Genomic DNA, 42,482 nt, shown 5'->3' with positions numbered 1-42,482 from the left:
CCTCCTTGCGGAGGATGACTGTGGTCGCGACATTGACGCTTCGCGTCTTGCTAAACGGCTCAGCCATATTTGTGCAAGCACAACTGCGGCATAGATGCTTCGCATCATGCTACCGGCTCGGATATAAGATAGCAAGCTATCTTGCATCTCTCGCCTTAAGGCATTTTCGCCTTGGGGCATACTCGCCTTCTGAGTTGTCTTCGGCTTCGCCTCAGAATGACGAGTTCTATTTAAAATGCCGCGCACTTTATGCGCGGCTTTTTGCATAATTACACAAAAAAACAATTTGGATCAATAAACAAAATCGCTTTAGAACAAAATCCGCCTAGAAACGAGCAGATTTGCGAAAAGCCAATTTGTCTTAGTGCCTAGCGAGGTCCTAATCTATATCTTGAAACGGAAACAAGTTTCCGACAAGATATGATTACGACATCCTTCGACGAACAATGGGCAAAGCCCATTTCCCGCGCTAAAAGCGCGGAGTCTCAGTAACAAAGAACCGCGACCGAAGGCGTACTTAAACGTACGTCGAGAGTCGCGGTGATGCAGTATCGCGACGGCAATAAGGCAAATTAAACCTTGAGTTCGCCAGCGTCGATAGAATCCCACGCCGGAATCGCTTCGATAGCCGGGCGGACTTCTTCGGTCACGAACTTCACGACCTGGCCAGGAGCGCGCCCCACGAACTTGCGGAGGTCGAGGATTTCCTTGAGCTTTGCTTCGGTGATGCCGAGCTTCTGGAACTTTTCGTTCTTGAGAACGCGTTCAAGCAAGTCATTGTCCTTGCCCTGTTCCTTCACGACCTTGCCAGCTTCCATGGACATCACGCGGATTTCTTCGTGGAGTTCCTGACGGTCGCCGCCATTCTTCACGCCTTCCATGATGATGTTTTCGGTAGCCATGAACGGGAGTTCAGCCATGATGCGCTTTTCGATAACCTTCGGATAAACGACGAGGCCGTTCGTGACGTTTTCAGCGATGATGAGCATGGCATCCATGGCGAGGAACGCTTCCGGGATGGCGAGGCGCTTGTTGGCGCTGTCGTCGAGCGTACGTTCGAACCACTGCGTTGCCTGCGTGAAGGCGGTGCTGTTGACCTGGGCCATCACGAAACGAGCGAGAGAGCAAATACGTTCGCTGCGCATCGGGTTACGCTTGTAAGCCATGGCAGAGGAACCAATCTGAGTCTTTTCGAACGGTTCTTCGACTTCCTTGACACCCTGCATGAGGCGCATGTCGGTAGCAAACTTGTGCAAACTCTGAGCGATGGAGCTGAGCACCTGGTTCACGCGGTTGTCCCACTTACGAGTGTAAGTCTGACCGGTGATGGTGAGCACACGCTTGAAGCCAGCCTTGGCAGTCACGCGGCGGTCAAGTTCCATAATCTTTTCTTCATCGCCGTTGAACAGGTCCATGAAGCTAGCCTGTGTACCGGTCGTACCCTTCACGCCGCGGAACGGAAGCACTTCGATGAGGAAGTTCAATTCTTCGAGGTCGATGAGCATGTCCTGGAGCCAGAGGCAAGCGCGCTTACCCACGGTCGTGAGCTGGGCAGCCTGGAAGTGCGTGGCGCCGAGCTGTGCCATGTCCTTGTATTCCATCGCAAACTTGGAAAGCTTGTCCATCACGCGGCAAAGACGCTTGCGCACGAGGATCATAGCCTGCTGCATCTGGATAAGGTCGGTGTTGTCGCCCACGAATGCAGACGTTGCACCGAGGTGAATGATGCCCTTGGCCTTCGGGCACTGCACACCGTAAGCATAAACGTGGCTCATCACGTCGTGACGGCGGCGCTTTTCTTCTTCTTCGGCAACTTCGAAGTTGATGTCCTTCTCGTGGGCCTTCAGTTCGTCTACCTGTTCCTGCGTAATCGGAAGGCCGAGTTCCATTTCGGATTCGGCGAGGTAAATCCACAGCTTGCGCCAAGTCTGGAACTTGTACTGCGGGCTGAAGATGAAACTCATTTCCTTGCTAGCATAACGCTTGATAAGCGGGCTTTCGAATTGATCACGCATGATTCTATCCTTTTTTAAGTTTTTACAGGGGCAAATGTAGAAAAAGGAAATTATCCGCATATTACCAAAGATGGAAGCCTGCGCCTATAAAGAACCCATTATGGAATTCTTTCTTCTTACCCTCGTTCTCAGTTTTTACTTTTCCGTACATTGCCATATACCTGAATTTGAAGGAAACGTATTCACCAATCCCGCGTGCGCCGCAAGGGAAAATCCACGGACGATATTCAAGCTGGACTCCAGCAACCAACGGGTCTATTCCACCAATAAAAGGCACAACCTTAAATCGTTCCGTTTCAAAAACATCAACCCCTGTAGTCGCTATAAAGGTTCCCCTATAACGATCAATCCCACCAAGTAGAAAATCAACGACAACTCTCCTAAACTGTATCGGCACACCAACAAGTATAGAACGAACAGAGCCCCATACTTCAATACCAATACCACCGGTATATAAACGCTCTTTATAATAGTTTGATCCATGAATAATATCATTACGCTGGGAAATCCGCCATTCCAGTAATTTATGGATCCAAGGAATAAATTCAGATTCTGGATAATCGCTCTTGAATTTTTCCAATTGCAAAATAATAGAATCAAGACGAGTCGTGTCTAAATTGCAATTTAAATATCCTCCAACAACTCGAACATACATCCCGGATTTCCGATCCGTATAAGATTCAACTTTACCGCAATCATCATCGCGATTGCAGCCGTAATAATGGGTTGCCCTAAATTTGCTGCTTATAGAATATTCAACTTCCATATCCTTTATAACCAGCGCTAAATCCCGATTTTCCTGAGAACCTATGTTTTTTAAAGTCCGATCAAAAAGCGATTGAACCTTGAGCGAATCTGTTTTGATAGTCTTGTCTATAAGATAACTATACGTTCCGTTCAGCAAGGCCAACAACGAATCGCTAACATAAGAATAGCGAACCTCCTCCAAGACGGTACTGTAAATTCGTCCCCACATCACAATGGCAGAATCAAATTGATCCGTCATCAAGTAAATTTCCATCAGTTCCAAGTCATCCAATGCAAATTCAGGAACCGGAGACATAGCCCTTACCGAAGCAGCAGCCTCCAAGGCGCTATTTCCATCACCTTTTTTAAGCGACTGGTACACTAAATTTCGGCCAACGATAATGGAATCCAACATCAATGAAGAAACGGACACAGAATCGTCTTTTTTAGTTTCTGCAAAACAAAAAGAACAGAAAACTAAAAGCAATGTAAATAAACGATAAATTTTCACATGATTAAATTTATTAAAAATAAGATAATACGTACCGATAAAGAATACGTTTTTTCATTTCATCGAATTATGATATTAACGATTCATTCCTTTTCTTTATATTTCACCACAATCCTCCCCTGGGGTTTGCGGTAAATCTCGGGGATTTCAGAACCTTGGCTTTTCAAAAATTTCACCATTGCTTCGCTATCGGTCATCACCTTATCCATGACGATTTCACTCTGGCGGAATGCCGTAATTTCACCGCCTTCATACGCCACATACGACGACAATCCGACAGTATAAAGCGCATTTTCGTCGATAGCGACAAAACCTTTTCCCGTCTCGACCTGAACATCTTCAATGCGTACTCGCGGCGTTTCACCAATCTTAGCATCTACGATGATTGTATAACGCAAGCCCGAAACTTGCAAGAATCCGCCGGATTCCTCAGGCAATTTCGAAGCGCCTTGTGCAAGCGCCTCCTTGATCTGACGGCCTGTCGCACGAATCAGACACATTCCGTTTGCAAAAGGCATCACGTTCAGAATGTCTTGATATTTCACTGCGCCAGCAGGTATCGTCACGCGGATACTCCCGCCATTTTCGATTCCAATTTGCGCTCCTACAGAAAAACGCATGGCATCCGCCGCCAAGTCGCCCAAGTTCGTCTCACCCTTGCGAACCAAACGCTTCCCGTCATCGCCATTGATGGTCAAATCAAATTTCGTATTCGAGACAACCTTCTGCAAATCAGCGGCAACAAGCGCTTGCAAGCTATCGTGAGCAGCCGCGACTTTACGACTTACCGCAACAATGCTATCCATCGGAATCAACCGAGAATGGAATATTCCATTGCGAGTAATATCTAGCACCCCGACATTCAGAAATTTCGTTCCTGTTTGCGACACAAGAACGCTGTCGCCATTGGCATTTGCAATAAACGCTTCGCTAACGACACTATGCGAATGTCCGTCCAGCACAGCATCGATTCCCGTTGTATTCTGGACAGCATCAACAGAACTCACAGGTGGCACAAACCCCAAGTGCGAAAGCAAAATCACGTAATCCGCACCCGCTTTACGCGCATCATCAACCGCAGACTGCACTAAATTGAAAATTTTCTTCGCAGGGACATCGTATAAAGTCTTTAGCGATTCATCCGTAAATGCATAAGACTCGCCCACTAAGGTTTGCGGTGTCAACACTCCGACAAACGCAATTTTCTTTGCGCCAATCTGCTTTAAAATGTATGGTTTGAACAGCGGAGTCGATGTTCCTTTCTGCACGAGATTTGCGCAGGCTATCGGCGCATTCAATGAATCCGAAAGTTCCATCAGACGCGGAATTTTATAATCAAATTCATGATTCCCAAGCGTCACGACATCATAACCGACCGCATTCATGAGCGTTACGACATATCCACCGCGCGAAATGCTACCCATCGCACCGCCCTGCAAAAAATCGCCGGACGAAACGGTTAAAACATCAGCCGTATCCGCAATCGCATCACGAAGGCCCGCAAATTTTGCATAGCCATCCATATTGCAATGGACATCGTTTTCGTAAACGACGACGAGACTCCGAGGCGAAGCCAATGCTTTTGTACGCCCATCAACTTGAGGTTGTTTCCCTGAACAAGAAAACACGCCAAAAACGACCAAAGGCAACAAGAGCTTTAGCTTATCCATAATCCCTCTGAAATGGCGATATTTTGCGCCGTTTTACAGCTTTTCGGCGAATTCGTTCATCGACTTACGCAAGTCATGTCGCGGCGAAGGAACGCCATTGACCGGATCGGCATAGCCAATATCCAAAAGGCAAGCAAGTTTGATGTTCGGCTCGAAACCGAATTCATGTTCGATGTGAGATGCGTTGAAGCCACGCGCCCAAAGCGTTGCAAGCCCGAGGTCGGTCGCCTGCATCATCATCGAAGTCGTAACGATGCTGGAATCCATGATACCGCTTTTGAAATCGTCCATATACGCAGTCGGAGAATACACCTTGTTATCGTCATAGCAGACCATAAGCACCACAGGAGCGTTATACGCCATACGCGTTAGAGAACGGATCTTCTTGAGGGCTTCGGGAGACTGGAGAACCTTGACAAACACAGGCTGACCGTTTACCGCCGTCGGCGAGATGCGCCCTGCTTCGAGCACCTGCATCAGTTTTTCGGGTTCAACTTCCTGGTCGCTAAACGCACGGCAACTAAAACGATCTCTAGCCAAATCAATAAAAGACATAAGTACCTCTAGTTTTATAGCAATAATATAAGCAAATTGAGTTACTAGTTAATAGTCATTAGTTATTAGAGATGCAAAAAAGACACGTTTATACGACATTGCCGCGAACTTCGTGTTCGCAAAGACTCCCCATCTTTCGTCTAATTTCTATATTGGCGCTCCTTCGGAGCGCATTTAGTACGGCTCGGCCATGTCAAAGAAACAAGTTACTTTGCCGCGGCGCTCGCCTTTTACTAAATTTTGCGTCATGAAAAATTTTTACGTCACCACTCCGATTTATTACGTCAATGATGCCCCGCATATCGGGCATTCCTACACGACCGTTCTCGCAGATATCCTTACCCGCTTCCACAAGATCATCGGTTACCAGACATTCTTCTTGACCGGTACCGACGAACACGGCCAGAAGGTGCAGCGCGCCGCCGCCAAGCGTGGCGTGACTCCGCAGGAACACGTGGACGAATACTACCACCGCTTCGAAGACCTCTGGAAGAAGATGAACATCCAGAACGACTTCTTCATCCGCACAACGATGCCGGAACACAAGGCTTACGTGCAGGAATGCTTGCAGAAGCTCTGGGACAAGGGTGAAATCTACTCCAAGGAATACGAAGGCTGGTACTCCGTTGGCGAAGAACGCTTCTTCAGCGAAGACGAACTCGACGAAAACAAGTGCGACCCGATCAGCCACCGCCCGGTGGAATGGCTCAAGGAAAAGAACTACTTCTTCAAGATGAGCGCCTACCAGCAGAAGCTGATTGACTATCTCGAATCGCACAAGGACTGGATTGTGCCGGACTACCGCTGGAACGAAATCCGCGGATTCCTCCGCCAGCCGCTGAACGACCTCTGCATCAGCCGTCCGAAGATGCGCCTCAGCTGGGGCATTCCGCTGCCGTTCGACCCGGACTACGTGACCTACGTATGGTTTGACGCACTCCTCAACTACGTGAGCGCCTCCACCGCCTTCCACAAGACTTATGCCGACGGCACTCCGATTTGGCCCGCATCTTACCACCTCATCGGTAAGGACATTTTGACGACCCACAGTGTCTACTGGCCGACCATGCTCATGGCTCTCGACATTCCGCTTCCGCAGCACATCCTCGCCCACGGCTGGTGGCTCGTAAACGGCGGCGAAAAGATGAGTAAGTCCGCAGGCAACGTCGTGAACCCGATGGACTACATGGAAAAGTACGGCATTGACGCCTTCCGCTACTTCCTCGCTCGTGAAATGGTCGTCGGTCAGGACGCGAACTTCACGCACGAAGGCTTTGTCCGCCGCATCAACAGCGACCTCGCCAACGACCTCGGTAACGTCTTGAACCGCGTTCACCGCTTGGTGCTCACGAACTTCGGCGGCGTACTCCCGGCTCCGAATGCTCTCGACGCCGCCGCAAACGAAGTGATTACGATTGCAAACCGCGTCCGCACGAACGTGATGGAATGGGTTCCGCAGGTCAAGCTCTCCCAGGTCGTCGAAGAAATCATGACGCTCGTCCGCAGCATCAACCGCTACCTCGAAATCAAGGCTCCGTGGAAGCTCGCCAAGGACGAATCCAAGAAGGACGAACTCGCAACCGTGCTTTACATTTCTGCTGAAGCCGTGCGTCTCTCGCTCAGCATGCTCTGGCCGGTCATCCCGGGCAAGAGCGAAGAAGGTCTCGCCATGATCGGTAGTAAGTTCACCGACCAGAACGACCTCGTGTGGGGCATCCTCAAGGGTGGCGAAAAGTTCGGCGAAGGCAAGCCGCTCTTCCCGCGCATCGAAGAAGAAGTCAAGAAGGCTGAACCGCAGCAAGCCAAGCCGAAGCAGAACAAGCCGCTTATGGCAGCAGACGTTCCGGCCGCTATGGACCTCCGTGTTGCACAAATTAAGGAAGTTGCCGACCATCCGGATGCAAGTAGCTTGTACGTACTCAAGGTCGATGCAGGCGAAGGCGAACTCCGCACGATTTGCAGTGGCCTTAAAAGCAGCTACCAGGCAAATGAACTCCAGGACCGCAAGATTCTCTTGTTCGCAAACTTGAAGCCGAGTGCCCTCCGTGGCATCATGAGTCAGGGCATGCTCTTTGCTGGCGACCTCGAACCGGAAACGCACAAGTGCAGACTCGTGAGCGTTCCGGAAGATGCAAAGCCAGGTGACCGCGCTTTGTTCAAGGGTGTAGCCCCGAGCGAACCGCGCGAGCTCAAGGTCAAGGATTTCGAAAAGATTGCTCTCACCGCTAAGGGTGGCGCCGTGTTCTGCGATACGCTCGCTCTCGAAGTGAACGGCAAGCCTGTGACCTGCGACGTCGCAGACGGCGCGGGCATTCATTAAAAGACCGCTCGGCTCTTGAGCTAGACGAGACGCCGTCTTCGCCTCGCTCTCGCCACCACGACTCGTTCATACGAGTCGCTTATGGCTCACAAAGAGACTGACTTTTACTAATTTACAGACTCGCTTCGGCGAGTCTTTTTTCGTCTAAAAAAAGCAAAAATCGAAAAAACGTCTAAATTTACGTCAAAACAGCCCCCAAAATCCATTTTTTGACGTAAAATTTCGAACAAACTGCGTAAACATTTACACGTTAAGCAGAAAAAAAGAGTTGTAAGCGAAAATCGCATCGAAATTCGACTGCATTTAGTCCAGCATTCTGCGTTTCAAGGCATTTTTGCCCCTAAAAATCAAATTGCGGTTCCGAAAACAGCATACAAACTAAAATTTTTACGTCAAAAATCGCACAAAAGCCCACTTTTTGACGTAAAAAACGCCCATTTTTCAAACTTGGCCTTTATTCGCCTTCAAATCACTACTTTTTCAAATTCAGCTTTTTTATCAAAGCGCAAACACCTTACAATAATTTTGTATATTGACCAATATGAAAGAATTCATTCAAAAAATCAAGAAAGACGCTCTCGTCTACCTCAAGTCCTTAAATTGGATTGTCCTGCTCGGCATTGCCGCATTCAGCATAGCGCTTGCCATCATCAACAACATCCGCGTCGATGACGCCAAATCCGTTGACTGGATTGGCTCGCAAGAAATTCTTGAAAAACCGGCAGACATTCTTTAAGGAGCATCCATGAAAAACACCATTATCGCAGGCGTTCTCCTCCTCATCGCGACATTCTTTGTGGCTGTTGGCGTTGCAGAAATCAGCTTCCCGGAAACATTCCTCACATTCACCGACCAGGATTGGCTCCTGAACATTTGGCCGAAGGCTTACCGTTACAACATCCACGTTGGCATTGGCGCAGTCGTCATCGCATGCGCCTTGATCGTCCCGGCAATCAAGATTCAAAAGGATTTCGCAATCCGCGCTCTTGAAACGCTTTGCCGCGTAGGCATTGGCGGCATGTTCATCTTCGCCTCTGTCTACAAGATCCAGGACCCGCACCAGTTCGCAACGCTCGTGGCGCAATACCAGTTTTTCTCGGCACTGCACCTGGACTTCGTGAACAACTTCTTTGCGCTTGTCTATCCGCAATTTGAATTCTGGTTCGGGCTTGCCATGATCGTATCGCCGTTCGTCAAGGAATCAGCATTTGCAATCTTCTGGATGTTCGTAAGCTTCATCATCGCTCTCGCCTGGGCGCTCTGGAACGATCTCGGCATCACCTGCGGTTGCTTTGAACTTCAGGACGGCAACGCCCACGACAAGGCAGAAGCCTGGACAAGCCTCATCCGCGACCTCATTCTCATCTGGCCTACCCTCTGGCTTGCCACAAGAAAGAATCGCAGCTTGATTAAGATTTGGAAGAAATAGAGTTCAAGAACTCAATAACTCGCTTACTGAAAGAATTCATAGAGCAGTGGTCCAAAAGGGCCGCTGCTTTTTTCTCGTCTATGACATTTTCACCCGCAAGAACGCGGTCTAAAACACGGGCATACGCTTCGGCATCTGTCGGCGGATCCACCAGCGGGCATACCCCTTCTAGATTTTCCTTGACCGCAGAAGTCGCAGCGCCAACAGCAGGAATACCGCAGGCAATAGCCTCGATTGGCGGCAATCCAAAACCTTCCAAAAGTGACGGGTAGACCATCAAGTCGGCATGGCGATAAAAATCGCGCAATTCATCCGCATTGAAATTGCTGAAATGATAGACGTTGTAGAGTTTCTTCTCATTTACGATTTCACGGAGCCGGTCCGAAAACTTACCGATGCGGACAAAGGCTATATCCGGCCGAAGACTCGCCATTTCAAAATAAGTCTCGATGTTTTTTCGCGGCTCATCAAGGCTTACGTTCAAGCACATCCCGTCAAAATTTCTAATGCCGTACTTGCGCGCAAAAGCTTTCTTTTCTGTAGCAGAAGGCTTGACTTCAGGCTTATTGAACAGATCCCTATCGATCGGGCAACCAATAACGCAGCCTGGCTTGTTCGACATTTTCACGCCGAAATGCAAAGCGGCCTGTTCACGCGTCCAGTTCGAATTATAAACAAAGGAATCAGCTTCAACGGTCGGGCGAATGTAAAACAAGTTTAGAAGCCTGAACTTGAGCGAATTTGGATAGAGTGTTTCAGCAAAGGTATCATGCACAAACATCACCGTTTGAGCCTTTCCCTTGACCACCGGCACCAAAAAACCAAGTTCCGGGCGAATGAAGAAAACCACCTGAGGCTGAAGCGTTTTCACCAGATTTTTTAGCGGACTACGGAACGAAACAAAACCAGAATACAGCGATTTCGCCCACACCTCATGCGATGTGTAAATAGAATGTTCTCCTGTGGATTCACTGGATGAGCGCGCTCCAAAGAACTTGGGAGTCTTGAGCCATAATACATGTGGTTCAAATTCCCCAGCAACAGCCTTGACCAAGTTCATGGTCAAGCGTCCAAAACTGGTACATTCATTCTTATCGCAAACAAAAAGTATTTTCTGCTTCATGGTTATTCCATAAATATAGAATTAAAAGTTACAAATTCAGCAACAAATCACCAACCACTAATTACTATATTCACAACATGGCCAAAATTGGGATAGTCCTTGCAACTTACAACGGCGAAAAGTATCTCTCGCAGATGCTCGATTCGCTCATAGCACAAAAGCGCCCCGCTGATTTCATTGTGGCGGTCGATGACGGTTCAAAAGACAGCACTCCAGAAATCCTCAAAAGTTACGAAGGGCGCCTCCCTCTGCAAGTGACTTGCCTTCCCAAAAACACTGGCCACCGCGCCGCATTTTCAAAAGCGCTTGAACTTGCAGCACCGCAACTAGGCGAAAATGACTTTATCGCCCTTGCCGATCAGGACGATGTCTGGCTTCCTGCGAAATTGCAAATTCTTGAAGCAACCATTCAAAAAGATTCAAAAACAAATCTCGTTTTTGGGGATGCCCAGGTCATTGATGGCGAAGGAAACCTCATTGGAAAGTCCTGGCGAAAAATGGACGGCGTCCCGGAGCACCTCACATTAAGGGCAATCTTAACAGGATTTACCAATGTCACGGGATGCATGACGCTATTCAGGGCAAAACTTCTGAAGCAGATTCTCCCCATTCCAGAGCAAGTCCCCGTCCATGACCAATGGATAACTTTTTGCGCAAGCCTCGAAGATCACGACGACTGCGTAAAATCCATCAGCGAAGCCGTCATCCAGTACCGCATTCACGGACAAAACGCAATCGGACTCGGCGATACGCACACCTGGACAGGGAACCTGAAACTGAACTTGCAATGGGCCAAGATGATTTTGCAGACGCCGCATTTTAATGCGCTCTCAACAAGCAACCAAAAGTTCTTAAAGCGCTACATCACCTACACCGAAGATAGGCTCCACAAAAAGTTTATCCCGCAATACCTCGTGTGGGTCATCATGAATGTCGCAAGCCTTTACCCGTATGTCAAAAATATCACCGGATTTATCCCGCGCATTCTACACGGCATTATCGGTGCTCCTGTCATCACCAAGTTTTTCGGTAAAAAATAATGACCGACGTTTGCGCAATCCTCGTTAACTTCAAGAACGACCAGAAAACAACCGACTGTGTGCGTTCTCTCGAAAAAAATACAGTAAAGCCAGTATGCGTTTATGTCATCAACAATGCATCTACCGAAGCTTCGCAAAAGTATTTCGAGAGTCTAAATTTTTCAATTGACGTCCGCTGGATCTGGAACAAGGAAAATCGCGGCTTTGCAGCAGGCTGCAATCAGGGAATCAAGGCCGCAACCGAAGAACACGCAGGCTGCTACATCTGGCTCCTGAACAACGACACAGAAGCGACGCCGACAGCACTCGAAAAGCTCCTCGAAAAAGCGCAATCCACAAATGCAGGAATCACAGGATCGCTCATCAAAAAAGCAAATGGAGAATTTTCAGGCGGAGTCGGCTTCATCCATCCGAAATTCGCTTCTGTGCGGCGCCCGAAATCAGCCAATGAACAAGGCTTTGACTATGTAGAAGGTTCATCGTTTTTCATTTCGCCTGAATGCTTACATAAAACAGGACTTTTAAGCGAAGATTTTTTTCTGTACTTCGAAGAAAGCGACTACTGTTTAAAGGCTAGGCGAAACGGATTCAAGCAGGCCTGGGCAACCGACAGCATCATCTTACATGACATCGGTTCATCGACCGGGAGCGAAATCGCAAAAGGCGGAGTTCCTTACTTTATCGACTGCCTCATGATTCGAAATCGAATCTACTTTGCATTAAGAAACGGCTTTCCTGTCTTTAGCGTACTCATCGGACTTGCAATCAGCCTTGCGCTCCGCATCAAAAGATGTCAACTCAAAAGAGTTTTTACAATTTTGAAAATCACCTTATCGAAGAAATCATTTCAAAGATTCATCGAAAGAAATGGGGGATTCTATGAAATTCGAGATTAATTTATTTAAGTGGACTTTCTGGAGTGCCATTGCACTTGCAAGCTCGGCATTTTCAGCCGAAATGACGCACCACATAACCTTCTCGGATTCTGCACATACAAAAGAACTGAACATCAACGTACAGTTCATGGATTCTGTTGCGGTCACGAATCTCACAAATGCAAAAACGCATTACGATAATTCGATGTCCGTACGACTTTTCGCCAACGGTAAATTTACAGATAAATTCCTTTTCGATACACGTGTAAAGATCAGCACGGATTACACAAACCGATACATCAACTTTAATTATTACAATCCTGACGAAGGCATTCCCTTTAACAAGCAAAGCGAAAACAAGCGTACATGGGATTTGTTCGCAGCAAACGTCAGCTACGATCTCAAGCCAGTGCAGCTCCTCGCCGGATTCGATTTTCTGGAATGGGGGCCAGCCCGCCGAAACCACGTTATCTTGCGAGGAGAACGAAACATCTACCGTCCTTGGCAAGACAGCTCCAGCCGCATCCCTGACGCAGCACCAACACCTTATTTCGGTTATCAATTCAAGCTCGGCCCAATCGAGTACACGCAATATGCAGCCAAGCTTTTTGAAAAGAAAGGCTTGGGCAAATATTTCCATGCCCACCGTCTCAACTTAAATCTCCCGAAAGAAATCACGCTTGGAATTTCGGAAACATCGCTTTACGGATCAACAACAGAACTCGCCGGAACAAACCCCAATATCGATGGCGACAGCACAGGCCGCGAATTTGAATGGGCGTATGCCATTCCATTCATCCCCTACGTTTTCCAGGAGCACCTGCAAGGCGACCAGGACAACATATCGCTCGCTTTTGACTTGAGTGTCAAAACCATTCCAAACTGGGAATTCTACGCCGAACTTTTGTGGGATGACATGAAATCCCCGACAAGCATGTTTGACGATAGCTGGTGGGGCAACAAGTGGGCAACAACGCTCGGCGTTGCTCGAGACAATATCGAAATCGGCCCTGTAAATCTCGACTGGATGTTTGAATACACCAGAATCGAACCGTGGGTCTATACACACCACAAAGGCGGCGGCTACACATATGCAAGCTACGCCCAGAGTCTCGGTAGCGATCTCGGCCCGAACAGCCAGGAAATTCACACCGAAGTTACTGCAACATATAAATTTGTAAAAGCGACACTTTTCCTTGGCGCTGTCGCCAAAGATACAGCCTTCGGCGGGAACCTCACCGACCTCCACACGCCCGAAAGCAGAACCGACAAAAAATTCCTTAGCAAAAAAACAACTCAACGCTATAAGGAACTGGGATTTAATTTAAATATAACCCCGTGGGACTGGTTCAGCTTTAGAACCAGCTACACAAGGTTTTTCGGGGATTACGAGGGTTATCGCGCTTACGCCGCCGGCAGCGTACAATGGTAGAGCGGCTTCGCCGCAAGAAATTCGGAATTAGGATGTATGAATTAGGAATTATTTAATTTGGCGGCTTCGCCGCGATTATTTAAATTCCGAACTCCGAATTCCGTATTCCTAATTACCTTAACTATTCTCAGAACATTTTCTTAAGCTCATCCTCGTCGGTTGCAGCGAGGGCTTTTTCTTTCCACTCCGGGTCAAGCAACAACTTTGCCACATTCGCAATGGCAACCGTATGCGCCATCGCCGATTCCGCAGGAGAAAGCAGAACGCACATAAACTGAGCCATTTCGTCATTACGAGTCTTAACGCCCGTAATTCCCTCACGGGCAACGACAAAAGCCATCAGCGGCCCCTGCAATCCAGGAACGCGCGTATGCGGGAGCAAAAGCCCCTGCCCCATATAAATGCCCTGGGCTACACGTTCCGAAAGCCCTTTCCAAGCCGACAAAGCGTCAAACCGATAAGGCCCTTTCACCAAAGCGTCGTAAGCATAGCCAAGAGCACGATTGAATTCAACAGGCTGCGCGTAAATACGCGTATAAATAGGAGCCATTAGGAAAGCGCCCAATCCATAAACTTGAAGACTTCCGGATCCGTAGCCTTGGCGATAAGCTTGAATTCACCAAACAACGTACGGAGCTGAGCCTTACCCGGTTCAATGTATTGTTCGAACTTTTCAATTTTTTTCACCTTGGAAAGGAAGCAGTACGCACCGAGAGCCTGCATCAAGCGCTGCAAGCTGGCATGCACAAAGCCGTCCCAGGCATCGTCCTTCGTATAAATTCTAGTTCCACGGTACTGGCTGCGCCAATATTCGAAGAAATCCTTAATCATCGACAGCGGGAGGCAAACATACGGATCCCACAAAAGCGATGCGATATCATAGAACATAGAACCGCGACGAGCGCCTTGATAATCCACAAAAGCGACTTCCGAATTCGGACGGATCATGATGTTCTGGCTCTGGAAATCGCGGTGCATCAGAACTTTTGTCTGTGCTTCAACAGAAACAGCCACGAGCGAATAAAAATTACGCACCGATTCAGGAATCTCGGTAATGCCCTTATGAAGCTTCAGATAATTTTCGGTAAAGTAATCTGTTTCCCACTTAAGCGCCGAGAAATCAAAACGGCGGAGCCAAATCTCGGTGTGATGGCTGAACAGCTGGTGGCTCGCATTCTGCCACTGGATGAGTGCATCAATCACTTCCGGGTACAGAATACGGATGCTGCCCGAAAGCGCCTGCGCTCCATTCGGGAAAGCCTCGTCCAAGAGGCTTCGCTTGCCCAAATCCTCTTGCAAGACCTGGCAAGCACTCTCGTCTACGCAATAAACGCGCGGAACAGGCAAGCCGTATTCCCTGAACGTCTTGGAATACTCGACAAAGTGCTTGAAATCTTCATTCACTTCGGCACTGACTTGCAAGACGCTCTGGCGTTCGCCACCGGCGATACGGAAATAGCGCCTTCCAGAACCGGCACCGGCAATGGGAGTCACAGTAAAGTTTTCAGTATAGCCATGAGTCAAGAGGAACTCATGAATACTCGGAGAAATTTTAATCATATCGTTTTGCATACTTTTAATATACTTAAAGAAAGAGGAAAATGACAAAGAAAATGTAGGTTATTAGTCATTGGTCACTGGTTATTGGTCATTAAAGCATTGTTCTTAACGCCAAACCAACATCTAACGGCTAATGACTATTGACTAACGACTACTGACTATCTTACGAGAACTTGATTCGCGGGTCAACGAGCGTATAAAGTATATCGCTAAAGAGGCGGCCCACCATCGCCATAAGGCTGCTGAGGAAGATAATCCCCATCACCACGTTGTAATCGCGGTTGACCATTGAATTGTAATACAAAAGCCCCATGCCATCGATATCAAAGACCTTCTCGATGAGGAGCGCACCTGCAAACATAAGTGTGCAGATTTCAGAAAGGCGGGTTGCAATCGGGATAAGCGCATTGCGGAGCGCATGGCGCACTAGAGCCTGCTTAAAGCTCAAGCCCTTTGCCAAGGCTGTTCGCATGTAATCGCGGCCCAGTTCCTCAAGCGCCGAGTTTTTCATGAGGAACGTGAGGAACGCAAACTCGCTAATCATGTAGCAGAAAATCGGGAGCGCCAGATGCTGCGCCAAGTCAAAGACCTTCCCAAAGAACGAGAAATCCTCGAAGTCATCGCTCGTAAGCCCACCCAGCGGGAAAATGTCCAAGTATGAACCGCCCGCCAAGAAAATGATGAGCAAAATGCCAAGCGCATACCCCGGCATCACGTAGCCCGAGAAAATAAGACCGCTCGTAAAAGAATCAAGCTTGCTGCCGTGATGCACCGCCTTCCAGAGTCCAAGCGGAATGCAGATAAGGTAGCTCAAGAAGAACGAGGTCACGCCAAAGAATAAGGAAATCGGGAAACGGCTTACAATCACGTCCCAGACCGGGAGACCGTACGTGTAACTTTCCCCGAGATTCAAATGCAAAACATTCCAAAGCCACGTGAGGTAGCGTTTCCACGCAGGCTGGTCAAAGCCAAAGTACGCCTGGATTTGCGCAATCTGGTCCGGCGAGAGCGCCTTGGACGCATCCACGCCACCCTTCATCGAAGCCGCCTGCTGCGCACGAGAAATCAGCTCTTCCACAGGGCCTCCCGGCAAGAGCTGAATCAGGATAAAGCACACCAATGAAATCCCGATTAATGTCGGGATCATCAGCAGCAAACGACGAAGGATATAGGATCGCATTAGCAGTAGGAAGTTGGAAGTAGGAAGTAGGAAGGACGCATTTACTGTCTACTTCCTACCGTCTACTGTCTACTATTTTATCGCATTTTTCCAGAACGCAAGACGTCCATCATGTTGAACGGCTTTGCGGTGCCTGCGGCAATCTGGTCCGCAAGGAAGTTCACAGCATCGACCGTGCCTTCGGCATAGATCTTGCGGCCGCAAACATTGTGCTGGAATTCAAAGTGAACCGTACCGTCTGCACTATCGAGGCTGTAGGTGTGGAATGCGTGACCGCCGAGGTATTCTTCGGGCACGTGCATGCGTTCCATCTGTTCCTTTTCATTACGGACCTTTTCGATATCGTCCGGTGTGTAGTCAAAGCCCATCTTCTGGAAGGTGCCAACGACTGCACGAGCCGTACCGCTTGTATCGGCCTTGGTCTTCTGGTGGCTTTCGACAACGGAGAGCTTGTAGCCTTCGAATGCCGTCGGGAATTCGTTTGCCAAGAATTCAATCATCGTCTGGAAAGCGACGATCTGCTTAGCCATGTTCGGAGCGATGACGCTCGGATGGTTGGCATCGGCAACGAGCTTTGTGAGAGCCTCGCGGTCGCCGCCGGTCGTGCCCATCACGAACGGAATCTTGTGCTTCACGTAGAAAGCAGCATTATCGTTCACTGCAGTCGGATGCGTGTAGTCAATGCAAATCATGTTCGGATACTTGGCAAGCACTTCGCCAATGCGGGCTTCACGATTGGAGGGCTTCAAGAGCTGAATCGTCTTGCCAGCAACTTCGGCTTCGTTTTCGACAATAATTTCACCCGTCAAAGAATACGGGACAAGTTCCAAACCGCGGGCAACGCAAGTTTCGGCCACGATGCGGCCCATGTTACCCGGAATACCATTAACCATCACTTGAACGGACATAAAATCTCCTGTTAATCTTTTGAAGATAAAAGTAGAAAAAACAAAGGTGATCCCGGCACAGAGACCGGGATGACATGCAAAAAAGGGCGGGCTTTAAGCCCGTCCTGTAAATTCAAGCCGATAATATTCGCTTATCTGCCACGAGAATCGAGCTTATACTTCGCAGTATTCTTAGCACCGACCTTCTTCAAAGCCTTGATGAGGCGAGTATAACCTTCATTCGTTGCCCAGTCGAGCACAGAATAGCCCTGACCGCACTTGGCATTCACATCGACACCCTTCTTGATGAGGAACATCATGGCGTCATAGTTACCAGACTTGACGGCCCAGTGAATCGGCATGTAGCCATCCGGGCTGCGATTTTCAAGCGGAGCGCCTGCATCAGCAAGAACTTCGAGCATGTCGGCCTTGCCAGTCTTTGCAGCAATAAGCACAGCCGTTGCAAGGTTCTGCGGTTCAACGCCTTCCTTCTTGAGCTGCTGCAAAATGCGGACGACAACTTCCTTGTTGCCCATCATCACAGCGTTATCAATAACCGGTTCACCATTGCCATTGTTGACATTGGCCTTTGCGCCATGATCGAACAAGTAGTTAAGCACCATCATGTTGCCCTTGTTGGCGGCAATAGCGACAGCGTTATTACCGTTATCGGCCGGCTGGTCAATTTCGAAAGATGCCTGGAGGAACAACGTCATCTTGGCGGTATCGCTGTTGACCGCATAAGAAACAAACTGATTCGGCGTAAAACCGATCTGCTTTTTCGTCAAATACCTACGAACAGACTGCGGATCGTTCGGGTCCATGGTTTCTTCACAACCGGTCAAGGAAAAAATGAGACCAGCAGCACAGAGAGCCAAGATTTTCTTCTTCATATTATACTCCAGTGATTTTTTTGATTTTTCAAGTTAAAACTACACTATTTTTTTCAATATATAACATAAAAAACACGAATTTACACATTTTTTTATCAAAAAACATCGTTTCAACGCCTTCTAGAAATTGTAGCCCCGCCCTAAGCAGGCTTTCCCCTCGTTTAAAGCCATCATTTTTTCGGTTTCTTGGTCGTCTTGATTTTTAGTTTCTCGTTTATTTTGATTTTCGTGTCTTTTAAGCCGTTCCATTTGACAATATCTTCAATCGTCACGCCGTACTGTCGGGAAATATCCCAAAGACCTTCGCCCTTCTTGACAACGTGAGTAATTTCCTCGACTTTTGGAGAGCTTGCCGCAGGCTTTGCAGCTCCGGGGATCTTTAGCTTCTGGCCGATTTTGATATTCGAGGAATTGCCCATGTCGTTCATTTCGCGAATGGCGGCAACAGTCGTGGAGTACTTCTTGGCGATGGCAAAGAGATTGTCACCGGCTTCGACAGTATAAATGATCGTTGTATTGACCGGTTCCTTCTTCGAGGATTTCGATGAAGGTTCAGAAGACTTTTCAGCCGGCTTCTTGGACGACTTGCTTGACTTTTTAGAATCCTGCTCGATAGACTTGGCCAGTTCCACTGGGATTTCATCTTCGTTCGCCTTGGACATCTTGCGCGGCGGACGGACATAGGCAGGAATAGCAAGAGAATCACCGATAGTCAAGCGTTTAGTAAAGCCACTATTTGCCTGCAACAGAAGGAACACAGGAACCTTATACTTCTTTGCGATTTCGGCGTAAGTATCCCCCGCCTTGACCACGTACTTTTCGCCTTTCTTGAGGGCCACGCGCTGCTGAATAAAACTGGACGGCTTCAAATCTGGTTTCGAGACAAAAATGGTATCGCCCTTTTTCACGTTATATCCAGTCTCAATATTGTTCCAGATGCGTAATGATTCCTGGGAAACGCCAAATCGACGGGAAATGGAACCGAGATTGTCGCCCAGCTGAACCACATATGTACGGACCTTTGTCGGCTTTTTGCCTGTAGATCTGCGAGGAGCGACCTTGACAGGAATCAAAAGCGTACGGCCAGGCTTGAGCTTCGTCTTCTTCATGTCGTTAGCTCGCTGGATTTCGGCCACGCGGACACCGTACTGTTGCGCAATCACCCCTATCGATTCGCCCTTACGAACCTTGTGCTGTTTCCAGCTCGAGAATCCGTTCTTTTCCATGCGGTCGTAATTCTGCACAAAGGCGGCTCGAGTTCCATACGGCAAGCGGAGCAAATAGGCATCGCGATTTGGCGGTGTGCACCACATGGTAAGTTCCATATTCAACGTGCGGAGCGTATCTTCAGGAACCTTCAGGAACTTTGCAATTTCATCAAGCGAAAAAGAATCATACACCGTAACGGTATCATATGCCGGCAGCTGGCGCTTGTTGATCGCCACATCGTAATGGTCCGGGAAATGTCCAATCACCATAGCGGCAAGGATTCGAGGCACATAATGCATGGTTTCTTGCGGAAGCTGCAAGTCCCAATACGTTACAGGGCGGTTTCCCCACGTAGAATCGGCCTTCTTTTCCCGAATCAATCGACGAATTCGGCCTTCACCGCAGTTATAGGCGGCCATCGACAAGAGCCAATCGCCAAATTCAGCGTACAAAGTCGAGAGATAGCTCAAGGCGGCCTCGGTCGCCATTTCCGGATTGCGGCGCATATCCACCCAGAAATCGACTTCAAGACCGTAGCGGATGCCGGTTTCCGGGATAAACTGCCACATGCCCGCCGCCTTTGCACGGCTATAAGCCTTGACGTTAAAACCAGATTCCACCAGAGCGAGATAAATAAGGTCTCGCGGCATGCGCTTCTGGGCAAGCTTTGTATAGATCAAGGAATCATAAGCCGTCTTGCGGGAAAGCGAACGCGTGATAAAGCCACGTGCAGATGTCGTCATGTAGTAGATTTCCTGCATGACGCGCTCGTTGAAGCGGATCGGGAGAGAAAAACGCCCGGCATCTACCGTATCGAGGAAATTTTCAATGACGCGCATGGACGCACTATCCGCCGTGTTTTCATCGTAAGCGTCCACGCCATCAATGGTAAGGCTATCTTGAGATGTAGAATCCCCGCCCGCTTCTGAGAGGTTCGGGTAAACGTCCTCCAAAGCAAGGACAATGCGCACAGGCATCTGCATCTTGTAAATGGAATCTTCAGAACGGGTAAGCTTGCTCTTGGTCGAATCGTACTTTTCGGTCACGAGCAATCGCAGTGATTCTTCAAGATAATGCTTGGAAACGGCCCATTCATTATTATCCATCGCCTGGAGACCATACTGATAATAGACCCATGAGGGCCTTGTTGAATCCCCGACGATTTCCTTGCCAGGATTTGGTCCAGGCACATCAATAGAAACCTTCTCCGGCTGGATAGGTTTTCCCTGAGACGACGCAGCAAGCTTCGCCTGCTTAGACGCGCAGGCGGTTAAAATCAAAAGAACAAAAGCAATGCCGAGTCGGAATAATTTATTCGACCATATCACTGGTCGAAATCCATATCCTCGCCGTAGTCAGACCAGATTGGGTTACGGCCAAAAGAGGGCTTGTCAAAATCGACTTCTTCGTCAACTTCTTCTTCCTGCGGTTCTTCTTCTTCCTTGATCAGATCATCTTCTTCGCCCAAGAAAGTCGGATCCGGGGTATCATCGAACGCATCACTCTTAGGACGACGACCACAATAGTAAGCCTTATTCATGTAAGCTTTCCTCCAGTTTATTGCATCAATCTGTTCATGCCATATAAGATAACCCCACACATCACAAAAGCAGCCACGATTTGCAGAATGATGATCACTCTGTTAATCTTATACGCCTTTTGCGACTTACGATGCCATGATGGCAATTTATTTGCGGAGTTATTGTTTCTCACTTCGGAAGTGAAATATATACATAAATTTGAAAATGCAAACAGTTAAACAAAAAAAATGTCTAAATTCTTTATGAAAAATGAAACAATTTCTATTATCCATTCTCGCATGCGCCGTTTTCCTGTTTGCGCAGTCCGGATTTTCCTTCAATAATACCGGAATCCATGTTCCTGGAGCACGGACGATCGGTCCAGGAGACCTTTTTATCATGGGCGGATTTGAAATGGCAAGCAGCAGCAAGCCCGCCAGTATTGAAGGCTACATCCTCAATGAGTACGATGAAAAGAAGTCTCTTTCCGACGACTCCCCTTCGAACTCGGTCCTTGGCTATGTGGGATACGGACTCCTCAACTATCTGGAAGTCGGCCTCAACATCAGCGTCCACTACGACGGCAATGCCGGCGGTACAAAACTTAAAGGTCCCGGTTTTGGAGACCTCGGACTATTGGTCAAGGCTCAACTTCCCAATCAGTCCGCAAAGGACCTTTTTAATTTCGCCGCAGCGCTAGAACTCTTTATACCCAGCGGAACTAACGAGAAAGGGCTACGTCCAAGACACCTTTGGTACATTCACAAGAAAGAAATTACACACCCTTATTCCTCTGCTGATTTTTCCGTCGCCGGCACTCTTTACATGACGATGAACCTCCATAAGATTATCAGCTGGAATAACTATGCAGGTGTCCTTAGAAATCTGCAAAACAGCGAAAACATCTTTATATGGGGTTCGGGAATTCAGCTGTTCCCTTACGAATGGGTATCGCTCGTTCTTGAAGCATCAGGAGAAACATGGATCCGCACAAAAGATGTGTGGCAAGGATTCCTGAACGACCAGCTGAGGTTTTCCCCGGGCTTAAAAATCAGGCTACCCAAATTCACGACGCTTTCAATCAACGCAGACCTCGGCATGGACCTTTTCAGAAAGCAGAAGATTGGCCGAGGGCACCTGATTACTGTAATGACCGACGGGAAGAAGTATTCCTACACTGTTCCCGGAAGTCCAACGATTGCAGCATCCATCAAGCTCAGCCGAACATTCGACCTCAGCGGAAAGATTGAAGACTTTAAAAAGCGAATGGACGCATGCCCCAAGTCCGGCCGAACTTTCAAGGAAAATAAATATCGATGCGCCCCAGACGCCGACAAAGACGGCATCGCAGACGACTTAGACCAATGCCCCAATACACCGCCCGAAGTCCTCATCGACGACAGAGGGTGCCCTTTTGACAACGACAACGACGGCGTACCAGACTACAAGGACAAGTGCCCCAAGACAAAGAGTGGCCACCCCGTTGATGAATTTGGATGTATTCACGACATCGATAATGACGGTGTGCCAGATGAGTTCGACAAATGCAATGACAGCGCCCCAGGCGAAGAAGTCAATGATTTCGGATGTATTCTAGATACGGACGAAGATAGCGTACCAGACATTCTCGACTCATGCCCCAACACCCCCGCAGGACTCACTGTCAATAAATACGGATGCTTTTTGGACAAGGACAAGGACGGCGTCCCTGACGAATGGGACAAATGTCCAAACAGCGCCCCCAATGAAATTGTAAACATGTACGGCTGCCCAATCGATTCAGACGAAGACGGCATTCCGGACTTTATGGACAAGTGCGAAAACACGCCATCAGGAGTAATGGTCGATAGCATAGGCTGCCGAATAGACCTAGACCACGACGGCGTTTTCGAAGAAGACGACAAATGTCCAGACACGCCCGAAGAAGCTCCTGTAGACTCTACGGGATGCCCGATAGATTCAGACAAGGATGGCGTTGTAGATTACCTCGACAACTGCCCGAACACGCTTGAGCGCACTGAAGTCGATTCGAGCGGATGCCCTATTCGCGAAAAGTTAAACCTGGATAAAATAGCAAGGCGCATCCAGTTCCACAAAGGCATGGACAAACCGCTGAATTCCTCTTATACAGCCTTGAGCGACGTTGTTTCAATTATGCGACACAACAAGCAAATCGCCATTGAAATCCAGTGCAGTGTCAAATCGGGCGAAGCAATGGTCCCACAGGCACTTTCTGATGCGCGCGCGACATTCATCTACGAGTTCCTCATAAACAAAGGAATCAAGGAAGAACGCCTTAATGCTAAAGGTTATGGGTTGCAATTGCCCGCAAATGTCCGTGGACATGCAAAATTGAATCCCGTAGGAGTCAGACTGCTGCCATACAACATGAAAGAAGAGTAGCTTTGAAAATTAGGAATCAGGATTTTTTATTAAATAAGAACGCGATAATAAGCGCCACAATAAAATAAAGCGCTACCGCAGAAAGAAGCCCAAGAATCTCCGAGCCAGAAAGTGTCTCCACCTTGATGTAAAGGAGAACAGAACATGGCATGGCGAGTAAGAAAAGGATTCCTGGGATTTTCTGATTCATGGAATGTAAGATAGAAAATTGAATCGTCGTCTTTTGACAAGAAGACGACAACCTACTTCATCTTGATAATGTATCTGCCCTTGGGAAGGTTATTAAACTCAATATCGGTACCGTAAGCTTTTTTATGGGAGACAATTTGCCCCATAGGATTCAAGAGGTAAGCCTGATGAACGCCAGCGTTATCGAAGTGTACGCGGTAACCGTTAGGGATCTTGGATACCTTGTAGTTCAATGAAGGCAGGACTGTCGGAAGCGCCACAGAAGATTCACTCGAACTGCTCACGGCAATTTCGCTGGAGCTGGATTCGGCCGGAACGCTGCTAGAGCTTGACACCGGAGTGTTCGACTTGAACATAATGTTTCCGACAACGGCTTCGCCCGAAAGGCCACTAGCCGTCAGGTAAAAGTCCTTAATGCCGCCGACTTTAATCGTTCCGCAGCTTGCTTCGGACCAGCCGTTTGCAGAAGCTTTGGCGGTCGAAAGATCGCATTCAGCAAGGACAGTTCCACTCTTGGCGCCATCGCGAATTGCAAGCTTGCCTGCGGTTGCTTTTTTCACCTGAATAGAAACATTCGTATTGCTCTTGAGAGAATCTGTCACAACGTTTTCGAAAATCGCATAGCCGCCGTCCTTGATGGCAAACTCGTCCTTGTCGGTGAGGCGTACGCGGATGCCGTTGTCAAAGCCGTTCGCCGGAATCGTATCGCGAATCACGCGCAAGAAGTCGATGCGGTCAAGTTCCGAGAAGAATCCATTCGGCTGCGGCTCGATTTCAATGAAGTTGCCGCCGCGCTTGAGCGTAGCCGGAATCATCACGATAGATTTTTCCGGGAACGTGCCCCAAGAACCTGTCGGCGGGAGCGTCACAGTTTGCGACTTGCCATTGACAGTGACTTTGTGCGTAGCATCGCCTTCGCCGCCGTTTGCGTAGCGGTAACGCAACAAGTACTCGCCCGCCTGCATGATGTTCATCGGCAAGCGAATCTTGGAACCAGCGGTATTGATATAAGCAAGGTATTCGCCATTCGAAGCAGTATTGCTGCGCGTAATTGCAAGATCGCCCGACACCGCACGAGTAAGCACACCGTGTTCGACTTCGGCACTCAAATAACGCCCGAGGAAGGGCTGTCCCATCTCAGCCCAGTTATCCTCGGTAAACACAACATCGCGAATGTGGATGTGATTAAACTTGTCACCATTGAGATCGTAATAGTGATGCACAAAACGTACGCGATTCAAGTCCTGGAAAGCTTCGCCGCCGCCCGGACCAACGTAACGACCGTAGCGTTCCATAAGGATTGTGCCACCACCGGTTGCCATATCATTACCGGCACGGTCTTTGTACGGACCAGTTACTTTATCAGCACGTCCATAAGCAGTTTTATACGTCGTCTGTTCAATATTTGCACCTTGCTGGCAGCAGATATCCCAAGCCGTAAACAAGAAATACTGACCGCCGTGTTCAATCAAGCTCGGGCCTTCTTCGGCACCGTTGCTCGCCTTGCTTGTGCGGCGCGCAATGTTGTAGACAGTTTTATCATCGCTTGCCTGATAGCCCGTCTTTGCATCCAACTTAATCAGCTGGATTCCAAGACCGAACGAGCCAAACGCCATCCAGTAATTACCCTCGGTATCGCGAACGACATCGGCATCAATTGCGTTGTACTTGTCCGACGCCACCGTATGGAAAACATGGCCATGGTCTGTCCAGCCGTAGCCCGTTGTACCAGGCATAATCAACTTTGTAGACTGATAACCGATTGCAGATGTGCGCTTGCCGAAAACGGAGACGCAGTAATACACGCGGTATTCACCATTCATGTAGTAAACGTCAGGCGCCCAGATGCCTTCGGTCGTTGGCGCATACGTGTAAGCCCACTGCGGGATTTTGCTCACCGTTGACTTGTGATCGCGCCAGGTGTAGGCATCTTCGGATGTCCACAGTTGCAAATTGTTGTTCGTGCTCATGAGGGCGTAACCGTCCTCAAAGCGCACCATGCTCGGGTCGTGACCCGGTTGCAAATTGTCCTTGGCGTACCAATCGGCAGCCGACACAGCGGAGACGCCAAAGGCGCCAATCGTTGCGAGAGTCGCACATTTTACGAAAGCAACGAGATTCGCGCCGTTCACGAGATTCGCAAAATTCAAAACCTTCATTTCCATACTCCTTAAAATTATACTAAATAACGCCAACAGGAAAAGGCGATTCCGGCTCAGCGGCCGGAATGACATAGAACCCAAAACAGCAGCGTTTCATCATTTCACCAAAACCTTTGCGGTGGTGTGGACGGTGCGAACAAAGTACATTCCCGAGCGGACGGAACGCACTTGGATTTCACGACCATAACCACGACGCACAACAACACCATTCACATCAAGCAAAGCCCAAGACGCATCGATGGTCAAACGAATCACGCGAGCAGAAGCATCGTAGCGAACCTGCTGCAAAGCCGGCGCATTCAACGCATCCATAAAACCGCGCGAGCCATGCGCAATCCCCGTCGTTTCGCCATTGCCGGAGTCCGTCGGCGGTTCAACCTTCGGCAGTTCAGCTTTTGCAAATTACACCTTCTGGTTATCCGTTCCCGTACGAACCCACGTGATGACCGGCATCCCGACGTCCTTCGAAATGTTCAGCACATCGCCGAGGTAATCGCTATCATAATCCGCAAACAAGAAGTAACCTTTCTTGGCCGATGCATTCTCGATGCGGATTTCACAAGCGGTTTCAGAAGTTTTCACCGTATCCAACAGTGTCTTGGGTGGGCAATAGTAACGGCCCGTCGCAAAATTCTTGAGCGTGTAATAACGCGCCGAATCGCCATTTGCAAGCACCCAAAGTTGCGCTTCGTTATTTTCATCCGCAGTTTGCTGCACCACGATACCATCGCTATCTTCGAGAGCCAAATTGCTGTGCGAAACGGTCAAGCGGTAACCGCCCTCTTTGAGAAGCGCGTTGTTGACCGGATCCACGCCAGATGTGTGCTTGATTTTCTGGATGTTTCCATCGCGATCGTAATAGAGGTAATCGATGTTCACAGAACGGCGGTACGTCCAGCCACCCGGAGAGTTTGCTCCATGGTACATGAAATACCAGTGCCCAAGATACTTGAAAATCGCCTGATGGTTCGTCTCGGAATTGTCCATTTTGTCGTTGATGACGCCTTTTTGTGTCCACGGTCCGTTCAGGCTCGGCGCCATGGAATAATTCGTCGTCGAAGGGTAACCCGAGGCATAGCTGAAGTAATAATTGCCACGGAAATAGTGCATCCACGGAGCTTCAAAAAAGTCCTTGATCTTGATATCTTCAGGTGTCCCCGCAAGCTCAATCATATTCTCTTTGAGCTTCACGCGGCGGCCCGCATTCCACGACCCCCAATACATCCAGATATCGTCACCATCGTAAAAAATCGCAGGGTCAATGTTCAATTTCACGTCGTTCGACGTATTGTCAGTGATAAGCGCCTGCCCGATGGCATCTTTCCACGGACCAGACGGATGGTCAGCCACGGCAACGCCAATCGCAAAGCCTTCACTCCCATTTTCCTTGATGGTCCCGTGATGAACGGCCACATACCAATAAAACTTGCCATTTCGGTATTCGCAGTGGCCCGCAAAAGCGCTAGCATTCGCCCATTTGAAAGTCTTGACGCTCAAAACAGCCCCGTAATCGTGATAATGTTCCATATCGTCGGTCACGAGCACATGCCAGTCATTCATGATGAATGATTTATTGTTATTGCCTTGCGGTCCCTGTTCGTCGTGTCCAGCAAAGATAAAGAGCGAGTCGTTATGCACAAGGGCGGCGGCATCCGCAGAATAAAAGTCCGTCGTGATCGGATTTGCAGCAAAAGCCGATTGCACCCCAAATAGGCAAAAAACGCCCAAAACGGCACATTCCAACTTCGTAAAAAATACAGAAAGCCTCGTTCCCATAAACATCTCCATATCCACACCAACAACAATTTAAAATATATATCAAAAATCATAAAAAGTCCACATATTTATTTATGACATCGCATAATTTTAGAATAAAATCTATAAACATTCCACAATTTCACGAATTAAATGTCCACATTTTGCAGAAAACTGCAAAAACGGTCATGACCACCCGTCATTCCTACAAAGGCCAATAACGAATGTCCAATGACCAACAGCCATATAGTACAAGAAGTATCATTAAGACACTATATGTTTAATCCTCAGGGAAAAAACATTCGTTTATTTGAAAATTTCGATGACAAGCCACAGGAAAAGTAATTAGATTTCATATTGAGTAAATTTGATTAGGAGAGTGGATCATGGAAAAAATTTTGTCGGCCGCACTTTGCGTCGCGTCAGCCATTTACGCAGGACCGTTTATCACATGGAACGGAGCTGATGACGATGCTCCCGACCAGATTCAAACAGGACTCGACAACGGAACAGGAACGAGTGGATTCTGGTTCACCTACACAGACCACGTTGACGGAGGTACATCCATAGTCCATTGGGACATCGACATAAGCCCTGAGCCACCATTATTCTCACTAGAGCCCGTCATCTATGGATGCAAAGGAATATGCGGGACGGCTCGTCTCAGCAAAGGAACTTTAACTTACAACCCATTTGTGGGTTTAGGCTTCAATGTCGCTGGAGAAATTTCAGTAAACGATTGGGCACTATCCACTGGCGACGCCTCTACTTGGGGCGGACTCTGCGTAACCTACACATCGGATACAGACATAGCCCTGGAACTCGGCCTTGGCGAAAAAATTGATTCAACGATGAATTACGCAAACCCAGCCGTAACCCTCCCCGCCTCCCAAACGGACAAGAGGATTGTAGTGTCGTGGTCCGACTTTAAGCAACCTTCGTCGTACAACGGAGCGGTCAAATTCGATGGCGACGCTGCAGCAAAGCAACTCGCCATGGTCAGGTTCAAGATACAAGCAGAGGACGGCGATTACCGTTTTAATATTTGCGCGGTCGGTCCGAAAGACGGAACATGCCCGGAAAAATGCGGAATGCCAAGTTCAGGGATTCAAATTGCTCGTGGAGTTTCTACAGTCAACGCAATTTTGAACGAGCGTACGCTCGGATTCACGGGAATCAAGTCCACTGCAACCATCGAAGTGATGAATTCTCTTGGGCAGGTCGTAATGAAAGGCGCCATCAACAACGCTACGAGTAACGCTGCAACGCTTAACCTCGCCGAACTCGACGCCGGAATTTATATGGTGCGCGTGAGCAGTAAAAACGTCAATTTTGCAAAGAAAATTGTACTGAGGTAAAGCAATACAAGATATTATGGATCCCCTCACTTCGTTCGAGGATGACAGCTCCAGGATGACTGGCTTCAAAGTCCGGGGTGACATAGGAGTGAATTATGAAAAAGATTACATTAGCAGCACTTTTCGCAGCAACGACAACTTTTGCGGGCACATTCGAAACCTGGAACGGAGCCGATGGAACCCCCGTAGTAGAAACCGGACTAGGCAACGAAACTGAAACTTATGGAATATGGTACGATTACAACGACTCCTTCAGTGGCGGTGAATCAAAAATTATATATCCAGTTCCCCCATGTCACGAATATGAAACATGCGAACCTCACTATATGGATGCGGTTATCGCGCATTGTGAAGGAATATGCGGAACTGCCACTCTCAATAGCGGCTCATTGACTACAAAACCGTTCTCCGGCATAGGATTCAACATAGTCGGAGAAACATCAACCACCGACAAGACTTTAGTCGCAGGCAACGCCTCCGCCTGGGCCGGACTCTGCGTAACCTACACGTCGGATACGGACATATCCCTTGAACTCGGGCTTGGCGAAAAAATTGACTCCACGATGAATTACGCAAACCCAGCCGTAACCCTCCCCGCCTCCCAAACGGACAAGAGGATTGTTGTGTCGTGGTCCGACTTTAAGCAACCCTCATGGTACGATGGCTCTCTCAAATTTGACGGTGAGACGGCGGCAAAGCAACTTGTCGGAGTTCATTTTAAGATTCAGGCGGAACCGGGCGAATACGAATTCAGAATTTGTGCTGTCGGGCCTAAAGACGGAACATGCCCAGAAAAATGCGGCATTCCCACCCCACCGGACGATATCAAGATCGCTCGCGGAACATCCGCTGTAAGCGCAGTCTTAAACGGACGTACGCTCGGATTCACAGGCATCAAGACCTCCGCAACCATCGAAGTGATGAACTCTCTTGGGCAAGTCGTGTTGAAAGGCGCCATTAACAACGCCATGAATAACGCAGCAACGCTTAACCTCGCATCGCTCGACGCCGGAATTTATATGGTGCGCGTGAGCGCGAAAAATGTGAGTTTTGCGAAGAAGATCGTGCTGAGGTAAAACAATAGAATGGAGATGCCCGGTCAAGCCGGGCATGACATGTAACGGGTTCGACAAGAACACAACAAAAACGCCCACGGGTTACTACCCGCGGGCTGTTTTGTTAAGAAGGAGATTCCGGCTCGAAGGCCGGAATGACATTTCTTAAATTACCCGTGAACAACAAACGCCTCGTATTAACGAGGCGTGGCTGTGAGAGCGAGGCGAAGACGGAATTCCCGCTTTGCATAAGAGCCGAGCGGTCTTATTAGGTATGAGCGAGAAACGCCTGGCATTAGCCAGGCGTTTTCGCGAGAGTGAGCGTCGCTCACATATTTCTATTTGATTCTGACGCGAACGGTTAGGTATGTGCGTCAACCCATTCAGCGTTCTTCTTGCAAGCTTCGACAGACTTGTCGAAAGCAGCCTTTTCTTCGGCGCTCATCTTGACTTCGAGAATCTTTTCGACACCGTTTGCACCAACGACAACCGGCACGCCGCAGTAGAGACCGTTCACGCCGTATTCGCCGTTGAGCTTAGCAGCGCAGGAGAACACGCTCTTCTTGTCGAGGAGGTAAGCTTCAGCCATGTGGATAGCAGAAGTTGCCGGGCTGTAGAAAGCAGAACCGCGACCGAGGAGGTTCACGATTTCGCCACCGGCACCAGCGGTACGCTTTGCAAGTTCAGCAAACTTTTCCTTGCTCATGAGCTGAGAAACCGGGATACCGCCGACAGAGACGCATTCCATGATGGAGACCATCGTGTCGCCGTGGCCGCCCATAACGAGAGCCTTGACGTCTTCGACGGAAACGCCGAGTTCGTCAGCGACGAAGCAAGCGAGACGAGCGGAGTCGAGCACACCAGCCATACCGATAACCTTGTTAGCCGGGAGGCCAGACTGCTTCTGCATGTTGTAGACCATGGCGTCGAGCGGGTTCGTAATAACGATCACGAATGCATCCGGAGCGTTTTCCTTGATAGCTTCGGCAACAGTCTTGATAACGCCGCAGTTCTTGTCGAGGAGGTCGTCACGGCTCATGCCCGGCATGCGCGGGAAACCAGCGGTAACGATAACAACGTCAGCACCCTTAATGGCAGAATAATCGGTAGAACCCTGAAGATCAACGGACGAATTGATGACGGAGCGGCCTTCCATAATGTCGAGAGCCTTACCCTTCGGCATGCCCTGAGTCATCGGGATGTCGATAAGGACGACGTCGCCGAGGTTCTTCTGTGCAAGCACGAGAGCCATTGTACCACCAATTTGACCAGCACCAACGAGTGCAATCTTCTTTCTAGCCATGATTAACCTTCCTTTTAAGGTATTTAAAATTTTACGTACCAAATATAGCAAAAGAAATGTAAAACCGGCAATATGAACCAATGTTACATATTATTTATTTGGCATCCGGGACGTTGAAAAAGAACCCAATCCGACCGTCCAGGACTGTTTTTCGGAAGTAACCGTCAATTTTTCGGGAACACCAGTTCTAGCGGAAATTTCCTTATTACATTCAAACCTTCGATTACATACAAAATAAATAAAAGTTGCTTTGATGCCAAAGACGTCCGTAACGATTACTTTTCTACTAACTAGTAACTAAAAACAAGTAACTATTTTTCTAAATTTCACCGCACTATGAGTATTGCTATTCCTCAACTGCCCAAGGGCACACGTGATTTTTACCCGGAAGCCGAGCGCATCCAGAACTACATTTTTGACACCTGGCGCAAGGTCGCCGAAAGCTTCGCCTACGAAGAATACGAAGGTCCGATGTTTGAACATCTGGAACTTTACACCGGCAAGTCCGGCGAAGAAATCGTAAGCCAGCTTTACAACTTTAAGGACAAGGGCGACCGCGAAATCGCACTCCGCCCCGAAATGACGCCGACGCTTGCCCGCCTCGTGATTCAGAAGGCCCGCGAACTCAAGAAGCCGTTCAAGTGGTTCTCCATGCCGCGCCTGTTCCGTTACGAAAAGGCTCAGAAGGGTCGCCTCCGCGAATTCTTCCAGCTGAACATGGACATCATCGGCACCGAAAGCATCTACGCCGAAGCTGACTTGCTCGCCTCCATCGCCACAATGTTGCGCAAATTCGGCCTCAAGGACTCCGACTTTGCGATTGGCGTTTCGAGCCGCAAACTCCTCGCCACCTACCTCGAAGAAATTGGCGCCCCGAACCCAGCTCTTGTTTACCCGGTTCTCGACCGTCGCCTGAAAATCGGCCCGGAAGCTTTTGCCAAGGCTCTTACCGAAGCTGGCCTCACCGAAGCTCAGATCAAGCAACTCGACGATTTCATGAGCTGCAAGTCCATCGAAGAAGTGAAGGCCGCCGTCAAGAGCGAAAACGCAACAGCCGCTCTCGCCGAAATCGAAGACCTCTTCGCAACGCTTGCCGCTGCAGGCTTTAGCGAATGCGTGAACCTCGACCTCTCCATCGTGCGCGGCCTCGCCTACTACACAGGCATCGTGTTCGAAGTGTTCGACAAGGGCAAATCCATGCGCGCTATCGCAGGCGGTGGACGTTACGACAGCCTCACCGAAAAGCTCGGTGGCGACCGCATCCCGGGCGTTGGCTTTGGCATGGGCGACGTCGTCTTGGCCGACCTCCTCCGCGAACGTGGACTTTTGCCAAGCCCGAAGCAGCATGTGGACTTCTACATCGCAAGCTTCACAAACGACATGAAGAAGATCTTCGAAACGGCTCAGGTGTTCCGCGCAAACGGGAACTCTGTTTCTCACCCGCTTACCACCATGAAGATGGGTAAGCAGCTGGAACAGGCCAACTACCAGGGCGCAAGCATCGTCGTTTATGTCGATGGTGACAAGGCGGCTGCCGGTCAGTTCGAATACAAGGACCTTCGCGATGGCACCATGCACGTGGGCGATGTCAATGCGATTGTTGAACAGCTGAAAGCTTAACTATGACACCAGTAAAAGTATTACTCAGCATCATTTCTCTGTTCCTCGTCCTCGGGCTGATGGCGCTTGCCTACCCTGAAGACGGCATCCATGTTGGCGATACGACGCTCCGCTACCCGAAGCTTTCCCAGGTTTTCGAGAAGGCCGAGACGACGACGGATTCCGCCGGGAACAAGGTCAAGGTCGAACAGGTCGATCCGGAAGACGCCATCCGCCAGATGATGGAAGAGACCAAGGCAAAGCAATTTGCTGCGTTCTCGGACTCGCTCAAGTACTACGAAGACTTCTTTAGAGAAGGCCGTACGCGCTTTGACTTGCCCAACAACGACCCTACGTGGTTTGACCGATTCTTCCAGAATCTCCTGTTGGCAAAGAAGGATTCAAGCGTTGTCCACGTGATCCATTACGGAGACTCGCAGCTCGAAGAAGACCGCATCTCGTCTACGATCCGCGAAGACTTGCAGACTGAATTTGGCGGTAACGGCCCGGGCATGCTCCCCGCCGTGATGCACATTCCGTCGCAATCGACATCGCAGTGGAACAACGGCGACTTGCAGCGATACATCATCTTTGGACCCAAGGAAGAACACGCGACGCACAACCGCTATGGTCCATTGGCCCAGGTGGGTGAACTCAACGGTTCTGCCGTTATCGGCGTCAAGAAGCGTGAAGGCCGCAAGGACATGTTCCCGCATGTCGGCGGATACTCGACCATCAAGGTTCTCGCAAGCAACAAGGGCACTCTCAAGCTCCGCCTCACCTATGAACACGAAATTTCAGAACAGGTTGGAACAAACGCCGACGGAACGCCCAAGTTCAAGGCCAAGAACAAGAAGGAAACCGCCGAAGCCCCAGCTGTTGAAAAGCTCACGAAGCTGAATGTTTATACGTGGAAGCTCCCGGATACGACATCGAATATCAAGCTCTACCTCAGCGGCCGCACGGAAATCTATGCGATTTCTGTAGACGGTTCTTACGGTGTCGCTGTAGACAACGTAGCCATGCGCGGAAGCTCGGGCACGGTATTCCACAAGATCGATAGCCAGCTTCTCGCCGAGTCTTACAAGGCCATGAATGCAAAACTCATCATCATGGAGTACGGCGGAAACATGGTACCGAGCATGACGCCCAAGACTCTTGACTGGAGCAAGAAACTCATCACCAGACAAATTCAGGCCGTACAGAAAGCAAATCCCGATGCAGACATTTTGTTCATTGGGCCTGCCGACATGGCCAAACAAATTAACGGAAGGTGGCAAACGTATCCAGGTCTTGGCATCACCATCAAGATGCTTCGTGAAGTGGCTCTTGAAAACGGCCTTGCCTACTGGGACATGCACCGCGTGATGGGTGGCGAAAGCTCCATGATCAAGTGGGTCAAAAAATCCCCGCCGCTTGGCTTTACCGACCACGTTCACTTTACGCGTCGCGGTGCCGCATACATGGGCGACCTGTTCTGCTCTTCACTCCATATGTACTACGATTACTTCCAGTTCCGCGAAAGGCACAAGCTGAACGATTCGAAGCTTAAGGACATCCGAAAGTTTTCGGATAAAAAGCAGGCTAGCGCCGACACGACCAAAGTAATCGACTTGAATTCTGATAAGCTAAATCCTTAAATACCGGAGGGGGTGTTAAGTGAAGAAAAAGCTTGCCGTCATTGCTGCCATTCTTGGCATCGTTAGCATGGGTTCCATGGTTTCTGCCAAGGACATGGAAATCACCCCAGGCTATTATGACGTTGACTTTACGAAATACGATTTTATCGATACGTCCTTGAATACCATCCAGTTCCCGCAAGGGAGCGCTAGTTTCGAGCCGTTTTTCAAGAAGCTCGACACGCTCGTTTTCGAGAACAGGGGCAAGGTGCGCATCCTCCACATTGGCGGTTCGCACTTGCAGGCAGACGTTATCTCGGGCCGCATCCGTGAACACCTGGTAAAAGAATATCCGGGTGCATCAGCAGGTCGCGGTTTCGTATTCCCGTATTCAGCAGCAAGGACAAATACCCCTGCAAGTTACGCAAGCTATTATAAAGGCATCTGGGACAAGAACAAGAACGTCCAGCACGAAATCACAAAACCGCTCGGACTTCTCGGCATTGCCGTAAGTACCCGCGATCCGCGCGCCGAAATCACGCTCCTTTTGGACAAGTACAATACCGAACCCATCTGGGGCGAAACAAGCTTTAGAGTTTTCGGTTACAGCGACAGCAATGACGTGGAACCAGTGCTCCGCATCGATTCGATGGATGTATTCGGAACTTTCGATGCATCAAGCCAGAGCTACGTTTTCACTAGCCCGCGTCCAATTGATACGATCCAGATTGCGTTCCGCTGGGCAGACACGACCAAGCAAGCCGAAGTCGCCGCGTTCATCACGGACTCGCTCTTCAAGGATTCTGTAGCCCGCGCAGATTCGCTAGCCCGCGTCGCCGATTCACTCCGCATGGATTCGCTTGGCATTACGCCTCCAACTAGTTCAGCACAGCAAATGGCACAAGCAGTCGCCGCAGACTCAATGTTCCAGGGCGACTGCGAAGACGTTCTCGACACGAACTGCCTGAACCGCGACGAAGACTTGCAAGCGGCATTGGATTCCGTTGCCGCAGATACGGTTCCGCCTCGCCCGCACTTTACGCTCACGGGCATCTTGGCAGAAAACAACGCGCCCGGCATCACGTACACGAATGTCGGTATCAACGGCGCCAAGGTTGCAAACTACTTCGAGGAAATTTGTCCGCTATTTGAAAAGGAAATGTCCTACTACAAGCCGGACCTCGTCATTTTTGCCATCGGCATCAACGATGCAAACGTAGAAGTCTTTAACGACAAGCAGTTCCGTGAAGAATACGACAAGCTCATCAAGCGCATCCGCAAGGTCAGCCCCAAGACGGCGTTCATTTTCGAGACTAACAACGACTCCTACCGCAAAGTCCGCAAGAAAAAATACGTGCAGCACCCGAACGGCGAAATCGCCCGCAAATCCTTTTTTATGCTCGCCGACAAACACAAGGCCGGCGTCTGGGACAAGTTCTCCATCATGGGCGGGCTTGGTTCCATGGCCAAGTGGGAAAAGGCGGACCTCGCCAAGAAAGACAAGGTCCACTTCAAGACCGCCGGTTACCATCTGCTAGGAGACATGTTCTACAAGGCGTTGATGCAGGCCTACTTCGACCACATTGCAAACCTCCCCGCAGAAGCTCCGGTCGTAGCCCAGGCAAAACCCGTTCAAGCAAAGCCCGCACCGGCACCAACCACAATTCCTGCCGCATCAAGCGTTGCCCCCAAGACGCAGGCGCCATCGGCCAAGACCGCATCAAGCACAGCTCCGGCACCTACTAAAGCAACAGCTCCAACTGCGGCACCGACAGCTCCTGCAAATGCAAAGACGGCCGCTGCAATTCAGGCTAAAGTCGCCGCACCCGCACCAACGGCAGCTTCCGCAAAGACAGCCGCTCCCGCACCTACGGCAACTCCTGCGAAACCGGAAACAACAGCCCAAGCACAAGTTTCCGCAAAACAGCCTGTCGCAAAAACGGTCGCCCCTCCGCAAATGCCAAAGATTGCGGCCGCCGCCCATAAAGATGTCCCGATGCCAGAAGTCGTAAAGCAAACAGCTGAACCAACACAGCCCAAAATTCAGGTTCCGCTAAAGCCGATTCCACAAGCCGCAGAAAAGCCCACAGCACCAACATCCAGCGCGACGGATTCCAAATAATTTTCTAATTTACAAGCCCAAAAATCATGCTTGACTATATCATCCCCTACCTGACCCGCACATTCGCGTTTGACCCGAACTCCCCGTTACTCTTCACCCAGTTCTATTTCTGGGGTTTCTTCGCGGTCGTCTTTGCCATCTTCTCGCTAGTCCACAGCAAGCTTCTGCTCCGCAACGCGTTCCTGTTTGCGACGAGCTTGTTCTTCTACTACAAGACGAGCGGCAGCTACGTGTGCATCCTCATCTTCTGCGTGATTGCAAACTTCTTCATCGGCAAGTGGATCGAGAAGTCCGAGGTCAAGTGGAAAAAGAAACTTTTGATGATTATAGTCGTGATTATCGACTTGCTGGTGCTCTGCTATTATAAGTACTCTTACTTCTTCCTGGACGCACTTTACGACTTCACCGGCATCGAACTTCACGTGTACAACTTCTTTGCCGCCGCAAGCAATGCGATGTTCAACACGCACTCGCTCGTTGATACGATTATCCTCCCGGTGGGCATTTCGTTCTTCACGTTCCAGGCGATGAGCTATTGCATCGACATTTACCGCGGCAAGATCAAGGCTGTAGACAACATTTTGAACTTCGGCTTTTACCTCTCGTTCTTCCCGCAGCTCGTGGCAGGCCCGATTGTGCGTGCAGACAAGTTCGTGCCGCAGCTTTACAAGCCCTATTTCCTCCCCCGCCGCGCCTTTGGCATGGCAGTGTTCTGGATTTTGAACGGACTTGCCAAGAAAATCATCTTGAGTGACTACCTCGCCACGAACTTTGTGGACCGCGTTTTCGATACGCCACTCCTCTTTACCGGCCTTGAAAACCTGATTGCCCTGTTCGCTTATTCGTTACAGGTTTACGCCGACTTCTCAGGTTACACGGACATCGCCATTGGCGTTGCACTTTTGATGGGCTTCCGCTTGCCGCAGAACTTCAACAGCCCGTACAAGGCAAAAAGTCCGACCGAATTTTGGCGCCGTTGGCACATTTCGCTTTCTAGCTGGTGGCGCGATTACTTGTACATTCCTCTTGGCGGTAACAGAAACGCAACCGTCGGCACGTTCTTCTGGATGGGATTCTTAAGCCTTGTGGCGATCCTCCTTTCTGGCAGCATGTGGGTCGGTATTGCACTTGGCGTTTTCTTTGTCTACATCGCGATTTTTGCCTACTTCAAGCCGGAATCCCGCAAGACGATTACCACGAACATGAACGCCATGGCAACGCAGATTGTTGGCGGTTGGTGGCATGGCGCAAGCTGGAACTTCATCATTTGGGGTGGTTTGAACGGCTTTGGCCAGGTGTTCAACAAGCTCTGGGTCAAGCGCAGCGCAACCGTCCGCGCATCGATTGCTCTTGGATTCTTTGCACTGAGCGCCATTCTCTACAAGCATTACACGATTCCTATATGCGCCATTACCGCCGTATGGTTCGGCGTGCTTTTCGTGGGCATCTACTCGACCATCATTTATCACTTGTTCTGCAAAAAGCAACTACCGTGGCTCACGACTGCCTGGAATGTGACACTCACATTTGTGTTCATCACGTTCACGCGTCTCTTCTTCCGCGCAGGCTCGAACCTCGACCCGGCAGAAGCAAACGAAGTTGCCTGGAACACGGCAAAGAACATGGTACACCAGATGGGTACCGCCTGGCGCTGGGACACGATTCTCCCGATTGCATGGGAACACATCAATATCATCCTCGTGTTCATCGCCGGTATGCTTATCCACTGGATCCCGAAGCGCGTGAAGTCCCGTTACCGCATTACGTTTGCATCGCTCCCGATTCCTGGAATGGTGGCAGCAACGGCGTTCATCATCTTCGTGATTTACCAGTTCATGAGCGCTGACTCCTGCCCGTTCATTTACTTCCAGTTCTAGCGGCTTCGCCGCAGTAGGCGGTAGGAAGTAGACAGTAAGTTATAGGTTGTCAGGTATGAGGTCGCACTGAAGTGCTCTGAGGTCGCTTCGCTTTGGGCAATGAAGTCGAGGCATGCTTGATTTTGTTAGAAATTAACTTATATTTATTTTTATGAATATAAGATTACGCAAATTATTGGGGAAATTGTTCCTTTCGGGGGCTTCATTCTTTTGGGCAAGCTGCGATTCTGGTACGTCAGCCGAAAAGCCTTCAGCATTTATCGACATTGACCAAGAACTCGCCAAAATAACACCAACGGATACAACCGGACTCAGAGGGAAATGCATTCCCAAAGATAAATATTGCGAAACGACAGAAGGCTGGAGTAGTTATTATTCCGCACAAGCTCACGCTGCATCTATCGCCATTGAAAAGCTCAATGAACAGCACAAGGATGATCCAGACTATTGGTATGGCTATAACAGTTGTTACAGGAATATCTTAGGATATCTAGGGATTGCGCCTATATATGGTGTTCCAGAATGTCCCACTGACCTGACACCTTGTGAAACAGACGGATCGACCTACAGCGTTTATAACCAAGTCCGCATCGACGATGCTTATATCGAAGCTCTGCAACGCGAAGAACAAAACTATTACGAAGCCGTTAAAAGCACTCTCGAAAAAATCAACGAAGGCATGGAAAAATGCGGAGTGCAATAACGACTTTTTGACCATTTTTATAGAAATTTACGCATTCAGGGGTTTTTATAAGTTTACAAGAATACTACACAAAGTTTTCTTGTTAATATCTCGTGAAAAAATATCCTAAACATAGTGACAAAAAATCCAAAATTGAGTATTATTTAGCCCATATATATAGACCCCCTATTTTTATGAAGATTAAAACCATACTCATTGCAGGAGTCCTGCCGATCGCGCTTTTTGCAAAAGACGACGATATGGCCGGAAAAATCGTTCCTCGCCTCGTAGATTCTAAAAGTACTGAATTAAACCAGACTATCGATGGAATCGACGACTTTGCCTCCGAAGCCGAAGCTCAGACTGTCGGAAAATTCGTCATCAACGAAAGCAATTTTACCCATAAAAAGACAAAGTCTCGCAAGGTTAAGGCCACACCCAAAGTCGAAAAAATCGAAATAATCGCCAAGCAAGACTTGATTAACGATTCCGTCACAGCAAATCTCGGTACCGAAGATGGCATTAACAGTGACAGCCTCGATACCGAAGAAGCCGTCCGCGAATACGCCGAAGCCGATGCCGACATCAAGGCAACAACGGACTCCGCCTCTACAGGCGCTCCGGCCAAGCTGTTCGTCCTCGACATGACGACGTCCATCATCCCGACGGAAAGCCGCCGCGTCGCAGGCCATTACGGTCCGCGCAAGCACCGCATGCATCGCGGTGTTGACCTCGGTCTCTGCCACGGTGAAAACCGCACGATTGTCGCCGCATTTGCAGGCAAGGTCGTCAAGGTCCGCAACCAGGGCCGCCGCAAGGGTTACGGTCGTTACGTGATTCTCGATCACGGCAATGGACTCACCACGCTTTACGCCCACCTCGAACGCTGGAAGGTCAAGGTCGGCGATGAGCTCCAGGCTGGCGATACCATCGGCATCGGTGGCAATTCAGGCCGATCTTTCGGAGCGCACCTGCACTTTGAAATGCGCTACAACGGTATCTACATCAATCCTGAAACCGTTTACGACTTTGCCGAAGGCACGTTCAGGGATATTTCCGTCACGCTTGACACAGACAAACTTCAAGAAGCTGAAGCCGCCTACCAGAAAGAAATCGGCAAGAGCAAGTTCTACAAGGTTCGTCGCGGCGATTGCCTCGGAAAAATCGCCCACAAGTACGGAACGACCATCGAACGCATCAAGCTCCTGAACAACCTCAAGTCGGACAACATCCGCCCAGGACAGGTGTTGCGCTGCTCGTAATGCAGTTGGTACTTTAGCGAAGCTAAAGTACAAGTTAGAAGTTAATTTTAAGAGAATGGCCGCGCGGAAAAGCGCGGCTTTTTCAATTACATACCGCAAACCGCAGCGCGGGCATCTCCTTTTTATAACAAAAGTGCAACCTCTAGCAACTAACAACTAATAACGACTAATAACTAATGACTAATGACCAACAAAAAGCATTACTCTTTAGCAATCTTGTCGTACGCTTGAATCAGTTCGCGGTCCATGTCACGGCGATGCGCCGGGGACGCAAACTTGTTGAGCACCTGGCTCTTGTAAATCGTCCAGTTACGCGAGAAGGCGATATGCATCACGGCCGCAATCAAGAGGCCCGGCAGCAAGCTGTAGCTGCCCGTCATTTCACAGACCATCACGACACCAGCAATCGGAGCCTTAGCAGCCCCCGCAAAGAACGAAGCCATCCCGACGAGAATAAACATCTCGGGCATACGAATAACTCCCGGGAACGCAAGTTCGCATATTCCAGCAAACATAGCGCCAATAACCCCACCAATAAATAGCGATGGTCCAAAGACACCCCCTGAACCGCCCGAACCGACCGTGAGCGCCGTCGCCACGATTTTCGCAAGCACGATTCCAAGCAAAAGCATCACGCCCCACAGCGAATGCGGCACAAGCCCCGTCATCAGGTTGTCGATAAATTCAAAACCGCCTCCCGAAACTTCCGGATACGCAAGCACCAAAAGCGAAATGAAGGAGCCCCCCATTGCAGGCTTGAGCCACACAGGAATCGTCCACTTGTTAAAGCGACGCTCGGACTCGTAATAAAGCCGCACATACAAGTACGAAAACGGAAAGCACAAAATTCCAAGCAGTGCGCATGCCAAAAGCTCCACCGCATTCGTAAACGGGAAATCCATCATGCAGCCAATCACAGGCGCCGAGCCGACAAATGCAATATAGACCGTAAACGCCACCACAGACGAGATAATCGAAGTCGCAAAAGCGTTCGATTCAAAGTCCTCGCGGTAAAGCATCTCGACCGACGTGAGCGCCCCCGCAAGCGGAGCCTTGAAAATGGCACCAAGCCCTGCCGCCGTACCCGCCAGCATAAACTGCCCGCGCATCATTCGCGGCATCTTGAAGAACTTGCAAATCGTCGAAGCAATGCCAGATCCAATCTGCGAAATCGGCCCCTCGTAACCCGCCGAGCCGCCCGTCGCAAGCGTCACGATGCTCGCTATGAACTTCACCGGCGCCACACGCGCCCGCACATTCCCGCCCTGGTGATGGAACGAATAGATCATCTTGTCGGTACCCTGCCCCGCCGTCTCCGGCGCACGAGCCACCTTGTGGATGAAAAGCCCGACAACAAGCCCGCCAACCGCAGGCACCAGAGCAAAAGCATACCACGGCAAAATTCCAAGCGTCCACGGCTTGCGCACCCATTCAATCGCCGTGCCAAGCCCCAAATGGAACGCAACCGCGACAAGACCCGTCACACAACCGATTACCGCAGCAAGCCCAAGCTTCGGCAAGTAACCGTTCACTACGAGAAGTTTCGCAATCGTTCTATGGATACGCTTCACGCGCCGCAAGATAGAAATTTTAAAAGTGCGCGACAAGGTTCGCCAAATTCCAGCAGCATGCGGGAATAAAGCGTTCTCCCGAAGAAAAATCTTTTTTTTCACAAAAAAAGGCCATTTTCAGTTGACAAGACTTTTAATATTTGTATATTTGGCTCGTAATCTTGAGGTTGTAGAAAATGTTAAGCAAAAAGAATCTTATTCTTATCGGTATTGGCATTTTGCTACTCGTCATTGGCTTTATCTGTCTTGCGACAGGTCCTGCCGATAATCCGGTAAGCCTCTCGGTTGCACCAATTATCTTGACGATTGCTTACGTTGTGATTATTCCTCTCGGAATTCTCTTCAGCGGCAAGGATGAAAACAAGTAAAAATTTGGACGATTAGCTCAGCTGGTTCAGAGCGTCTGCCTTACAAGCAGAATGTCAGCGGTTCGAATCCGTTATCGTCCACTACCGAAGAATCGGAAACGATTTTGGGGTGGTAGCTCAATTTTGGTTAGAGCACCGGCCTGTCACGCCGGAGGTTGCGAGTTCAAGCCTCGTCTATCCCGCGATAAAGC

The 42,482-nt window shown here is 49.4% G+C and carries 33 protein-coding genes and 2 tRNA genes; 18 read left to right on the top strand and 17 right to left on the bottom strand.

What is annotated here, in order from left to right:
- Nucleotides 1-572: 572 nt before the first annotated feature.
- The 4 genes from purB to ACJMM9_RS07490 all read right to left on the bottom strand — a co-directional run bounded on the left by purB (nucleotide 573) and on the right by ACJMM9_RS07490 (nucleotide 5,498).
- Complete coding sequence (gene purB, locus ACJMM9_RS07505; protein WP_405325305.1) at nucleotides 573-2,015, bottom strand: adenylosuccinate lyase; 1,443 nt, start codon at nucleotides 2,013-2,015, stop codon at nucleotides 573-575.
- 61 nt (nucleotides 2,016-2,076) lie between these two features.
- Entirely contained in the window at nucleotides 2,077-3,273 is a 1,197-nt protein-coding gene (locus ACJMM9_RS07500) for a hypothetical protein (RefSeq protein WP_405325303.1), read from the bottom strand.
- An 83-nt stretch (nucleotides 3,274-3,356) separates the two neighbouring features.
- The gene (locus ACJMM9_RS07495; protein WP_405325301.1) at nucleotides 3,357-4,943 is read right to left on the bottom strand and encodes a bifunctional metallophosphatase/5'-nucleotidase; all 1,587 of its coding nucleotides are present in this window, start codon (nucleotides 4,941-4,943) and stop codon (nucleotides 3,357-3,359) included.
- A gap of 33 nt (nucleotides 4,944-4,976) precedes the next feature.
- A complete protein-coding gene (locus ACJMM9_RS07490; RefSeq protein ID WP_405325298.1) occupies nucleotides 4,977-5,498 on the bottom strand; it encodes a nitroreductase family protein in 522 nt (173 codons plus the stop codon).
- Between the two features lie 247 nt (nucleotides 5,499-5,745).
- On the opposite strand from ACJMM9_RS07490, the gene metG reads away from it, so the two are divergent.
- The 3 genes from metG to ACJMM9_RS07475 all read left to right on the top strand — a co-directional run bounded on the left by metG (nucleotide 5,746) and on the right by ACJMM9_RS07475 (nucleotide 9,247).
- On the top strand, nucleotides 5,746-7,818 hold the full coding sequence (gene metG / locus ACJMM9_RS07485; RefSeq protein WP_405325295.1) for a methionine--tRNA ligase: 2,073 nt from the start codon (nucleotides 5,746-5,748) through the stop codon (nucleotides 7,816-7,818).
- A 541-nt stretch (nucleotides 7,819-8,359) separates the two neighbouring features.
- Entirely contained in the window at nucleotides 8,360-8,554 is a 195-nt protein-coding gene (locus ACJMM9_RS07480; RefSeq protein WP_405325292.1) for a hypothetical protein, read from the top strand.
- Nucleotides 8,555-8,563: 9 nt separating this feature from the next.
- The gene (locus tag ACJMM9_RS07475; protein ID WP_405325289.1) at nucleotides 8,564-9,247 is read left to right on the top strand and encodes a MauE/DoxX family redox-associated membrane protein; all 684 of its coding nucleotides are present in this window, start codon (nucleotides 8,564-8,566) and stop codon (nucleotides 9,245-9,247) included.
- Here the strand turns inward: ACJMM9_RS07475 and ACJMM9_RS07470 are convergent.
- A complete protein-coding gene (locus ACJMM9_RS07470; protein ID WP_405325286.1) occupies nucleotides 9,228-10,370 on the bottom strand; it encodes a glycosyltransferase in 1,143 nt (380 codons plus the stop codon). The genes ACJMM9_RS07475 and ACJMM9_RS07470 overlap by 20 nt on opposite strands.
- A gap of 77 nt (nucleotides 10,371-10,447) precedes the next feature.
- Here ACJMM9_RS07470 and ACJMM9_RS07465 point away from each other — a divergent pair, with 77 nt between their 5' ends.
- From ACJMM9_RS07465 to ACJMM9_RS07455, 3 genes are read left to right on the top strand one after another with little or no spacing between them, the layout of a single operon-like run.
- Entirely contained in the window at nucleotides 10,448-11,410 is a 963-nt protein-coding gene (locus ACJMM9_RS07465; protein WP_405325283.1) for a glycosyltransferase, read from the top strand.
- Nucleotides 11,410-12,306 carry a glycosyltransferase family 2 protein gene (locus ACJMM9_RS07460; protein ID WP_405325280.1) on the top strand — a complete coding sequence of 299 codons (897 nt, stop codon included), beginning with the start codon at nucleotides 11,410-11,412 and terminating at the stop codon, nucleotides 12,304-12,306. The genes ACJMM9_RS07465 and ACJMM9_RS07460 overlap by 1 nt, the downstream gene beginning before the upstream one ends.
- On the top strand, nucleotides 12,290-13,717 hold the full coding sequence (locus ACJMM9_RS07455; protein WP_405325278.1) for a hypothetical protein: 1,428 nt from the start codon (nucleotides 12,290-12,292) through the stop codon (nucleotides 13,715-13,717). Before ACJMM9_RS07460 ends, ACJMM9_RS07455 begins: the two co-directional genes overlap by 17 nt.
- Before the next feature lie 127 nt (nucleotides 13,718-13,844).
- Here the strand turns inward: ACJMM9_RS07455 and ACJMM9_RS07450 are convergent, their stop codons facing one another.
- The 7 genes from ACJMM9_RS07450 to ACJMM9_RS07420 form a co-directional block, all read right to left on the bottom strand.
- Complete coding sequence (locus tag ACJMM9_RS07450) at nucleotides 13,845-14,267, bottom strand: PTS sugar transporter subunit IIA (protein ID WP_405325275.1); 423 nt, start codon at nucleotides 14,265-14,267, stop codon at nucleotides 13,845-13,847.
- On the bottom strand, nucleotides 14,267-15,277 hold the full coding sequence (locus ACJMM9_RS07445) for an aminoglycoside phosphotransferase family protein (RefSeq protein WP_405325273.1): 1,011 nt from the start codon (nucleotides 15,275-15,277) through the stop codon (nucleotides 14,267-14,269). Before ACJMM9_RS07445 ends, ACJMM9_RS07450 begins: the two co-directional genes overlap by 1 nt.
- Nucleotides 15,278-15,440: 163 nt before the next feature.
- Nucleotides 15,441-16,457 carry an ABC transporter permease subunit gene (locus ACJMM9_RS07440; protein WP_088639897.1) on the bottom strand — a complete coding sequence of 339 codons (1,017 nt, stop codon included), beginning with the start codon at nucleotides 16,455-16,457 and terminating at the stop codon, nucleotides 15,441-15,443.
- Between the two features lie 77 nt (nucleotides 16,458-16,534).
- The gene (gene dapB, locus ACJMM9_RS07435) at nucleotides 16,535-17,365 is read right to left on the bottom strand and encodes a dihydrodipicolinate reductase (RefSeq protein WP_405325270.1); all 831 of its coding nucleotides are present in this window, start codon (nucleotides 17,363-17,365) and stop codon (nucleotides 16,535-16,537) included.
- A gap of 131 nt (nucleotides 17,366-17,496) precedes the next feature.
- Nucleotides 17,497-18,237: an ankyrin repeat domain-containing protein gene (locus ACJMM9_RS07430; RefSeq protein ID WP_088639899.1), complete on the bottom strand. Its 741-nt coding sequence runs from the start codon at nucleotides 18,235-18,237 to the stop codon at nucleotides 17,497-17,499.
- A gap of 170 nt (nucleotides 18,238-18,407) precedes the next feature.
- The gene (locus ACJMM9_RS07425) at nucleotides 18,408-20,774 is read right to left on the bottom strand and encodes a LysM peptidoglycan-binding domain-containing protein (RefSeq protein WP_405325266.1); all 2,367 of its coding nucleotides are present in this window, start codon (nucleotides 20,772-20,774) and stop codon (nucleotides 18,408-18,410) included.
- Entirely contained in the window at nucleotides 20,771-20,986 is a 216-nt protein-coding gene (locus tag ACJMM9_RS07420) for a hypothetical protein (RefSeq protein ID WP_088639901.1), read from the bottom strand. Before ACJMM9_RS07420 ends, ACJMM9_RS07425 begins: the two co-directional genes overlap by 4 nt.
- Nucleotides 20,987-21,236: 250 nt before the next feature.
- On the opposite strand from ACJMM9_RS07420, the gene ACJMM9_RS07415 reads away from it, so the two are divergent.
- Nucleotides 21,237-23,369, top strand: coding sequence for a thrombospondin type 3 repeat-containing protein (locus ACJMM9_RS07415; RefSeq protein ID WP_405325264.1), 2,133 nt, complete (start codon nucleotides 21,237-21,239; stop codon nucleotides 23,367-23,369).
- 242 nt (nucleotides 23,370-23,611) lie between these two features.
- Here ACJMM9_RS07415 and ACJMM9_RS07410 read toward each other — a convergent pair whose 3' ends face one another.
- The 3 genes from ACJMM9_RS07410 to ACJMM9_RS07400 form a co-directional block, all read right to left on the bottom strand.
- Nucleotides 23,612-25,717 carry a family 43 glycosylhydrolase gene (locus ACJMM9_RS07410; RefSeq protein ID WP_405325262.1) on the bottom strand — a complete coding sequence of 702 codons (2,106 nt, stop codon included), beginning with the start codon at nucleotides 25,715-25,717 and terminating at the stop codon, nucleotides 23,612-23,614.
- A 99-nt stretch (nucleotides 25,718-25,816) separates the two neighbouring features.
- A complete protein-coding gene (locus ACJMM9_RS07405; RefSeq protein WP_405325259.1) occupies nucleotides 25,817-26,032 on the bottom strand; it encodes a hypothetical protein in 216 nt (71 codons plus the stop codon).
- 90 nt (nucleotides 26,033-26,122) lie between these two features.
- Nucleotides 26,123-27,496, bottom strand: a complete 1,374-nt coding sequence (locus tag ACJMM9_RS07400) for a family 43 glycosylhydrolase (protein ID WP_405325256.1) — start codon at nucleotides 27,494-27,496, stop codon at nucleotides 26,123-26,125.
- A 365-nt stretch (nucleotides 27,497-27,861) separates the two neighbouring features.
- Between ACJMM9_RS07400 and ACJMM9_RS07395 the strand changes: the two genes are divergently transcribed.
- On the top strand, nucleotides 27,862-28,833 hold the full coding sequence (locus ACJMM9_RS07395; RefSeq protein WP_405325253.1) for a T9SS type A sorting domain-containing protein: 972 nt from the start codon (nucleotides 27,862-27,864) through the stop codon (nucleotides 28,831-28,833).
- Between the two features lie 95 nt (nucleotides 28,834-28,928).
- Nucleotides 28,929-29,909: a T9SS type A sorting domain-containing protein gene (locus ACJMM9_RS07390; RefSeq protein ID WP_405325250.1), complete on the top strand. Its 981-nt coding sequence runs from the start codon at nucleotides 28,929-28,931 to the stop codon at nucleotides 29,907-29,909.
- 340 nt (nucleotides 29,910-30,249) lie between these two features.
- Here the strand turns inward: ACJMM9_RS07390 and mdh are convergent, their stop codons facing one another.
- Nucleotides 30,250-31,191 carry a malate dehydrogenase gene (gene mdh, locus ACJMM9_RS07385; protein ID WP_014547218.1) on the bottom strand — a complete coding sequence of 314 codons (942 nt, stop codon included), beginning with the start codon at nucleotides 31,189-31,191 and terminating at the stop codon, nucleotides 30,250-30,252.
- Nucleotides 31,192-31,527: 336 nt separating this feature from the next.
- Between mdh and hisS the strand changes: the two genes are divergently transcribed.
- The 6 genes from hisS to ACJMM9_RS07355 all read left to right on the top strand — a co-directional run bounded on the left by hisS (nucleotide 31,528) and on the right by ACJMM9_RS07355 (nucleotide 40,352).
- A complete protein-coding gene (gene hisS, locus ACJMM9_RS07380; RefSeq protein ID WP_405325246.1) occupies nucleotides 31,528-32,811 on the top strand; it encodes a histidine--tRNA ligase in 1,284 nt (427 codons plus the stop codon).
- A 2-nt stretch (nucleotides 32,812-32,813) separates the two neighbouring features.
- Complete coding sequence (locus ACJMM9_RS07375; RefSeq protein ID WP_405325243.1) at nucleotides 32,814-34,430, top strand: hypothetical protein; 1,617 nt, start codon at nucleotides 32,814-32,816, stop codon at nucleotides 34,428-34,430.
- A gap of 19 nt (nucleotides 34,431-34,449) precedes the next feature.
- Nucleotides 34,450-36,531: a GDSL-type esterase/lipase family protein gene (locus ACJMM9_RS07370; protein WP_405325240.1), complete on the top strand. Its 2,082-nt coding sequence runs from the start codon at nucleotides 34,450-34,452 to the stop codon at nucleotides 36,529-36,531.
- Between the two features lie 26 nt (nucleotides 36,532-36,557).
- Complete coding sequence (locus tag ACJMM9_RS07365; protein ID WP_405325237.1) at nucleotides 36,558-38,408, top strand: MBOAT family O-acyltransferase; 1,851 nt, start codon at nucleotides 36,558-36,560, stop codon at nucleotides 38,406-38,408.
- A gap of 151 nt (nucleotides 38,409-38,559) precedes the next feature.
- Nucleotides 38,560-39,111: a hypothetical protein gene (locus ACJMM9_RS07360; protein ID WP_405325234.1), complete on the top strand. Its 552-nt coding sequence runs from the start codon at nucleotides 38,560-38,562 to the stop codon at nucleotides 39,109-39,111.
- 173 nt (nucleotides 39,112-39,284) lie between these two features.
- Nucleotides 39,285-40,352, top strand: coding sequence for a peptidoglycan DD-metalloendopeptidase family protein (locus tag ACJMM9_RS07355; RefSeq protein WP_405325231.1), 1,068 nt, complete (start codon nucleotides 39,285-39,287; stop codon nucleotides 40,350-40,352).
- Nucleotides 40,353-40,552: 200 nt separating this feature from the next.
- On the opposite strand, the gene ACJMM9_RS07350 is transcribed toward ACJMM9_RS07355, so the two are convergent.
- Nucleotides 40,553-41,923, bottom strand: coding sequence for a chloride channel protein (locus tag ACJMM9_RS07350; RefSeq protein ID WP_405325228.1), 1,371 nt, complete (start codon nucleotides 41,921-41,923; stop codon nucleotides 40,553-40,555).
- A 176-nt stretch (nucleotides 41,924-42,099) separates the two neighbouring features.
- On the opposite strand from ACJMM9_RS07350, the gene ACJMM9_RS07345 reads away from it, so the two are divergent.
- The 3 genes from ACJMM9_RS07345 to ACJMM9_RS07335 all read left to right on the top strand — a co-directional run bounded on the left by ACJMM9_RS07345 (nucleotide 42,100) and on the right by ACJMM9_RS07335 (nucleotide 42,473).
- The gene (locus ACJMM9_RS07345; RefSeq protein WP_088641089.1) at nucleotides 42,100-42,291 is read left to right on the top strand and encodes a hypothetical protein; all 192 of its coding nucleotides are present in this window, start codon (nucleotides 42,100-42,102) and stop codon (nucleotides 42,289-42,291) included.
- Nucleotides 42,292-42,297: 6 nt separating this feature from the next.
- Nucleotides 42,298-42,372: transfer RNA gene (locus ACJMM9_RS07340), tRNA-Val, on the top strand.
- Nucleotides 42,373-42,397: 25 nt separating this feature from the next.
- Nucleotides 42,398-42,473, top strand: a tRNA-Asp gene (locus ACJMM9_RS07335).
- The last annotated feature ends 9 nt before the right edge of the window (nucleotides 42,474-42,482 follow it).

It is taken from the genome of Fibrobacter sp., assembly GCF_045112255.1.
Taxonomy (GTDB): Bacteria; Fibrobacterota; Fibrobacteria; order Fibrobacterales; family Fibrobacteraceae; genus Fibrobacter.
Note: the sequence above shows the minus strand (reverse complement) of the source record. Positions and strands in the feature narration are given on the sequence as shown.

Bases quoted from the DNA above. Each gene is read 5' to 3' on its own strand.
- ACJMM9_RS07440 (WP_088639897.1), bottom strand. From the start codon at position 16,457: ATGCGATCCTATATCCTTCGTCGTTTGCTGCTGATGATCCCGACATTA.
- ACJMM9_RS07455 (WP_405325278.1), top strand. From the start codon at position 12,290: ATGAAATTCGAGATTAATTTATTTAAGTGGACTTTCTGGAGTGCCATT.
- ACJMM9_RS07355 (WP_405325231.1), top strand. From the start codon at position 39,285: ATGAAGATTAAAACCATACTCATTGCAGGAGTCCTGCCGATCGCGCTT.
- ACJMM9_RS07465 (WP_405325283.1), top strand. From the start codon at position 10,448: ATGGCCAAAATTGGGATAGTCCTTGCAACTTACAACGGCGAAAAGTAT.
- ACJMM9_RS07375 (WP_405325243.1), top strand. From the start codon at position 32,814: ATGACACCAGTAAAAGTATTACTCAGCATCATTTCTCTGTTCCTCGTC.
- hisS (WP_405325246.1), top strand. From the start codon at position 31,528: ATGAGTATTGCTATTCCTCAACTGCCCAAGGGCACACGTGATTTTTAC.
- ACJMM9_RS07360 (WP_405325234.1), top strand. From the start codon at position 38,560: ATGAATATAAGATTACGCAAATTATTGGGGAAATTGTTCCTTTCGGGG.
- ACJMM9_RS07450 (WP_405325275.1), bottom strand. From the start codon at position 14,267: ATGGCTCCTATTTATACGCGTATTTACGCGCAGCCTGTTGAATTCAAT.
- ACJMM9_RS07395 (WP_405325253.1), top strand. From the start codon at position 27,862: ATGGAAAAAATTTTGTCGGCCGCACTTTGCGTCGCGTCAGCCATTTAC.
- ACJMM9_RS07480 (WP_405325292.1), top strand. From the start codon at position 8,360: ATGAAAGAATTCATTCAAAAAATCAAGAAAGACGCTCTCGTCTACCTC.
- ACJMM9_RS07415 (WP_405325264.1), top strand. From the start codon at position 21,237: ATGAAACAATTTCTATTATCCATTCTCGCATGCGCCGTTTTCCTGTTT.
- ACJMM9_RS07345 (WP_088641089.1), top strand. From the start codon at position 42,100: ATGTTAAGCAAAAAGAATCTTATTCTTATCGGTATTGGCATTTTGCTA.
- ACJMM9_RS07490 (WP_405325298.1), bottom strand. From the start codon at position 5,498: ATGTCTTTTATTGATTTGGCTAGAGATCGTTTTAGTTGCCGTGCGTTT.
- ACJMM9_RS07420 (WP_088639901.1), bottom strand. From the start codon at position 20,986: ATGAATAAGGCTTACTATTGTGGTCGTCGTCCTAAGAGTGATGCGTTC.
- mdh (WP_014547218.1), bottom strand. From the start codon at position 31,191: ATGGCTAGAAAGAAGATTGCACTCGTTGGTGCTGGTCAAATTGGTGGT.
- ACJMM9_RS07475 (WP_405325289.1), top strand. From the start codon at position 8,564: ATGAAAAACACCATTATCGCAGGCGTTCTCCTCCTCATCGCGACATTC.
- ACJMM9_RS07470 (WP_405325286.1), bottom strand. From the start codon at position 10,370: ATGAAGCAGAAAATACTTTTTGTTTGCGATAAGAATGAATGTACCAGT.
- purB (WP_405325305.1), bottom strand. From the start codon at position 2,015: ATGCGTGATCAATTCGAAAGCCCGCTTATCAAGCGTTATGCTAGCAAG.
- ACJMM9_RS07400 (WP_405325256.1), bottom strand. From the start codon at position 27,496: ATGGGAACGAGGCTTTCTGTATTTTTTACGAAGTTGGAATGTGCCGTT.
- ACJMM9_RS07430 (WP_088639899.1), bottom strand. From the start codon at position 18,237: ATGAAGAAGAAAATCTTGGCTCTCTGTGCTGCTGGTCTCATTTTTTCC.
- ACJMM9_RS07405 (WP_405325259.1), bottom strand. From the start codon at position 26,032: ATGGATGCGTTGAATGCGCCGGCTTTGCAGCAGGTTCGCTACGATGCT.
- ACJMM9_RS07390 (WP_405325250.1), top strand. From the start codon at position 28,929: ATGAAAAAGATTACATTAGCAGCACTTTTCGCAGCAACGACAACTTTT.
- ACJMM9_RS07495 (WP_405325301.1), bottom strand. From the start codon at position 4,943: ATGGATAAGCTAAAGCTCTTGTTGCCTTTGGTCGTTTTTGGCGTGTTT.
- ACJMM9_RS07410 (WP_405325262.1), bottom strand. From the start codon at position 25,717: ATGAAGGTTTTGAATTTTGCGAATCTCGTGAACGGCGCGAATCTCGTT.
- ACJMM9_RS07460 (WP_405325280.1), top strand. From the start codon at position 11,410: ATGACCGACGTTTGCGCAATCCTCGTTAACTTCAAGAACGACCAGAAA.
- metG (WP_405325295.1), top strand. From the start codon at position 5,746: ATGAAAAATTTTTACGTCACCACTCCGATTTATTACGTCAATGATGCC.
- dapB (WP_405325270.1), bottom strand. From the start codon at position 17,365: ATGTCCGTTCAAGTGATGGTTAATGGTATTCCGGGTAACATGGGCCGC.
- ACJMM9_RS07365 (WP_405325237.1), top strand. From the start codon at position 36,558: ATGCTTGACTATATCATCCCCTACCTGACCCGCACATTCGCGTTTGAC.
- ACJMM9_RS07445 (WP_405325273.1), bottom strand. From the start codon at position 15,277: ATGATTAAAATTTCTCCGAGTATTCATGAGTTCCTCTTGACTCATGGC.